This is a genomic window from Solirubrum puertoriconensis, assembly GCF_001483135.1.
Lineage (GTDB): Bacteria > Bacteroidota > Bacteroidia > Cytophagales > Hymenobacteraceae > Solirubrum > Solirubrum puertoriconensis.
Map to the genome: position 1 here is coordinate 742,593 of NZ_LNAL01000007.1, position 57,671 is coordinate 800,263.

Sequence of the window (57,671 nt, forward strand, 5' to 3'; positions counted from 1 at the left end):
CTACTTGGCATCTCATAATTACGTCTTATACAATCAGCATGGCGAGCGTGTCAACCCATTTAAGGTCGACTGGAAACAAATAACACCCGAAACGTTTCGATATAGTGTTCGGCAAACCGCTTGCTGCGACAATGCCCTCGGCAACGTGGTGTTCCGGTTCCCTAACCCGCACGACATCTTCGTGCACGATACCCCTGTCCGAAAGCTGTTCAACGTACCTAGGCGCGCCCTTAGCCACGGCTGCATCCGATTAGAAAAGCCTTTTCAGCTAGCCGCTTTTCTGCTGCGCCGCGATTACGGCGACAAGGCTCCACGGCAAATCGAGCGAATGTGGGACAGCGTTTACGGGGGCTACAGCAAATATTTCGCCTTGCGCAACCCTATTCCAATCTACATCCGTTACCAAACCTGCCACGCCGATAGCGGGCCAGAGCTGCGGGTTGTCCCTGATATCTATAAGCGTGATGCACTAATCCTGCAAGCCTTGCAGCAAGCCAGTCAGGAATATCCTGCTGCCGCGGATAAGTAAGCCGGTGCTTCAACCAAGCATGCTGCTCCGGGCTCTTTTCTTCGAATGGGCAAACAGGAGCTTCGGAAAGTGCTAGTGCTCGTTCACCTATTTCACCTCAAAGTTTTCTTCAAAAATCGCGCACTTCGTACCGAAGCGCAGCAACAAGCCCGGCAAATAGGGTTTGCATCAGCTGCCTACTCGGGTTGGAATGCGTGTTCTTCGTCTGCCTTTCGTTTCGGTTCTTGTTCTGCTGTTTGTTGCGGCTTTGTCCGCCGCTGGTAAGTCGCGAGCAGTAACACTCTCGTTGCAGCAAGCCATTAAGCAGGATACAGTGCTGCTGCGCTCCAGCATCGCCACGGCTCCGGTTAATAAGCTCTACAACACCTTTGGTTACCAGCCCATCTGGACGGATAGCCTTGGCAATGCTAGCCTTGCCCAAGCCGCCGTCGGCTTGCTGAAGCGTGCGCCAGAGTTTGGCCTTATTTCAAACGATTACCTTACTGCACGTTTGTGCGAGCTGGTAGCAAGCCACACTGCCTCTACTACCAATGGTGAAGACCGTTACACAGCCACTGAGCGCCGCATTCAGCTAGACCTGCGCCTCACGGTTGCGATGCTTAGTTTCATCACGCACTTGCACAGTGGCCGACTGGAGCCCTATACCACCCAGCCCCTTGAGAAATGGGCCGCAAATGGCTTTGATGCGGCTGGTATAGTAGCCAAAAGCGTTGCCAACCCCACCGCAATGGTTCAAACCATTCTGGCCGTGCAGCCCCAAAGCCGCAGCTACGTTCGGTAGCAGTGGGCCTGGAAGCGCTTGTTGCAGACCGACAGCACCCAAGCCGCAGCCTTGGCCGGTAAAGTAGCCGTCAACCTAGAGCGGCTGCGCTGGGAACCCGCGGCAGACTCGGCCTACCTCGTGGCCAACATTGCCAACCAAACGCTGCAAGTAGTCCGTGGTTCTTCGGTCGTAAGCACGCACCGCATTGTGGTGGGCAAGCCCGAAACGCCTACCCCCGAGCTGGCTAGCCGCGTGCACTATTTTCAAACAGCGCCGGAATGGCGCGTGCCCGCCAGCATTGCTACCGGCGAAATGCTCCCCCGCCTGCGCCGCAACCCCGGTTACCTATCCGAAAACAACCTGCGCTTGTACGACTTGGCCGGTAAACCCGTGGATGCCCGTAAGGTAAAGTGGAGCACCGTGTCGGCCGACCGTTTCCCTTATCAGATTCGCCAAGCTGCCGGCGAGGAAAACGCCCTAGGCGGTATTGTGTTCCGATTTGCCAACGCCCACGACGTGTTCTTGCACGACACGCCCGCGCGCAAAGCCTTTGCCCAACCGCAGCGCCTGCTCAGCCACGGCTGCATCCGCTTGCAACGCCCCGCCGACCTAGCAGCGTTTCTGCTGCAGCGCGATGGAGGCAACGATGCAGCCGAGCGTATTAGCCGTATGCAGAACAGCGTGGAGAGCAGCACGCCTAAGGTGTTTTCTTTGCGCACCTCCATGGCCATCCTTATCCGTTACCAAACCTGCGAGGTAGAGGGAAGCCAAATCAGGGTGCTCCCCGACGTGTATGGCCGCGATGCCGCCATAGCTGCAGCTTTAGCCGGCAGTGCCAATGGGCAACTGGTTGCCGCCGCCCAATAGGCACGTTGCTTAGGGCGTAAGCGGAGTATGCCGTACCTTTGGCTTTCTCTCATCTAAGCATTGGTGCTGCGCTTTTCTCGGTCATTGTTATCTGGGGTCACCTGTTCGCTGCTGATTAGCTGTGGCGATACTCCACCGCATGCGCAAACCGAGAGCATGGTGAATCTGCGTACTGTTCGCAGTGGGCCCGATGTTCAGGCTGCCGAGCTGAACGGCGCAATTGCTAAGCAGCCACGTAACCCCGTGCTGTATGCCCGGCGCGCCAGCTTTCACCTAGCAGCCGGAAAAACCGATGCCGCCGTTCAGGACATCGATTATGCAATTGAGCTGGATGATGCTCCGGGCGAATTTTACCTCACCAAAGCCCGTGCCTTGCGGGCCAAGGGGCAATTGCAGTCGGCCATTGCGGCTGCGGCCGAAGCCCAGAAGCGCGGCTACAACCCACCCGAGCTGCACTTGTTGCTAGCCGAAGCTAACCTCGCTGCCCGGCGATACGATAATTCACTGGATTACTTGGATCGGGTGCTGCGCGAACAGCCCGATAATGCATCTGCCTTGTTCTACAAGGGCTTGGTTTACTCTGCGCTGCGTGATACGATACAAGCTCTTGACTACTTGCGTGCCAGCGTTGCTCGTGCACCTAAGCAGCCCGAAATCCTGCATCAGCTGGCGTACTTGCTGAATGCCAACCGCCAGCCTGCTATAGCTGCTGCTTATATCGAACGCGGCTTGCAGGCAGATAACAAGTATGCAGCTTTATGGTACGATAGGGGCCGCGTGTTCGATCTTGCCGGTCAGTCGGACAGCGCTGTGCGACAATATGCACGCGCCATTCAGCTCGATACCACGCTATATCGTGCCGATTACCGCCTAGGTCTCTACTACTTCAAGGCCAAGCAGCATGCCAAGGCTATTCCGCTGTTGCGCCGGGCGCGGCGTCGCAGCCAATACCTGCCCAACTTAGGGGAGATGCTAGCCGAGAGTTACGAGTGGACAGGTCAAACCCAGCAAGCCTGGGTGGCTTATCGTCAGCTGGTTAAGCAGTTTCCAGGCGATAAACATTACACGTTTAAGGTATGGAAGGTTGGTCAGCGCTTACCTCAACCAATTCTGGATTCGCTCAAGGTGGTTTATGGCGCCCCGCCCATCCCGCGCCGGGCCCCAACTGTAGCGCCATCCACTTTCGATAGCCTGCCTTCGCGGGCTCCTGCGCTGCTTACCCCACGCTAGCACCTAGGAGCATTACGAGCTCATTTTGGGCATAAACGTGGTTTCTGCTTACGAAGCTGCTAACTTGCGGGCTACTGCTGTTATTGCACGTTTATGATCAACATCACGCTCCCCGACGGTTCCGTGCGCCAGTTCGAAGCCGGTGTGAGCGGCTACGACGTAGCCGCCAGCATCAGCGAAGGCTTGGCCCGCAACTCCTTGGCCGTGCGTGTCAACGGAGAAGTCCGTGACCTGCACCGCCCCATCAACGACTCTGCCACGGTTGAGATTCTCACGTGGAACGACGAAGCGGGGAAGAATACATTCTGGCACTCTTCGGCTCACTTATTGGCCGAAGCGCTAGAAGCCCTGTACCCAGGGGTGAAATTTGGCATTGGCCCGCCCATTGAGAATGGTTTCTACTACGATGTGGACCTAGGCGAAGGCCGCAGCATCTCGCCCGATGACTACCTGAAGATCGAGCAGAAAATGCTTGAGCTGGCCAAAAACAAGAGCCGCTACGAGCGCCGTGAGGTAAGCAAAGCCGACGCTATTGCTTATTTCAAGGAGAAAGGCGACCCCTACAAACTCGATTTGCTCGAAGGCTTGGAGGATGGCAGCATTACCTTCTACCAACAAGGCAACTTCACCGACCTCTGCCGCGGACCGCACATTCCCGATACGGGCAACATTAAAGCTGCTAAAGTGCTAAACGTTGCTGGTGCCTATTGGCGCGGCGATGAGAAAAACAAGCAGCTCACTCGCATCTACGCCATCACCTTCCCTAAGGACAAGGAGCTGAAGGAGTACCTGCATAAGCTTGAGGAAGCGCGCAAACGCGACCACCGCAAGTTGGGCAAGGAGCTCGATCTGTTTGCCTTCTCGGAGCGGGTAGGAGCGGGCTTGCCCCTGTGGCTGCCCAAAGGCACTGCCTTGCGCGAGCGTCTGGAGCAATTCATGCGCCGTGCTCAGGTAAAGGCTGGTTATCTGCCGGTAGTAACGCCGCACATCGGGGCTAAAGAGTTATACGTTACCTCGGGCCACTACGAGAAGTACGGCGCCGATTCGTTCCAGCCGATCAAGACCCCGAACCCGGGTGAGGAGTTCTTCCTAAAGCCGATGAACTGCCCGCACCATTGCGAAATCTACAAGACCAAGCCGCGCTCGTACCGCGACTTGCCCTTGCGCTTAGCCGAGTTTGGTACGGTTTACCGTTACGAGCAATCGGGCGAGCTGCATGGCCTGACGCGCGTGCGTGGCTTTACGCAGGATGACGCCCACATCTTCTGCCGACAAGATCAAGTAAAAGAAGAGTTTATCAAGGTTATCGACCTCGTTCTCTACGTGTTCCGTGCGCTTGGTTTCGAGGACTACACCGCTCAGATTTCACTGCGCGACCCCGAGAACAAGCAGAAGTACATCGGCACCGACGAGAACTGGGCCGCTGCCGAATCGGCCATCCAAGAGGCTGCGCAGGAGCGTGGCTTGCGTACGGTAACCGAGCTTGGCGAGGCCGCCTTCTACGGCCCGAAGCTGGACTTCATGGTACGCGATGCCCTAGGTCGGAAGTGGCAACTGGGCACTATTCAGGTCGACTACAACCTACCCGAGCGCTTCGAACTGGAGTACGTTGCCCCCGACAACTCCCGTCAGCGTCCGGTGATGATTCACCGCGCGCCGTTTGGTTCGTTGGAGCGTTTTGTGGCGGTTTTAATCGAGCACTGCGCTGGCAACTTCCCGCTGTGGCTTGCCCCGGAGCAGTTCGTTGTGCTGCCGATTTCGGATAAGTACCACGATTATGCCCGCCGTGTGCAGGAGCAGCTCCAACAGGCCGACCTGCGCGGCACCGTTGATGAGCGCGACGAGCGTATTGGCCGCAAAATCCGCGATGCCGAAATGCAGAAGGTACCGTACCTGCTGGTAGTTGGCGAGAAAGAAGCCGAAAACGGCATCGTGTCGGTGCGCCGTCATGGAGAAGGCGACCTAGGCTCCATGCCGATCGAGGCTTTCATCCGCAATTTCCAAGAGCAGGTGGAGGAATTGATGAATGGCCGCGGAACCGTTGTAGCCCACTAGCCGTTTTACTCTCAGCAGAACGCAAAACCTGCACAGCCCGTCGGAAACAGCGTTTCCGACGGGCTGAATTTTGTCGTTCGGGAAAATTGCTGGATATTCGCCCGCTCAAATAGTTGGCTCGCCTGCAAGTCAGGCACTTTCCGGCTGTTTGCTACCCTCGTTTCACCTAAACAGATAGTCTTATCAGAACCCCCAACCGCCGCCTCCCTCCGCGCCAAGTGGAGGAGCCGTTCAAAATCAATAACAAGATTACGGCCCGCGAAGTACGCCTCGTAGGCGAAAACGTGGAGCAGGGCATTTATTCCACCGACCAAGCCCGCCGAATCGCCGAGCAACAAGGTCTGGACCTCGTGGAGATTTCTCCCACGGCTGTTCCGCCTGTGTGCCGCGTTATCGACTACTCGAAATTCAAGTACGAGCAGAAGAAGCGCACGCGCGAGATGAAGGCTAAGCAGACGAAGGTGGTGGTGAAAGAGATTCGTTTCGGCCCCAACACCGACGACCACGACTTCGCCTTTAAACTGAAGCACGCGCAAGAGTTTTTGCGCGAAGGTGCCAAGATTAAGGCCTATGTGCACTTCGTCGGTCGTTCTATCGTCTTCAAAGAACGCGGCGAAATTCTGTTGCTCAAGTTTGCTCAAGCCCTCGAGGACCTTGCCAAAGTAGAGCAACTGCCGAAGCTAGAAGGTAAGCGCATGTTCTTGTACCTCGCTCCAAAGGTGGCAGCTCCTAAGCCTGCCAGCAAGCCAGCGGGTGCTAAGGAAGACGGTAAAGAGGCCAAGGCGCCTGCTACCAACGAGGCTGCCGAGTAAGCTACTCCGCGGCGTGAGCCGCTATGACTTTCAGGCGAGCCGGCCCTAGGCAGCCGGCCGCCGTTGTTGTTTTACTTCTTAACTTTTTCAAAATGCCGAAGATGAAGACCAAGTCCGGCGCCAAGAAGCGTTTTTCGCTGACTGGTACGGGCAAAGTAAAGCGCAAGCACGCGTACAAGTCGCACATTCTTACCAAGAAGAGCACCAAGCGCAAGCGCAACCTGACCCACGCTACCCTGGTTAGCACGGCCGACATGCCGCGCGTAAAGGACATGCTGGTTCTCTAAGCGGTGGCTTAGTCTCCCGCTGAAATTATTTTTCAACCCGGCGTCCGGTTCTTCACGCAAGCCGCTCAAACAGTAGCAGGCACCGGCCGCCAAAAACAAGTAGGTTATGCCAAGAAGCGTCAATAACGTGGCCTCGCGCCACCGTCGCAAAAAGGTAATGCGCCTGGCCAAAGGTTACTTCGGCCGTCGTAAGAATGTATGGACGGTAGCTAAAAACGCCGTTGAAAAAGGTCTGCTGTATGCATACCGCGACCGTAAGGTTAAAAAGCGCGAATTCCGTGCCCTGTGGATCCAGCGTATCAACGCCGGTGCCCGTCAGTACGGTTTGTCGTACTCGCAGTTTATGGGCGGCCTGAAAAAGGCCGGCATCGACCTGAACCGTAAAGTTCTGGCTGATCTTGCCCTGAACCACCCGGAGGCCTTCAAGTCTATCATTGAGAAAGTAAAGGCTTAAGCTTAGCTTTCCGTGCCTAGAAACAACAATGCCCAGCCATACGGTTGGGCATTGTTGTTTCTAGGGCTTTTCTGTACCGAAGTCAACCTGATCAACTGCTGCGTCCCAACCTAGGTGTCTACATGCATCCCAGGCTTGCTTAACGGCTATTTTCAGGGTGTATTGCTAGCGCGGGCCACACAACCATTTCCTACAAGCACCTGCTGCCACTACCCCTGTGCAGCCCGTTGCCGCGCAACATCGTCAGGGTTATAAACGACAAAACCGCCCTCCGTTTCCGAAGGGCGGTTTCTCAGTAGCGGGGACGAGATTTGAACTCGTGGCCTCAGGGTTATGAATCCTGTGCTCTAACCAACTGAGCTACCCCGCCGTGCTTTAGTGGCGCAAAGGTAAAGCGAAGATTTAACGCGGTGCAACCTTTGATGGAAAAAAACTACGTGTATCTTGCCGCCAGCCGTCAATGTGGCTGAAAGCCAGCGGCGATAATTTTTGTTGCTTTCTGCAATTGCCTATGCCTCTCTCCGCCATCCGCTCTAAACATCGCTTCGTACAGGAGTACCCCATTAATGCATCCCCCAAAATCCTTTATCCCTATCTGGCATCTGCTTCGGGCTTGCGGCAATGGTTTTGCCAGGATGTGATCATGCTTAATCAACACACGTTTGATTTTGTGTGGGACAACCAGCATCACTTGGCTGAAATGACGTCGCAGCGTACCAACCGCTCGGTGCGGTACGTGTTCCTGACTCCGGAACGTGGCCACATGCCCGATGCGAATTACCTCGATTTCACGATTGAATCGTCGGAGCTGACGCAGGAGATATACTTGCGCATTGTCGACTATTCTGAAGAAACGGATGACGTCGAGCTTCAAGAAATGTGGGACAACCTGGTGCAGAACTTGCGCGAACTGGTAGGAGGATGAGCTAAAATTACATTTCGATTGTTAGCTGAAAGGAGAGGAGCCACCCTCAAAAAGGGTGGTAACCCCTCCTTTTTTGCTGGCCCGAAGGTTGCGGAGCCGGTGTGGCATACCTTTGCGGCCGCTTTGGCGTTGGGTGCTAAACGGCCTACTCTGGCATGAAAAAACTTGATAAGCTGATATTACGGGCATTTATTGGCCCATTCTTGCTCACGTTTGCCGTGGTGGAGTTTGTCTTCCTCACGCAAACCATGATGAAGTACCTCGACGACTTGGTCGGGAAAGATCTAGGCACGGGGGTCATTCTGCAGTTGCTGATGTACTTCAGCGTGCTTATTGTGCCCATATCGCTGCCCTTGGCCGTACTGCTGTCGTCGCTGATGACTTACGGTAACCTAGGCGAGCATCACGAACTCACAGCAATCAAGACCTCGGGTGTGTCGTTGGTGCGCATACTGCGCCCGGTAATGCTGTTTAGCGCATTGCTCGCTGGCTTTGCGTTCTGGTTCAATAACACCATCGTGCCCAAGGCCAATCTCAAGGCCTATAGCTTGCTTTGGGACGTGCGCCAGCAAAAGCTCGCTTTGGACATCCGGGAGGGCGTTTTTTACAATGGTATACCCGGCTTTACAATTAAAGTAAACCGCAAAGGCGGCGAGAATGGCGAGAAGCTCTACGGGGTCATGATCTATGACCACAGCGGCAATACTGGCAACGTAGCCATGATGCTGGCCGACTCGGGGCGAATGGCTACTCGTTACAACGGGCAATACCTAGGGCTAGAACTCTTCCATGGCCGCAAATACATAGAGCAGCCAACTGCCCGCGACCGTACCGGTGCCGGCTTTGTACAGCAGCGATTCGATCGTACCGACATCATCTTTTCTCTGGCTTCCTTTAGCCTCGACCGCACGAAGGAAGATTTGTTTAAAGAGAATAAGATTATGCTCACCATCCCGCAGCTGCAGGGCTTTGTTGATTCGTTGCACCGGCAGCTGCGCCGTGAGCGTCAGCAGGTAGCGGGGCAAGTGAACCCCTATTTTCTGTATCAACGCTTCGATACCACTGGGCAGTCGCAGGATAATCGGTTGGCTAGTCTGCAGCTAACCAACAAGCCAATTCCACCGCTTACTACTAACATGGTGCAAAATGCGGCTAACCGAGCCCGCAACATGCGCTCGTTTGTGAGCAGCTACTCCGAACGGCTAGGCGGTACCGCTCGAGAGGCTGGCAACTACCGAATCGAAGTATTCCGCAAGTACACCCAATCGGTGGCCATTCTGGTAATGTTCCTGATCGGAGCGCCCCTAGGTGCCATCATCAAGAAGGGCGGCTTGGGAGTGCCGGTGCTCGTCTCGATTCTCTTCTTCATTATTTTCTACGTCGTTTCCATCATTGGCGAGAAATACGGACGCGAGGCCGTAATGCCGGTAGGCCTGGGCATGTGGATGGCCAACTGCGTACTGCTACCTGCCGGGTTGTTTTTCCTGTATCAAGCCCGTCGCGACTCGAGTTTGTTTGAAGTCGATTTCTGGTACCGTATCTCGCGCCGCTTGCCACGGTGGTTCGGCAAACGTTCGGAGCCGGTAGCAGGCTAACTTCCGCTAATGCAGTTCCAGCGGTCCGGTTCGGCAGGTTTGCGCCTCCGAATTGGGCCGCTTCGGTTTTTTATTTACCTTTGCGGCTACGCTAGGCTATGTAGCCCGCGTTTTCTCTTTTTTCACACATCTTAATCCAAGACGGGGCTTTCTCCCTATCTGCAGATGAAACTCACTACCGAAGCCAAGCAGGCTATCTTCGAACAGCACGGCGTTGCCAAGTCGAAAAACGACACCGGTTCCGCCGAATCGCAAATCGCGCTGTTCACCACTCGCATTACTCACCTGACGGAGCACCTCAAAGTCAACAAAAAAGACTTCTCGACCCGTCTGGGCCTGCTCAAGCTGGTAGGTAAGCGCCGTCGTCTGCTCAACTACCTGCAGCACCGCGACATCAATCGCTACCGTGCCATCATCAAGGAGTTGGGTATCCGTAAGTAACCCGCTTCAAGAAAGTAGGGAGCCCGCCGGCCGGGTTCCCTACTTTTTTTGCGCTGCCCGGCACACCTTGTTGGCCGGGCGCGTTCTTTTACAATAGAGCCGGAATTTCCATACCCCACTGCGGGTGTGGTTTCGCTGCCCCAAGCTGTCAATCATCAATAGCTACCCTGAAGGAATGCCTCCTTACAACGCGGTTACCAAACACATTTCGCTGCCGGATGGCCGGCAGATTTCCATCGAAACTGGCAAGCTGGCCAAATTTGCCGATGGTGCTGTAGTAGTTCGCCTCGGCGATGCTATGCTGCTCGCCACGGTGGTTTCGCAGCCCAGCCAGCGCGAGGGCGTGGATTTCCTCCCGCTGTCGGTGGATTACCAGGAGAAATTCGGCGGTGCCGGTAAGATCCCCGGTTCGTTCCAGCGCCGCGAAGGTCGCCTGTCGGATTACGAAGTGCTGGTATCGCGCCTCGTCGATCGTATCCTGCGCCCGATGTTCCCAAAGGACTACCATTACGAGGTGCAGGTGATGATTTCGCTCATCTCGGCCGACAAAGACGTGCAGCCCGATGCTCTGGCCGCTCTGGCTGCTTCGGCTGCGCTGTCGGTATCGGACATCCCGTTTGCTGGCCCCATCTCGGAAGTTCGCGTAGCTCGCATCGACGGCAAGCTGCAAATCAACCCGCTGACCGCTGACATCGAGCGTGCCGACATCGACCTGATCGTGGGTGCCACCATCGACTCGGTAGCCATGGTGGAAGGCGAAATGGATGAAGTAAGCGAGGAAGAAATGGTTGAGGCCATCACCTTCGCCCACGAAGCCATCAAAGAACAAATCCGTGTTCAGCTGGAGCTGGCTTCGGAAATCGAGAAAGCTCAGATTAAACGCGAGTACCCCAAGTACGACGAAAACGAAGAGCTGAAGCAGCGCGTGTACGATGCTGTGTACGCCAAGGCTTACGATGTTGCCAAATCGGGCAACACCAGCAAGTCGGGCCGTAAAGAGTCGTTTTCTGCTATTAAGAAGCCTCTGCTGGAGGAGCTGCTCGCCGAAAACCCGGAGCTCGACCAGAAGATGTTCTCTCGCTACTACGGCTCGGCCGAGAAGAAGGCCATCCGCGACATGATGATCAAAGAGCGCACTCGCCTTGATGGTCGTCAGCTGACGGAGATTCGCCCGATTTGGAGCGAAGTAAATTACCTGCCCGGTGCGCACGGCTCGGCCCTGTTCACGCGCGGCGAAACCCAGTCGCTGACTTCGGTTGCCCTAGGTACCAAGCTCGACGAGCAGATTGTGGACTCGGCCATGGTGTCGGGCTACAACAAGTTCATGTTGCACTACAACTTCCCGGCCTTCTCGACCGGCGAAGTGAAACCCAACCGGGGCCCCGGCCGCCGCGAGGTAGGTCACGGCAACCTAGCCATGCGCTCCATCAAGAAGGTGTTGCCTTCGGAAGAGGAGAACCCCTATACGATCCGCGTAGTATCGGATATCCTGGAGTCGAACGGCTCGTCGTCGATGGCCACGGTTTGCGCCTCGTCGATGGCCCTGATGGATGCCGGCATTAAGCTGAAGGCAGCCGTATCGGGTATTGCCATGGGCCTCGTGCAGGACAAAGACACCGGCGAGTATGCTGTGCTGTCGGACATCCTAGGTGACGAAGACCACCTCGGCGACATGGACTTCAAAGTAACCGGTACGGAGAAGGGCATCGTGGCTTGCCAGATGGACATTAAAATCCAAGGCTTGTCGAACGAAATTCTCACTAAGGCGCTGCACCAGGCCCGCGAAGGCCGCCTGCACATCCTAGGTGAAATGGCCAAAACCATCAGCGCTCCGGCTGAAGATATGAAGCCGCATACCCCCCGCTCGACCAAAATTTTGGTTGACAAGGAGTACATCGGTGCCATCATTGGTCCGGGTGGTAAAGTGGTGCAGCAGATCCAGAAGGATACCAACGCTACCATCACCATCGAGGAGAAGGACGAGAAAGGCCACGTGTACATCTACACCTCGAACGCCAATGACATGGCCGCTGCAGTAAGCCGCATTCGCGGTATTGCCGCTACGCCCGAGGTTGGCGAGACGTACGATGGCACGGTGCGTTCGATTCAGGCTTACGGTGCGTTCGTGGAGTTCATGCCCGGCAAAGACGGTCTGCTCCATATTTCGGAAGTAAGCTACGACCGCCTGCCTTCGCTCGACGGCGTGCTGCAGGTTGGCCAGGAAGTGAAAGTACAGTTGGTCGAGGTTGACAAGAAGACGGGCAAGTTCCGGTTGTCGATGAAGAGCCTGCTGCCCAAGCCGGAAGGCTATGTTGAGCCCAGCGAACGGCCGGAGCGCACGGAGCGTCCCGATCGTGGACCACGCCCCGACCGGGGGCCGCGTCCGGAGCGTGGTGAGCGGTCGGAACGTCCTCAAGGCAACCGTTAATACCACAAACTGCGTCAGTATTCCACGCAGACGAACTTTCGGTCAGATGGGAGCGTTAGCCCCATCTGACCGCGGTTCCGTCGGTTAACCCTTAAGTAACCAACCTGCACCTTTTTACCCACTTCCGCGCCCGTCCCCAATGAGACAGTTAAAAATCAGCAAGCAGATTACCAACCGCGAAAGCCAGTCGCTGGACAAGTACCTCCAGGAGATTGGCAAGGTAGATCTGCTCACTCCCGACGAGGAGGTAACGCTGGCACAGCGCATTAAGGAAGGCGACCAGCAGGCGCTGGAAAAGCTCACCAAGGCCAACCTCCGTTTCGTGGTATCGGTGGCCAAGCAATACCAGAACCAGGGCCTGTCGTTGGGCGACCTGATCAACGAAGGCAACCTGGGCCTAATCAAAGCTGCGAAGCGCTTCGACGAAACCCGCGGTTTCAAATTCATCTCGTACGCCGTATGGTGGATTCGCCAATCCATCCTGCAGGCATTGGCCGAACAGTCGCGTATTGTTCGTTTGCCCCTCAACCGCGTAGGCTCGCTCAACAAAATCAGCAAGTCGTTTTCGGAACTGGAGCAGAAGTTCGAGCGTGAGCCCTCGCCCGAAGAAATTGCCGAAGTACTGGAACTGACTACCTCCGAGGTAGTTGATACGCTCAAGATTTCGGGCCGCCACGTATCCGTAGACGCACCGTTCGTGCAAGGCGAAGAAAACCGCCTGCTCGACGTGCTCGAGAACGAAGACGAAGAAACGCCCGACAGCGGCCTGATGACTGACTCGTTGCGCAAAGAAGTGCAGCGCGCTCTCTCGACGCTGACCAAGCGTGAGGCAGACGTTATCACGCTTTACTTTGGCTTGAACGGTGAACACTCGCTGACTCTGGAAGAGATTGGTGAGAAGTTCAACCTTACCCGCGAGCGGGTGCGCCAAATCAAAGAAAAGGCCATTCGTCGCCTGCGCCACACCTCGCGTTCAAAAGCACTGAAGCCTTACCTAGGTTAATTGCTAGGTATACTAAATACTGCGAAAACCCCGGCTCGATGGTCGGGGTTTTTGTTTATAGTGTAGACAACACTTTCCATGCCTGAACGCATATACTCTCAGCTTCTCGGCGAGCTAACGCAAGATCAAGAGTTTGACGACTGGTGGCACAGCCCGCCCGTGGCCATACCCTTTTTCGATGGGCTGCTTTTGCCGGTTATTATCACCGACATCAGCGCTGCTGACACCGAATTTATAGACCAGGCTGATGCGTGCCTGCGCGAGTTCTGGACCAAGCACACCTCCGACCGGCTAGCTGCTTCTGAGCTGGTTTTTCACAACGCTCATGAGTTTTGCGAGGCCGTTGGTGAGCCCCTAGGTATTGATGACCCCACCGACATCTGGCAGCAGGTGCACCCAACACGCGTGGTAATATCGTGGCGACCCTATGGGGACAAAGACGTGTATTTAACTGTTGAGTGTGAGTGCGACTGGGAAGTTGAACATGGTTTACAACTCGTCTTTCGGCGCGGCCGCATGCTAACGCGCGTGAGCCAGTACGATGGGCACCTGACGGAAGCGGATGCTTACGGCTTGCCCGACGAGCGCGACAAGCTTCTGTCGGCATATAACACTACTTTTGCCTCCTGATATAATTGACACCACTCGAATGAGCGAGGAGAATACCCAAGCTGAACACGTTAAGCTGTTGATCATAGGTTCGGGCCCGGCAGGCTACACGGCTGCCATTTACGCCGCCCGCGCCAACCTGAGCCCCGTGATGTACCAAGGTCTGCAGCCCGGTGGTCAGCTGACCATCACCAACGACGTGGAGAACTTCCCGGGCTACCCTGAAGGGATTATGGGCCCGCAGATGATGGAAGACCTGAAACGCCAGGCCGAACGCTTTGGCACCGACATTCGGTATGGCATTGCCACGGCTGTTGACTTTTCGGGCCACCCACACCGCGTCACCATCGATGAGAAGCACACCCTCACCGCCGATGCGGTGATTATTGCCACCGGTGCCTCGGCCAAATGGCTCGGGCTGGAGTCGGAAGCGCGCCTCAACGGCTCAGGCGTATCGGCCTGCGCCGTGTGCGACGGGTTCTTCTATCGCGGCAAAGACGTAGCCATCGTAGGCGCTGGCGACACCGCTGCCGAAGAAGCCACCTACCTGGCCAACTTGTGCAACAAGGTGTATATGCTGGTGCGAAAAGGGGAGATGCGTGCTTCCAAGATTATGCAGAAGCGCGTGCTTGATAACCCCAAAATTGAGGTACTCTTCAATACAGCTACCGACGAGATTTTGGGCCAACACGCCGTGGAAGGTGTGCGCGTGAAAAACGTGCTGACCCACGAAACCCGCGTGCTCCCGATTGATGGTTTCTTCGTGGCCATCGGCCACGAGCCGAACTCGTCTATTTTCCGCGAGTACCTGCACCACGACGAGCAGGGGTACCTGAAAACCATACCTGGCACGAGCAAAACCAACGTCGACGGGGTGTTTGCCTGCGGCGACGTGCAGGACTTTGTGTACCGCCAAGCCGTGACGGCAGCCGGTACCGGCTGCATGGCCGCCCTCGATGCCGAGCGGTACCTGGCAGCCCTAGGTGTACACTAAAATTGTACTTCGGCCGTTTGTTCGGGCCGCCTTGCCTGTGTGGCGAGGCGGCCCTTTTGTTGAGGCTTGTGTACCTTTGCAAACCCTTAGGGCTGCGCCGCCATGCGTGGCCCCTGGGGCTCCACCCAGTTCTCTTTACACTTGTCAAACACGTTTAAACTCTGGTTGCTTGCACTGCTGGCCTTGCTGCTGTGCTTCGCACCCGATGCGAGCATGGCCCAGCGTCGTCGCTCAGCAAAACCAAAGGCCAAGGCCGGAACGCCCAAAGACTTCTTCCGGATTAAGTCGCCCAAAATCCGTTACGTACGCCCCGATACCACGGTGCTCATCGAAACGGAGGAGCTGCCCGACGAGAATTCCGAGGCCGCAAAATCGATTTTCAGGCCTGCCAAGCCGCTCAGCATCGTTAGCGAGGATACCAGCACGCTGAACCTAGGTCAGCAAAGCATCGTGGAGGTGTCGGAAGAAGTGCTGATTGATTCGTCGTGGATCAAGGTTGCCGGGTATTACTCCATTTGGGATACGCGCTCCATCAACCCATACCGCCGCGACCCCAGCCGCCTGCGCGATACGCTAACGCTGCGGCTCACCGACGAACCTCGCCAGCGCTACGCCCGCATGCCGCTTAACACTACGCCGCTCACGTCCGACTTCGGCTGGCGCGGCTACCGCTGGCACTACGGCGTAGACCTGGATCTGAACACCGGCGACTCGGTGAAAGCCGCTTTCGACGGCGTGGTACGCGTGGCTAATTACGATGGCGGCGGCTACGGCTACTACTTAGTGGTGCGCCACTACAACGGCCTCGAAACCCTTTACGGCCACCTCAGCAAGCAGCTGGTAAAGCCCGGCACCTTCGTAAAAGCCGGCCAGCTTATCGCCAAAGGTGGCAACACGGGCCGCAGCACTGGCTCGCACTTGCACTACGAGGTTCGTTACGAGGGCAACCCCATCGACCCGGAGCAGGTGTACGACTTCCCTGAATATCAGCTGCGTGAAGACAACCTGCGCATCACTGCCGCGCTGTTTAATTATGCAGGCCAAGCGGCCCGCATGAAAGCCGCCGCCCGGGCCCGGGCCGCTAGTCATCAGCCTACAGCAGCCCGCCGCACGGTGTCGCACCGCATCAGGTCGGGCGACACACTTTCCGAAATTGCCGATAAATACGGCGTATCGCAAGCTCAGATTCGTAAGCTGAACGGCATCACCGGCAAAACCACCTTGCGCCCCGGTCGTACGCTGCGGATTAAATAAAGAGTTGTCCGTTGTTGGTGGCAGGTTGTCGGCGCATGCTGATACCTGCTACCGGCAACGGACAACTCGCAACTGACAACTACATGAAGCTAGATATACTAGTACTCTCAGCGCACCCCGACGATGCCGAACTGGGCTGCTCGGGCACGTTGCTGGCCGCTATTGCACAAGGCAAAAAGGTAGGTATTGTGGATTTGACCCGAGGCGAGCTAGGCTCGCGCGGCACGCCTGAAATCCGGGCGCAGGAGGCCGCTGCTGCCGCGAAGGTGCTGGGCCTGCACGCCCGCGAGAACCTAGGGCTGCCCGATGGCTTTTTCCGCAACGAGCGGGAGCATCAGCTGCCGATCGTTGCCGCAGTACGCCGCTACCAACCCGATATTGTGCTGCTCAACGCTCCGCACGACCGGCACCCCGACCACGGCCGCGGCTCGCAGCTCGAGTCGGATGCGTGTTTCCTGGCTGGCCTCAAGATGATTGAAACCCTAGGTTCCGATGGCCAGCCGCAGGAGGCATGGCGCCCCAAGCAGGTGTACCACTTTATCCAGGACCGCTACATCAAGCCCGATTTTGTAGTTGACATTACGCCGCATTGGGAGAAAAAACGCGAAGCCATTGCCGCCTTCGCCTCGCAGTTCAACGTCGGCAACGACGGGCAGCCGCACACCTACATTTCCTCGCCCGAGTTCTGGCACTTCCTCGAAGCCCGCGCCCGCGAAATGGGACACATCATTGGGGTGGAGTTCGGGGAAGGCTTCACGGCCGAGCGCGCCCTTGGGGTGAGGGATTTGGCAGGGCTGCTGTAACGGCTCTATTTATGGCTGGCCCACTGTTAGGGGAAGCCTACAACACTCCTAAAGCACCTCAATCATTTGGTAATGGGCATGTAAAAGAACCTTTATCATAATTTAACTCAGCTACACTTGGATCATCAACGCTATATTTCAATTCAACACAGGAATTTGACGATACTTTAATTGATCTTTTTTCAAAACTACGTTCATAAAGTGTGCCTTTGAGGCGGTAAGAACAGCCTATTTGATCAGGGCCAACACGAATACCTGAGGGTTTGCCCGACCAGATTATCTTAGCAGCAACTACGTTACTATTTTTGATCTTTTCTTTTTGGTAGATATAGGAATTAACGCACAAAGCAATAACTACTATCGATACTACGATAAGGCCATAATTGTAGTATTTGTTGTTTTTGTTTTTGATATCAATTTTTCTAATGCACTGGTTGTGTAGGCTTTGCAGGTGGGGTTACTGCTCTCGTCAGGGTAGTTTCTGAGGTCTTGGCTCTGACAGCCTCAGGCGTTGCATCAATGATTTTACCTGCAACCTTATTTGCTGCGTTATGAATAACTTGCTTTTGCCGTGCTACGTTAGCTCGACCTTGAGCAGAAGCTGCATTACGTGTGTGTTGCCGGAGGATTGTTCCTAGCTTTCGCAATATTTCTGTTCGCTGCTCTAGCGGCGCTTTGTGCTTCTTTATTAGTCAGCTTTGTTTCTGCACCAGCGCCAACGCCAACTGTAGCTAGCTTATCACTAATCTTTCCAATAGCAGCACCCTTGACAGTAGCCAGAGCTACGTCTGTTACGTCCTTATTAACTTGGAAGCCTTCTTTGACCGTGTATGAAACAGAGTTTTTAACGCCTTCCAAAGCCACATTTCGCAGAAGTCCTCCTCCAGGGATTGCAGCGACAACAAGTCCTATAACATTAATGTCCTTCACCCCATTGTCCATAAAACTACCATTAGGATTCTTCTGATAGTTATCATAAAGTTGATTTCCATATTCAAAAAGCACTCCTGCTAAACAAGTTGGACAGCGTCCATCTAAGTCGTTGTGGTGTAGGCTTCCCATAACAGTGAGCCAGCCATAAATAGAGAAAATAACAAAAACGCCCAGCTAATACTAGCCGGGCGTTTTTGTTACCGAGTGTCAGCAAGCGCTAACGGCCCGCCAGCCGGTTCTTCTTCCAATTAGAAACTGGAACCACTGGACCAGTTGCAACCGAACCATTTGCCGCAGCGGCCCCTTTTTGCTCAGTCAGCAGCTTGGCGGCCAGCACGGCGGCCAGTTTGGCCAACTCATCGCTAGGTTGCTGCTGCAGTACGTTGGGCTGGAAATGGTCTTTGATGAAGTTGGTGTCGAAGTCGCCGGATACGAAGGCGGGGTGCGTGAGTACGTAGCGGCCGAAACCCAGGGTCGTTTCGATGCCGGTAATCTGGTACTCCTCAATGGCGCGCAGCATCCGCTCGATGGCCTCCTGGCGGTCTTTGCCGTAGGTCACGAGCTTGGCAATCATCGGGTCGTAGTAGATCGGGATGTCCATGCCCTGCTCAAAACCATCATCAACGCGCACGCCGGGGCCTTGTGGGCGCACGTAGGTTTGCAGCTTGCCGATGTCGGGCAGGAAGTTGTTCTGCGGGTCTTCGGCGTACACGCGCAGCTCGAGGGCGTGACCGGTAATTCCTAGGTCTTCCTGCCGGAAGGGGAGCGGCAGGCCTTGGGCCACCTTAATTTGCTCCTTCACCAGATCAAGCCCCGTGATGCACTCCGTTACGGGGTGCTCCACCTGCAGGCGGGTGTTCATTTCGAGGAAGTAGAAGTTGCGCTTATCATCGAGCAGGAACTCCACGGTGCCGGCCCCGGTGTAGTTGCAGGCGCGGGCCACATCCACGGCGCAGCGGCCCATTTCGGCGCGCAGCTCGGGCGTGAGCACCGACGATGGTGCCTCTTCAATTACCTTCTGGTGGCGGCGCTGAATGGAGCATTCGCGCTCGAACAGGTGCACAATGTTGCCGTGCTCATCGCCCAACACCTGAATTTCGATGTGGCGCGGGCCGGTAACGAACTTCTCGATGAACACCGACCCATCGCCGAAGGCCGAGGTGGCTTCCGAAACGGCCAGCTTCATCTGCTCTTCAAACTCGCCCTCGGAGTGTACCAAGCGCATGCCTTTGCCGCCGCCGCCGGCCGAAGCTTTGATCAGGATGGGAAAGCCTACGCTCGTAGCAATACGCTTGGCTTCTTCCACGTCCGAAATGGCCTCGTCGGTGCCGGGTACCAGCGGAATGTCGTAGGCTTTCACGGCTTGCTTGGCCGAGAGCTTGTCGCCCATAATGTTCATGGCCTCGGGCGAGGGCCCCACGAACGTGATGCCGGCCTCGGTAACCATCCGGGCAAATTCGGCATTCTCGGAAAGGAAGCCGTAGCCGGGGTGAATGGCATCGACGCCGAGCTGCTTGCAGACCTCGATGATTTTGTCGCCGCGCAGGTAGCTGTCTTTCGAAGCGGGTGGGCCCACGCACACGGCCTCGTCGGCGTAGCGCACGTGCAGGGCGTTGCGGTCGGCTTCGGAGTAGATGGCCACGGTTTTCAGGCCCATTTCGCGGGCCGAGCGCAGCACGCGCAGGGCAATTTCGCCACGGTTGGCGACGAGCAGCTTGGTGATTTTCTTCATGCCAGAGGGGGCAATGGGAGGGAGCAGTGTTGGAAGGCCGAAAGTAATACCTCCGAGCCGAAACCGCACCTAGTTCTGGCCTCTAGAGCCTTCCTGATGAGCTTACCTACCTAGGGCTCTTGCTGCTAGGCACTTTTAAAGTGCTCCGTTGATTGATGTTGGCGCGCTTATATAATAATAGTTATGCCGAATATCAGCTAAGCTAACTAGCGTTGGCTGAACGCGGTTTCGTAACTTGCGCCGCATTGGCCGTATTCCTACTTGGAATGGACCAGTCTTTTTTCGGTATCATCACCCCAAAGCATCCCCGCGTGGACATTTTTGAGAGAATTGCCGCCAACCGCGGCCCGCTCGGCAGCCACTCACACTACGCTCACGGTTATTTCACCTTCCCCAAGTTGGAGGGCGAGATTAAGCCGCGCATGATTTTCCGAGGCAAAGAGGTTCTGACCTGGAGCCTGAACAACTACCTAGGCTTGGCCAACCACCCCGAGGTGCGCAAGGCCGATGCCGACGCTGCTGCCGAATTCGGCATGGCGCTGCCCATGGGTGCCCGCATCATGAGCGGTAACTCTAACTACCACGAGCAGCTGGAATCGGAGCTGGCCGACTTCATCAAGAAGGAAGACGTGCTGCTGCTGAACTTTGGCTACCAAGGCGTCGTGTCAATCATTGATGCGCTGGTATCGCGCCACGATGTGATTGTGTACGACGCTGAGTCGCACGCCTGCATTATCGACGGTGTGCGCCTGCACCAAGGTAAGCGCTTTGTGTTTCCGCACAACGACATGGCCGGCCTCGAGAAGCAGCTGGAGCGTGCTACCAAGCTGGTACAAGAAACCGGCGGCGGCATTCTGGTGATTACCGAAGGCGCCTTTGGCATGTCGGGCAACCAGGGCAACCTGCGCGGCGTGGTGGCGCTGAAGGAGAAATTCAACTTCCGCTTGTTCGTTGACGACGCCCACGGTTTCGGCACAATGGGCGCTACGGGCGCTGGTACGGGCGAAGAACAAGGCGTGCAGGACGGCATCGACCTATATTTTTCGACGTTTGCAAAGTCGATGGCCAGCATCGGTGCCTTCGTAGGCGGCCCCGAGCCGGTAATTGAATATTTGCGCTACAACATGCGTAGCCAAATCTTCGCCAAATCGCTGCCCATGCCGCTCGTAGTAGGCGCCCTGAAGCGTTTGGAGCTGCTTCGCACCCAACCCGAGCTGAAGGAAAACCTTTGGACTATCGTGCGGGCGCTGCAAAGCGGCTTGCGCGAAAAAGGCTTCAACATCGGCACCACCACCACGCCGGTTACGCCGGTGCTGCTGAACGGCGAAATCCCCGATGCAACGCAGCTAACCTTCGATCTGCGAGAGAATTACGGCATTTTCTGCTCCATCGTGGTGTACCCGGTAGTGCCGAAAGGCGTGATTATGCTGCGCCTCATCCCGACGGCCGTGCACACGCTCGAGGACGTAAACCAGACCATTGCCGCGTTCGAAGCCATTGCTGCTAAACTCGACAAAGGCCTGTACTCGAAACAGCCTGCAACGGCCTAAACGCCGTTTTGGCCTGAATGCTCAGCCACTCGTTGCTAACGCAGCGGGTGGCTTTGTTTTTGTACTTATCAGAGAGGTTGCGGGTTCAAGCTAAAACCCGAAATGCAGATTTTGGGTGGCGAAATGTAGGCCTACGCGCTGCAATCGGCCTTGAAAAATTTTTTCGAAAATTAGCTTTGATTTGAAATGCCCGTATATTAGGCCCGGTCAAACTCTTGTTTCACACCACTAACCCCTCTTTTTTCCCATGGCTAATAATTTTGGCAAACTGCGTGACCTCGTTATGTCGCTGGAAGCTGACTTCGAGAAGTTCTACGACAAGAACAACTCTGCTGCTGGCACGCGTGTGCGCAAAGGCATGCAGGAGCTGAAGAACATGGCTCAGGAAATCCGTTCGGAAGTTCAGAACATGAAGAACTCGGGCGGTGCCGAAGGCGCTTCCAACGCTGGCGGTGCAGCTAAGAAAGCTACCGGCGCTGCTGCCGGTGGCGCTGCCAAGAAGGCTGCTCCTGCCAAGAAGAAGTAATCACGGATTATTTCTGACCTAGAAAGGTAAAGTTCGCTTTACCAAACCCAGGTCAAACAAAAAGGCCCCGCCAACCGGCGGGGCCTTTTTGTTTTGGTATTTACTTATCATCCCAAACAAAGCGCAGGACGACGTGAGCGGGCCTTAATCCGTAACCTTCAGCAAGTAGTAGTTCTTCTTGCCTTTCTGCGCCACGATGTACTTATCGAGCAGCAGTGGTACTTCCGAAGCTTGCTGTTCTATGGTCGCCTTCTCGCGGTTAAGGCTTACGCCACCGCCTTGAATCATCTTGCGCGCCTCGCCTTTGGAGGGGAAGATGGTACCGCCGGTAGCTTCGCTGAGCAAGCCGATTACCCCTTGCTCCGACAGCGTGGTGCGCGGAACCTCTACGTGGGGCACGCCGGCAAACACATCGAGCAGGGTAGCTTCGTCGAGGCTGGATAGCTCGCCGCCGCCGAACAGCACTTGCGAGGCCGATAGCGCGGCTTCGTAAGCAGCTTCGCCGTGCACCCGAATGGTTACGTCTTTGGCCAGGGCCTTTTGCAGGGTGCGCAGGTGCGGGGCCTGGGCGTGCTCGGCTTCGAGGGCTTCAATTTCTTCCTTGCTCAGCAGCGTGAACACGCGAATCAGGCGCGGCACGTCGGCATCGGCAGCGTTGAGGAAGAACTGGTAGAACTGGTACGGCGAGGTCATGGAGCCATCGAGCCACACGGTGCCGGTTTCGCTTTTGCCGTATTTGGTGCCGTCGGCTTTGGTGATGAGCTGGCCAGTGAGGGCATAGGCTTTGCCTTCGCCACCCGTCATGCGGCGGATGAGCTCGGTGCCGGTGGTGATGTTGCCCCACTGGTCCGATGCGCCCATTTGCAGCGTGGTACCTAGGGTTTTGTAGAGGTGGAAGAAGTCGTAGCCCTGCAGCAGCTGGTAGCTGAACTCGGTGTAGCTGATGCCCTCGGCACCGGTGTCCTCGTTGCCGCCGATGCGGCGCTTTACCGAGTCCTTGGCCATCATATAGTTCACCGTGAGGTGCTTGCCTACCTCGCGCAGGAACTGCAGGAAGCCAAACTCCTTAAACCAGTCGTAGTTGTTGACCACGACTGCGCCCGTAGGCGAATCGTTGAAGGCAATGAACTTCTCCAACTGAGCCCGAATGCCAGCTTGGTTGCGGCGCAGCGCTTCTTCGTCGAGCAGGTTGCGCTCCGCGGATTTGCCCGAGGGGTCGCCAATCATGCCGGTGGCGCCGCCTACCAACGCCACGGGGCGGTGGCCGGCGCGCTGCAGGTGCACCAGCAGCATAATGGTAGCCAGGTTGCCGATGTGCAGCGAAGGAGCGGTGGGGTCGAAGCCGATGTAACCGGTTACGGGACCGTTGTTGAGCAGGTGCTCGTCGGTGCCGGGCATCATGTCGTGAAACATGCCGCGCCAGCGCAGTTCGTCGATGAGGTTCATTCAGTTGTCAGTTGCAAGTTGTCGGTTGTCAGTACTCGCGTAAGTCAGCGTAAACTGACAACTCGCAACTGACAACGGCCAACTGTATTTCGCGCAAAGGTAAGCGCGCAAGGCACAGCCGCGCACCTAGGGTTTGCGCAAAAGCATTTACTCAAAGCCTTGTTGTGCCTCCGCAATGCGCTTCTGCACGAATGGGCCTAGGTCGGTTTTGGGATGGCGGAACAGCAGCACCTCGCTGCCGCGGATGCGGGCGTAGGGGCTTTGCACCCGGCCCACCACCTCCATGCTACCAAACAGCTGCTTCAGGTCTTTGGGCCCGTCGCCTTCGTTGGCGTAGATAAAAGCCGTGACGGTATCGGGCGCGGGCATCCAGTAGGAGTTGGAGCCGTTGAGCGTGTAGCAGCGCGGCAAACCTAGGGCGGGCCCGTACCAGTTGAGGGCGCCGGCTTGGCCGTAGTTGTCGCCGTACACAATTACGTGGGCACGCTCAGCAGGCGTAAGGCGGGCCAGCGCCTGCTGCACCAGCGGGGCGTACTCATCCCAGCCGTGCATATCGGCTACATCCTGCGGCAGGTGGTGCTGCTTGCCGTCTTCCCAGCGCGTGAGGGCATCGAGCACCGATACGCGTTGCACGTAGCGGCTCAACCCTTCAATGGAAAACACCGGCAAAAGAGCGGGTACGATGGGCAAGCTCAGCAGCAAACCAACACCTAGGGTGCCGGCCAGCGCTGCCCGGCTTTTGCGCTCGAGGTACACGGCACCTAGGGCCATGAGGGGCGGGTACACGGCGGCGGCGTAGTAGTTTTTGCCGCGGCTGAGCAGCAGCAAGGCAATTACAAAAAAATAGGCCAGAGCCAGCGGGCGGTACGGCTTGCCGGCGCGGGTAAAGCAAAACCACAGCCCGACCAGCCACAGCCCGGCCCCGGCCAGTGTCATGGGCAATTGCTCAACTAGAAAGTTGATGGGCGAAACGTGAGTGAGTTGCGTTTCCTGCAGCTTGTTCATGTGGCCGAGCACCGGCCAGTTGTGCGTGGCCTGCCAAACGAGGTTGGGCAGGAAGATGAGCGCCGCCGCAGCCACCGCCAGCCAAAACCAGCGCGTAGCCAGCCACGGCCGCTCGGTGGGCGTGAGCAGCAGTGCCAGCAGGAGCGAGGCTACGTAAAACGCCGTGGTGTACTTGGCCAGCATGCCCAAGCCAATGCACACACCTAGGGCAAGCAGCAGCCGGGGCTCGTGCGTGTGCACGAAGCGCACCACCAAAAAGCCGTAGAGCGTCCAGAAGAACACATCCAGAAAGTTGGGCTGAAACAGCCCGTGCATGGCCAGGTACACCGGCGACACCGCCACCGCAACGGCCGCTGCTACTTGCGCCCAACGCCCGCCGCCGGCCTCGCGCACGATTAGGCCGGTAAGCAGCACCGTAAGGCCGCCGAACAGCGCCGGGAAGAACTTAGCCGCCCAAACGGTGTGCCCCAGCACCGCCTGCGCCAGCCACGAGAAAGGCGCCAGCAGCGGCGGAATTTCCTTGTAGCCCCAAGCCAGGTGGTGGGCCATGTCGAGGTACAGGTACTCGTCGCGGTGCAGGCCGTAGCGGCCCGAGAGCAGAAACTGCAGCAAAAACTTGCACAGCGCCAACCCAAGCAGCAGCGCATCGACGCGCACCCGCCGGTGCGCAATAGGGGGCAGAACAACCGACATAGGCCAAGGCTAATATGCTGCGAAAGGTACGCGCCTAGGTTACCTTTGCAAGTGCTGCGCGGCCTAGGTGGCCGCAACTGCTTTCACCTACACGACTCAGCTTATCCCATGCCTCAGCTCTCCGCCGACCAAATCATGCAGCAGCTGCAAAAGCGGCAGTTTGCGCCGGTGTACTTTCTGCAAGGCGAAGAGCCGTACTACATCGATCTGGTTTCCGACTTTATCGAGAAGAACGTGCTGAGCGAAGCCGACAAGGGCTTTAACCAAGTGGTGCTCTACGGCAAGGATACCGACATACCCACCGTGCTGGGGCAGGCGCGCCGCTTTCCGATGATGGCCGAGCGCACCGTGGTAATTGTGAAGGAAGCCCAGAACCTGCCCGGCCTCGAAGCCGACGCCGGCCAAACCATGCTGGAAGCTTACCTGAAAAACCCGCTGCCCAGCACCGTGCTGGTGCTGGCCCATAAGCACAAGTGCCTCGACGGGCGCAAGAAGCTCGGCAAAATCATGGCCGAGCACGCCGTGCTGCTCACCTCCGATAAGCTGCGCGACTACCAGGTGCCGCAGTGGCTGAAGGATACCATGAAGCAGCGCCAGCGGCCTATTCACGACGAGGCCGTGCAGCTGCTGAGCGAGTACATCGGAGCCGACTTAGGGCGCCTGCTGGGCGAAATCCAGAAGATGGAGCTGAACCTGCAGCCCGGCCAGCCCATCGACGCGGCTACCGTGCAGCGCATGGTGGGCATCAGCAAGGACTACAACATCTTCGAGCTACAGAAGGCGCTCATCATGCGCGATGTGCTGAAGGCCAACCGCATTGTGCAGCACTTCGCCCTCAACCCCAAGGATAACCCGCTCATCCCCAACCTTACGCTGCTGTTCAACTTCTTCCTGCGCCTATTGCAGCTGCACACCCTGCCCAACCCCTCGCCGGCCGATTGGAAGAAGATAGGTGTGGCCAACAGCTATGCCCAGAAAGAGTACCAGCAGGCGCTGAAGGTGTTTCCGTACCAACGCACCCGCGACATCATCCGCCTCATCCGCCGCGCCGATCTGCAGAGCAAGGGCGTAGAGTCGGGCTCGATGTCGGAGGCGGATATCCTGCAGGAGTTGGTGTTTATGGTTCTGCACCCGCAGGTGCCGGTTGCGGCGGTGCTGGGGTAATCATTACGCCATCTACGCCTAGTGCAGTGCGGCAATAAATAACCGATGAGCTACTCCGTAGGCTACCGTGCTCTTGAGGTAGCTGACCCCGAACTTGACCTAGGGTTTCCGGTGGTCGTCCTGTACCCAACCACCACTCCGGCCACTACCGAAACATTTGGCTTCTACAAGCTCGAGGTAGCCCGGGAAGCGCCAGTAGCCGCTGGCACTTTTCCGTTGGTGCTTATTTCGCACGGCACGGGCAGCTCGCCGTGGGTATACCGCACGCTGGCTTACTATCTGGCGCAGCACGGCTTTGTGGTGGGCCTGCCCGAGCACCCCTTCAACAACCGCGACAACAACACCTGGGCCAACACCCCGCAGAACCTGGTAGCCCGGCCGCGGCACCTGCAATTGGCTATTGATGCTTTGTTCGCCCAGCCGGCCATTGTCGCCTCGTTGAAGGCCGAGGGCGTCGGCATTATTGGTCACTCCCTAGGTGGCTATACGGCGCTGGCGCTGGCCGGCGGCTCACCCGCGAGCTTGCCGCACGATACGCCCGGCGGGCAGGCTCAGCCTTTCGATACCGTTATTGATGAGCGCGTGAAGGCCATTGTGCTACTGGCGCCCGCCACGCCGTGGCTGATGGGCGAGGGCGCTTTGCGCAACGTGCATGTGCCTATGCTTATGTATTCGGGCGAGAAGGACGAGCATACACCCATTGGACACGCCTACATTGTGCTGCGTGGCGTGCCCGAGCCCAGCCGCATCGAGCACCAGGTGGTGCCTAATGCCGGGCATTATTCGTTTCTGAGTCCGTTTCCGGCCGCGCGGGTTAGTCCGGCTTTCCCGCCCTCGCAAGATCCGCCCGGCTTCAACCGCGCCCGCTTTCACGAGCAGCTGAACGCCGAGGTGCTGGCGTTCTTCCGACGCACGTTGTAGAGCGGCTATAAGTAGCCTTCTGCAAGGCTCAGTAGGAGCGGGGCTTAGGTGATTTGGAACCCAAAAGAAATTTTTCCGCGTTAGAAGGAAAAATTTCCATAAGTTTCGGCCACAAATCACCACACCTATGACAGCGGCAAGCACCAAACACAAAGACCTGGCGGCGCTACCCGTAGCGCTCCGTAAGAAATGGGCGGCTTGGGGCCGCACCGGGCAAGATGCCTTTGCCCTGGTGCTGGAGGCGCGCAAGGGCGTGCCGGCCACCACGGCTTTCGAGGTAGCCGAAGCATTTCAGCTGCAAGCCAACGAGCTGGAGGCCATTTACGAGCTTTCAACGAAAACCCTGCGCAACTACTCGCAGGAGAAAAAGCCGCTCAGCCCCGCCAGCAGCGAGAAAACCCTCAAGATTATTGCCCTCTACAACCTAGGCGTGGAGGTGTTCGGCGAAGCCGCGGCTTTTCTGCGTTGGCTCGATAAACCCGCCCACGGCCTCGACGGCGAAGTGCCCCTGAAACTGCTCGAAACCACCGGCGGCATCGATCTGGTAACCGAGGAGTTGCAGCGCATTGCCCACGGCGATTTATCGTAACCCCACGCCCAAGCTGTGTTGCTCTACCGCATTTGCCTGGCCAAGTACGCCGATGGGTTGTTTGCCTCGGGCAACCGCGGCCGCTGGAACTATAAAGACCAGTTTGTTATCTACGCCGCCGGCAGCCGCGCCCTGGCTTGCCTCGAAAACGTGGTGCACCGCAGCGGCGAAGGCCTCAACGACCAGTTTCGGGTGCTGGTGATTGACGTACCCGACGATCTACTGATCGAAGAAATAAAGCTGGAGCAGCTGCCCGCCGGCTGGGAAAAAGCCAGCCGCTACGCCGTGTGCCAACCCCTAGGTAGCGCGTGGTACGAGGCCCGCCGCTCGGCCGTGTTGCGCGTGCCCTCGTCGATTGTGCCGCAGGAGAGCAACTACTTGCTGCACAGCCGCCACCCCGATTTCCCGCGCATCCGCATTGTAGCCCGCGAGGAGTTTAGCTTCGATGCACGCATCAAGGCGCAGGAACCAAGCTAAATCCGTAAAGCAGAATTGCTGCGGATATACCAATGGAAATATTGAGTGCCGTTGCCTGGATGCTGCAACTACCTTTCTTATGGTACGCTATTGCCAGACGACGTAAAGGGAAACCAGGACCTGGTACGGATTACGTGATTCTGTATGTACCGCTCATTGCTGTAACATTATGCAGCGGAGGCATGGCTCTGGCCTATTTGTTCGCGATGCTCGCTGAGCCTGCAGGTTATTGGGTATTGCTATGGCTTCTACCCACCATAGCTGGCTCAGTTATACTTCCGTTCATTGAACCAACGGTAGGAGCCTCGGATAACTGGAAAAAGAAATGGTTGGACGAGTAGCCCAGGCCAAATTATACTGCTCGAGCAACTGTCGGATACCACATTTGGCGTATAAGCGTTGAAAGAAGCCACGCTGCCGCAACCCGCAGGCATTTTTCCCTACTTTTGGCTTAACTGGGCCAGCGCGGCCCACCCTTCGCTACGCTCTGCCAATGAAGTTACTTCCTCGCCTGGCGCTGGCGGCCTCGCTCAGCGCCACGACGCCGCTGGCCTTGCAAGCCCAGCATACCCAAAAGTTCACCAACGAAGAACGCTATTATTTCGAGGGCCTTGAGCTGTTCGACCGTGGCCAATACGGCGCGGCCCAAACGTCCTTTCAGCAGTACCTCGAAAGCGTACCGCGCCGCACCGGCGACGTGCGCGACCGTACTGCCGACGCCGAGTACTACTTTGCCGTAAGCGGCCTGTACCTGCTGCACCCCGACTCGGAAGGCCGCATACTGGCCTTTGCCGAAAACAACCGGGCGCACCCCAAGGCGGCTTCGGCTTACTACGAGCTCGGTAAGTTTTACTTCGATAAGAAAGACCACAAGCGCGCGGTGGACTACTTCGCCCGCGTGGCGGCCGACAACCTCACGGCCGAGCAGCGCGCCGAGGCCGAGTTCAAGCAAGCCTACAGCCACTTCGCCCTGAAGGAGTTCGACAAGGCCAAGCTCATCTTCGACCGCAACAAGCAAGGCAACCACGAGTTTCGCTACGCTAGCAGTTACTACGCCGGCTACCTGGCCTACCGCGCCGGCGACTACGCCGGTGCCCGCCAAGACCTAGGCGTGGCCGAGCAGAACGACGCCTACCGCCCCGTAGTACCGGCCATCATGAGCCAGATTTACTACAAAGAGGGCAACATGAACGGGCTGATTGAGTACGGCACCAAGGCGCTGGCCCAAACGCCCCCGCCGCAATCGGCCGATGAGATTCAGCTGCTCGTAGGCGATGCTTTTTACCAGAAGCAGGACTGGGCCCGCGCAGCCGAGTACTTTGATAAATACGCCGCCGGCCGGAAGAAGATCGAGCCGATGGTACAGTACAAAATCGGCTACGCCAACTTCAAGCAGGGCGACTTTAAGGGCGCTATCGGTTCGCTAAAGAACGTAGCCGCTGGCCGCGATTCTCTAGGTCAGAACGCTGCGTATCACCTAGGGCTGAGCTACCTGCAAACCAACGCCAAGCAGCAGGCCCTGAACTCGTTCGATGCGGCCCGCAAAGCCAACTTCGATAAGCAGGTAGCCGAAAACGCTGCCCTGAAGTACGCCCAGGTAAGCTACGAGCTCGGCAACACAGCCGAGGCTGTATCGGCGTTGGAAGACTTCGGCAAGAAATACCCGCGCTCAAAAAACCGCGCCACCGCCGACGACTTGCTGAGCGACGCCTACCTGAGCAGCACCGACTACGCCCGGGCCCTGCGCTACCTCGAAGGCCTCGACGAACGCACCAGCAAGCTCAACGCCACGTACCAGCGCGTGGCCTACTACCAAGCCGCTACGCTCTACAACAACGGGCAGTACCAGCAGGTGCAGCCCTTGCTCGAGAAGAGCCTGCGCTACCCGCAGGACGACGCCCTGCGCGCTGCCGCCGAGGTGCTGCGCGGCGAGGTGTACAGCCTCAACCAGGAGTACCCGCAGGCCATTCAGAGCTACACCGCTGCCCTGCGCACCGCCCGCGACGGCGCGGCCGCCCAAACCGACTACGACCAGAAAGCCCGTTACGGCCTGGGCTACGCGTACTACAACACCAAGAAGTACGACCAGGCCCGCCCGTACTTTCAGCAGTACGTATCGGACAAAGACGCCAAGCCGGGTACCGACCCGAACTACTACGATGCCACGTTGCGACTGGCCGATACCTACTACGTAGCCAAAAACTACGCGCAGGCGCTGGAGCTCTACGACAAGGTAATTCAGGCCAACGCCGCCGAAAAGGACTTTGCCTACTACCAGAAGAGCGTAACCCTAGGGCTGATGGGTCGCCGCGACGATGCCGCCAAAACGCTGCAAACGCTGCTGCGCACTTCGCCCAACTCGCGCTACGCCGACGACGCCGTGTATCAGCAGGCGCAGCTCGATTTCGAGAACGGCAACTTCCAGCCGGCCGTGGAGGGTTTTAGCCGGTTGGTGAACAACCGCCCCAACTCGCCGCTGGTGCCGCAGGCGCTGCTGCGCCGGGGCATTGCCTACCAAAACCTGCAGCAGCACGAAAAGGCCGCGGCCGATTTCAAGCAGGTGCTGCAGCAGTACCCGCGCAGCAAAGCGGCCTCCAATGCCATCTATGGCTTGCAGGAAAGCTTGTCGTCGCTGGGCAAGACGGAGGAATTCGACCAGTACTTGGCGCAGTTCAAAGCCACCAACCCCGACGACAAAGCCGTGGAGAGCGTGGAGTTTGAAGCTGCCAAGTCGCTTTACCTAGCCGAGAAGTACCCGCAGGCCATTCCGCGCCTCGAAACCTACCTGAAGCAGCACAGCAACACCTCGCTGGCCGCCGACGCCCGCTTCTTCCTGGCCGACTCGTACCTGAAAACCGGCAACAAGCAGGATGCGCTACCGCGCCTACGTGCCGTGGTTGAGGAAGGCAAGAGCGAGTACCTGAACCGCGCCGTAAGCCGCGTGGCCGACCTGGAGTTTGAAAACAAAAACTACGCCGAGGCTGCCAAGTACTACGAGCGCCTGCGCCAGACCACTCAAAACCGCCGCGAGCGGGCTACGGCTGGCCTAGGTGTGGTGCGCAGCTACTACGAAGCCGGCGATTTTGCCGGGGCCAGCCGCGTAGCCAACGAGGTAATCGCCGAAGGCAACGCTACGCCCACGGTGGCCAATACGGCTACGCTGTACATCGGCAAAGCCGACTACAAAGCGGGTAACCTCGACCAAGCCGTAGCCAGCCTGACGAATGCTGCCAAAGCTACCGACGTGAGCGGGGCCGAAGCGCAGTACCTGCTGGCCGAGGTGCTGTATCAGCAAAAGAAATACGAGCCCGCGCTGGATGCCGCTTTCAAGCTGAACACCAGCTTTAGCCAGTTCGACTTGTGGGTGGGCCGGGCTTTCCTACTGATTGCCGACATCTACAAAGACCAGGGCGAAATCTTCCAGGCGCGCACCACGCTCAATTCGCTTATCGAGAACAAATTCCCGGTAGCCGAGGTGATAGAAGGTGCCAAGCAGCGCCTGGCTGCGTTGGAAGCCAGTAACCCCTCCAACCCCAAAAACAGCACCAAGCCCGCTACTACCAAACCCGGCACCAGCGGCACCAAAGCCCCGGCCAAGCCGGCCGGTAAGCTTGGCAACCTGCGCCAGTCGCTAACACAGCCCACCGACACTACCAACACCGATACGGCCGCACCCGAGCAGGATGCGCAAGGCTCGGATGAGTAGGAGTGAAGCTGATTTCAACGGATAAGTAATTGTACTTGAATAGTCTGCCTAGGTGCGTGTGAAGCATCGCACGAATCCTAGGTAGGCGCCAAGCCCAAGCCATACATGAGCGTTAGTTCTTCCCAACGCCTAACCTTAGCGGCCCTGCTTGCGGCCGCAGCCGTGCCCGCCGCGGCCCAAACAGGCAAGCCGCGCACCGGGGGTAAAATCGAGGATGCGGAAATCGAAATCGTGAAGGAGCGGGAAAACCAGCTACCCGAAGCGGCCCGCAACTACGACAAGGTAGTGCTGCCCCCGGCTGCCACGCCCGACCGCACCGTTCGCTACACCTTCCCTGATTTCCGCCTGCCGAGCCAAAACCTCAACCCCTCGGTACGGGTGCTTACCATCAAGCAGGAGGAGTTGGAGCCGCTGCAAGGTAACTATGCCCGCGTTGGGGTTGGCAACTACGCCTCGTTGCTGGGCCAGGCACACTTTCATACCACCCGCAGCCAAGATCACGCCTTCGGGCTCGACTTGCGCCACTTGTCGTCGGCGCGCGGGCCGGTTGATGGCAAGAACTCCGCCACCAGCCAAAGCCGCCTGAACCTGAACGGCGAGATGTACCGGGGTGCCACAACCCTAGGTGCCAAGCTGAACCTAGGGCGCGACCGGGCCAACTTCTACGGCTACAACCCAAATATTGAGCGCAAGCCCGAGAAGGACAGCATCAAGCAGGTATTTTACCGGGCCGATGCGCAGCTGTTTTTGCGCAACCGCGACCGGGATGCCAAGTTTCAGTACGACCTAGCTGGTGGTTTCCGCTACTGGAAAGACAACTTCAAGGCCAAGGAGTCGGATTTGTACGCCCAGCTGCGCACCGCTTATTACGTGACGGAGAAAGGCCGCGTGCGCATCGATGGCGACCTGTCGTTTATCTCGCAAAAGGATTCGCTGACGGTGAGCCGCCCGTTTGTGCAGGTAACGCCCGCGTTCGAGCAAAATATTGCCGGCCGCCTCGATGTATCGGTGGGTGCCACATTGGGCTATACCGGCGACACCATTAACGATGCCCGTCAGGTTTCGGTAATGCCCGCCGTACGCTTGGGCTACGCCGTAGTTGAGGACAAGTTTGTGCTGTTAGGTGGCCTGGGCGGCGGCCTGCAGCGCGTAACGCTCTACGACCTCACCCAGGAAAACGCCTGGCTAGGCCCCAACCAGCGCGTGGCCGATACCCGCCGCGGCCCTACGTTGTTCTTCGGCTTTAATGCCTCGCCGGCTCGTTCGCTACAAACCTCCGTGAAGGTGACCCTAGCCAACGACCGCAACCTGTACTTCTACAACAACTCGCGCCGCGATTCCACCAAGTTCGACCTGGTGTACGACCCCAAGGCCACGCAACTGGTAAACATCCACGGCGAGCTGATTTACAACGCTGCCGAGCGTGTTAGGGTAGGTACCAAACTCGACTACAACGGCTACAAAGTGAAAACGCTGGAAAAAGCGTATCACCGGCCTGCGTTCCAAGGCGTGTTCTTCGGTTCGTACAACGCCGCTGACAAGCTGATGCTGGGTGGCGAGCTTTACGTGCTGAGTTCGAGCTACGGCTCGGTGCTGCGCCGCACGGCCACAATCCCCGCAGAGTTCAACAACGTAGTGCGACCCACCGACTCGGTAATCGACTTGAACCTGCGCGCCGATTACCGCTTTTCAGAAAATCTGTCTTTCTTTGTTTTGGGCAACAACCTACTAGGTCGCAAGTACGAGCGTTTCTTGAATTATCCATCCAAGGGCGTAAACATACTAGCAGGCCTAGGTTACCAGTTCTAATCAGCTGATAACAGCCACGTTGCCGAGCCGCCGGGCTGCTCCTGAAGTGGGGCAGAACGGCGGCTCGGGTGGCAGAATGGGGGAGCTCAGCTTAAACTCTCACCTGCCTCGGACCGCTTAACTTCTACACTTTGCAGCTAACCGACCACATTCAGCACCTGCTTCGGGACCACGACTGTGTTATTATTCCCGACTTCGGCGGCCTGATTGCGGACTACGAGCCCGCACGCCTGCACCCGGTGCGCCACACGCTGGCACCTCCGGCCAAACGCGTGGCATTCAACCAAGCCCTTACCCGCAACGACGGGCTGCTGGTTGATGCCATTAGCCGCCACTATGGCATTGGCACCCCGCAAGCGCGCCAGCAAGTGCGCGAGGCCGTGGCCAACATGCAGCACGAGCTCGATGAGCAGCATCGTACGGAGCTACCCGGCATTGGCATATTTCGCCGAGCCCCGGGCCGCGGCCTCGATTTCGAATTTACCGGTCAGCAAAATCTACTACCCGCCAGCTTTGGCTTGCCCGAGCTAACCTCGCGTCCCGTACGCGCCACAGATGCGGTGCTGGCCCGCGAGCGTAGCCGCCAGGCACCGCAACCGGCGTTGGCCCCGGCACGCCGCCGCGGTTTGCGTAAGCTAGCTGTATCGGCAATGCTGGCTGTATCGTTAGGCTTGGTTCTCACGGCTCAATACCAGATTGCGCTGCGCCTAGGTAACATTCCGGAAAACTGGCAGTTAAGCGTCTTCAAGAACGATGCTGAGCCAGCGCGGCCAGTACAATCGGCAAATCTGGCTTCGGCCGCCTGGACGGAATCGGTAGTGCCCGATGGCGCTCCTGAGGCCCAGCCCGAAATCAGCAAACCGGCCGAAGCGGCTGCCCCCGCGCCTGTTGTCAAAGCGAAGCCTGCTGCAACGGTAACCCCAAAGGCTGCGTCGGTGGCTACAGTAACGAAAGCTGCGGTAGAAGGCCGCCCGGCTGTAACTGGAAAACCCGTGCTGGTAAAGGGCGTTTCGAACCGCTGGTACGTAGTGAAAGCCACTTTCAACTCGTTTGCAGGTGCCGAAAAAGTGCAGAGCAACTACGCCAGCAAAGGCCACGTCGCCAAAATTCTGATGCCGCGTTGGGGGCATCGGGGCGTGGTAAATACTAAAAAGTACCGCGTTGCCGTTGCCGATTTCGCCGACAAAGCCACTGCTCAGCGAAACCTGCCGGAGCTGCGCAAGCAGTTCGGCAACGAAATTCAGGTTTACCCATATTAGCATGTTCGAACCCTTTCTGCTGCAGATAACCACCGCTGCGGCCGACTCCACCACCAATCCGGCCGCTACCGCTGCGGCTGCCCCAGCCGCCCAGCCCGATTCGCTCTCGGTAATCGACCTCATCTTTCAGGGGGGCTGGATCATGGTTCCGATCCTGTTGCTGTTCTCAGTATCCGTTTACATCATTCTGGAACGTTACCTCACCATCCGGAAAGCCGCCGCGCTGCCCGAAGGGTTCATGAACCAGATCCGGAACCTAATGGTGAAGGGCGACTTGCAAGGCGCCAAAATGCTGACGGCCCAAACGGCCTCGCCGCTGGCCCGCATGATCGAGAAGGGTATCCGCCGCATTGGGTTGCCGCTGAAAGAGATTGAGACCAGCGTGGAGAACGTAGGCAAAGTAGAAATTGCACGCCTCGAGAAGAACATCAGCATCTTGGGCATCATCGCGGGTATTGCGCCAATGCTGGGCTTTGTGGGTACCATCGTCGGCGTAATCAACATCTTCTACGCCATCAGCTCCACCGGCGACTTTGGCATTGCCCAAATCTCGGGTGGCTTGTACACCAAGATGGTAACCTCCGCCGCTGGCCTGATTGTGGGCATGGTGGCCCACGTAGGCTACCATTGGCTCAGCATCATGGTTGAGCGGCTGGTGTTCCGCATGGAGAACTCGGCCATCGAGTTCATGGACATTCTGCAGGATAACTAGTGCGTAAGTGAATGAGTGGCCGAGCACGGTTGTTGCTTGGCCACTCATTCGCACTTCAAGCCCCAACCAACATACCGATGGATTTAAGCCGCCGGCGTAAGCTTTCCTCACACGTCGAGACCAGCTCGATGAACGACATCATGTTCTTCCTGATGTTGTTCTTCCTGATCGTATCGACCATGGTGAACCCCAACGTAATCAAGCTGATGCTGCCCAATGCCCGCTCGGGCAAACAGGCCATGAAGCAGCCCATTACGGTTTCGGTGGATGGCAATGGCCAGTACTTCATCGACCGCAAGCCCGTATCGTCGCAGGAGTTAGAACAGGAGCTGGCCACTCGAGTACAAGGCCTGGAAACGCCGACCGCCGTGTTGCGCGTGGATAAGTCGCTGAACGTGCAAAAGCTGGTAGACATCCTGGAAATCGGCAACCGGCTTAAAATCCGGATGGTAATGGCTACAGCGGCCGAGAGCAAATAAGCGCTGCGGCTTGCCTGCGGCCTCGTACAACCCTTGCCCCGGTGAGCTGAACCCCAGACGCACCGGGGCGCGTTGTTTACACCAAGCAGCGCAATCATCACCTAGTAACACTAACGATTCAACGACCATGGCCGCTGAATTTCGCCACGAGCACCGCCGCGAAGCCCTAATCGGCACCCTTGTGCTGAACGGCTTGCTGGCTTTGCTGTTCTTCCTGATTGTATTCAAGAATCCGCCCGAAGACATCGTGCTGACTGGCGGCGGGGGCGTGGAGCTGAACTACGGCCTCGATGAAACCGGCTTTGGCGACAACCAAACTTCGGCCCCGGCCAACGAGTCGCCGAGCCGCGAAGACAGCCGCCCGCCCGCCCAGCAGCCCGACCCCGAGCCGCAGCAAGCCCGGCAGCCCGTAACACCTACCGAAGAAGCACAACCCGAGAAGGTGGTGACGAGCGAGGCCGAAGAAAACGATGTGAAGATTCCGCCGGTGGAGAAACCTTCGCCCAAGCCGCGCGAAGAGCCGGTGAAGGAACCCGAGCCCGAGAAGCCCAAAGTAAACCCTAGGGCGGTGTTTACGCCCCGTGGCGCAGCGGCCAACACCGGCGGCAACGGCACCATGGGCACCAGCAACAACCCCGCCGGCAACAACAACGGCGACGACCCCGGCACGGTAGGTGATAAAGGTGACCCCCGCGGCACCTACAGCGGCAAAGCCTACAGCGGCGACCCCGGCGAAGGCGGCGGCAGCGGGGGCGGTTTCGGCAGCGGTAAGCTCAACATGCCCGGCTGGGCCTTCGACAACAAACCCAACGACCAAGACCCCTCCGACGAAGTAGGTTTTGTGACGCTCAAAATCAAGATCGACGAGAACGGCGACGTGGAGTCGGTAACGGTAACGGGCTCGAGCGTAACGCCCCGTGTGGCCAACTTCTACCGCGATATGATTCAGAACAAAGCCACCTTCCGCCGCGTGGGCAGCGGTACCGGCGGCGCCACCGGCACCATTACCTACCGCATCGGTGGCAAGTAATTTTAGCTGCAGCAAGCGCCGCGGGTCGGAATTCTCCGGCTCGCGGCGTTTTTTTGTGCCCTGATTTCGCCCGTACCATGACTTACGCCCAAACGCTTGAATACCTGTACTCGCAACTACCTATGTTTCAAAAAGTAGGATCGGCTGGGTTCAAGAAAGGCTTGGAGGGAATCCAGCGCTTAGTAGAGGCCCTAGGTCATCCGGAGAATGACTTTCGGAGTGTGCACGTAGCCGGCACCAACGGCAAGGGCAGCAGCTCGCATCTGCTGGCCGCCATTCTGCAAAGCGCCGGCTACCGCACCGGCTTGTACACCTCGCCGCACCTGCGCGAGTTCACCGAGCGCATTCGCATCGATGGGCAGGAGCTGGCGCCCGATTACCTGGTACGCTGGGTAGCGCAGTGGCGCGGACTGTTCGAGCAGGAGAAGCCGTCGTTTTTTGAGATGTGCGTGGCCTTGTGCTACGACTATTTCGCTGCCGAGCGGGTGGATATAGCCGTAATCGAAGTAGGCCTAGGTGGCCGGCTTGATTCGACCAACATCATCACGCCGCTGGTGTCGCTTATCACCAACATCAGTTACGATCATCAGGCCATACTGGGCGACACGCTGCCGCAGATTGCTTCCGAAAAAGCGGGTATCATTAAGCCTGCAGTACCAGCCATCGTCAGCCAAACTCAGCCCGAAGTGGCGGCTGTGTTCAGCGACAAAGCCGAGCAAACGGGCGCGCCTTTAACCTTCGCCGACCGGAAGTACCGCGCCGACTTGCTGCGCGACAACCCAGCCGCTGCATCCCAGCACGTGCGCATTTGGCGCGACGAGCAGGTGTGGTTTGAAGAGGCTGAGCTGGGCCTCGTAGGCGACTACCAACGCCTGAACTTGCCCGGTGTGCTGGCTGTGGTGGAGGAGCTGCGCAGCCAAGGCTTTACGATTACCGATGAACACATCCGGGCGGGGATGCGCGATGTACGCCACCTCACGGGTTTGCGCGGGCGCTGGCAGGTAATTGCGCAGGCACCTCTAACCGTGTGCGACACCGGCCACAACGAGGCCGGTATCCGGATGGTGGTGCAGCAACTGGCCCGTTTGCAATACCAACGCCTGCACGTGGTGCTGGGTATGGTAAACGATAAGGACCTAGGCAAGGTGTTGCGCCTGCTGCCGACGGAGGCCACCTATTACTTTTGCGCCGCCAACATACCTAGGGCACTTCCGGCCGAAGAACTAGCCAAGCAAGCCGGCGAAGTGGGCCTGCAGGGCCTGGTTTGTGGCTCGGTGGCGGCGGCGCTGGCCAAAGCCCGCGAGCAAGCCGCCGCCAATGATGCAATCTTTGTAGGCGGCAGCACCTTTGTGGTGGCCGAAGTGCCCGACCTGTACGCTCCTGAAGCTTAAAAACACCTAGGCACCCAACGCAAGCAGTTTGCTGCCCACATTCATTTTTTCAACAGCACAGATTTCCCTTCATGGGTCGAGTAAAACTGAAGCGCTTTGCCGACAACGCGCAGCGCGCCGACATTGTAGAGCCCGGCAAAGACACCTACAGCAACCTAGGCGGCCGCTGGCAATCGGAGTTCTTCCGCAACAACAATCCGATTACGCTGGAGATGGGCTGCGGTAAAGGCGAGTATACCGTGGGCCTGGCGGCGCGCTACCCCGAGCGCAACTTCCTGGGGCTGGATATTAAAGGCGAGCGTATGCACCGCGGCAGCATTTTGGCCGAGGAGCAGGGCCTTACCAACGTGGGCTTTTTGCGCACCCGCGCCGAAACCTTGCTGGAACACTTCGGCCCCGGCGAGCTGGATGAAATCTGGATTACCTTTCCCGATCCGCGGCCGCGTCTCGGCGACACCAAGCGCCGTCTTACCGCGCCCCGCTTTCAGGAGCTGTACCGCCAGATTCTGCGCCCGGGCGGATTAGTTCACCTAAAAACCGATTCCGACCTGCTGTTCGACTATACCCTCGAACTGCTGCAGGAGCGCAACGCGCCCAACTTGGTTTTCACTAAAGACCTGTACCAGACCACGGGCCTGTTGCCGCACACCTATGATATCCAAACCACCTACGAGCGGAAGTACCGCGAACTGGGTGTGCCAATTAAATACTTGCATTTCTCCTTTGAATAGCCAAACCTTGCCATCATGAGTCAGCAGCCACCTATCGTCACGCTTCCGTTGTTTAGCAAGCTCGATGAGCGGCTGCTAGCGTTTTTGCGCGGGCTGTCGGCCGAGGAGTGGGAGCAGCAAACGCTAGCCCCGCGCTGGCGCGTGATGGACGTAGCCCTGCACTTGCTCGATGGCAACCTGCGCACGCTCTCGATGCTGCGCGATGGGTACTTTGGCGTGCCGCCCACCGGCGACCTAGGCAGCTACCAAGGTTTGGTGGGTTTCCTGAATCAGCTGAATGCCGACTGGATAACGGCCACACGCCGCCTAAGCCCCGCGGTAGTAATGCAGCTGCTGGAGCAATCGGGGCAGGAATATTCGGCTTTCCTTGGTACGCTCGACGTGTGGGCACCGGCCGCATTCTCGGTAGGATGGGCCGGCGAAAGCGAATCGCTGAACTGGTTTCACATAGCCCGCGAATACACCGAAAAGTGGCACCACCAGCAGCAAATAAGGCAAGCAGTAGGCCGGGGCGAAGCCGAGTTGTTGCAACCGGAGCTATATGAGCCGTACCTGCAAACATCCATGCGGGCATTGCCGCACCACTACCGCAACGTGGCCGCGCCCGAGGGCACGCAGCTGCGCGTGGTAGTTGAAAGCCCTGAAAGCTCCTATCAATGGTGGCTGCGCCGAGGCGCAGAGCAGTGGACCCTAGGTAACGAAGCGGCCGGGCAAGCGGCGGCCAGCGTGTACCTCGATGCGCACGTTGCCTGGCGTATGCTCAGCAAGGAGCTGGATGCCCAAACGGCGGCTAAGTGCGTGCGGGCAGAGGGCGCAGCCTGGTTGGCCGAGCCCGTGCTAAGCCTCACCGCCGTTATGGCTTAGGATTTACTCAACTTCCAACTCCTCGAACACGGCTTCCATCTCGCTGAAATCGCGCAGGCCAGGCTTGATTTCGTCGCCGCCTTCGAGCACGAGGCCTTGCGGATGTACCTTTTCTACAAACTCGCGCACGCTGCCGTTGGCAAAGCCCGGAGCGAGCCATATCGAGTAGGTGCGGGCTTGCTCGGTAAGGTGGGCCAGCTGAAACTCAGTAAGCGGCTGCGGCGGCAAATCGGTCATTACAAAACCGGTGGTGTGCTGACCTAGGGTGCGGAAACGGTTGTCGACGTCCTCGGGCAGCATGTCCGGAATCCACTTCACCAGCACCAAGGCAGACACCGATAGGGCAGCCAATTCTTCGGGGCGGCGCTGCTTGTGCAGCAGCACGCTGTGCAGGTTGCATTCTTGTGCCAGGGCATTAATGTCCGCAATGGGCAGGCTATCGAACTCGCCTACCAGCTGCACCCCAGCCACCCAGCTGCTTAGCTCTTTCACCAGCGCGGGCGTTACGGCGCCAGGCAGGGCAGGGTCGAGGCGGAACGTGATATAGTCGGCTCCCATGCCGGCGCAGTAGCGCGCGTCGGACAGGTTGTTGATACCACGAACGATGACAGAGGTGAGCAGAGACACAGCGAAAAACGAAACAGATGATGGGCGAATGTAGCCAGGAGGGAAGCACAGCTTAACCAACCCCAAGGGGCTGAATTGATGCAGCCGCAGAGCTTCTGGCAGGCAGAGCATGCAAATGTAGGAAACCGCGAGCGGCGAACGTGTGTTACCTTTGCCACTTCGGCCGCGAACTTTGACCTCGCGGGCGCTACTTTATGAATACAGATACCAACCCGACGCCGTCGAAAGGCCGCGTCCTCGTCGCGATGAGCGGCGGCATCGATTCGTCCGTGGCAGCCGTTATGCTGCACGAGCAAGGATACGAAGTGGTCGGCATGACCATGAAAACCTGGGACTACGCCTCGGCAGGCGGCTCCAAAAAAGAAACCGGCTGCTGCTCACTCGACAGCATCAACGACGCCCGCAACGTGGCCGTGCAGCTGGGCTTTCCGCACTTTATCATCGACATCCGCAACGAGTTCGGCGACCATGTAATCGACGACTTCGTGGGCGAATACCTGGCTGGCCGTACGCCGAACCCCTGCGTGCTTTGCAACACCCATATTAAGTGGGATGCCTTGCTGCGCCGGGCCGATCAGCTCGGGTGCCAATACATTGCCACCGGCCATTACGCCAACGTGCGCCACGAAAACGGCCGCTACGTCATCAGCAAAGGCCTCGACGAAAGCAAGGACCAGTCGTACGCCCTGTGGGGCGTGTCGCAGGAAAGCTTGGCCCGCACCATTTTCCCGCTGGGCAAGCTACGCAAGTCCGAAATCCGCCAAATGGCCGCCGACCGCGGCTTTATGGAGCTGGTAAACAAATCGGAGAGCTACGAAATCTGCTTTATCCCCGACAACGACTACCGGGGCTTCCTGAAGCGCCGCGTCGAGGGCCTGGAGGAGCGCGTGAAGGGCGGCAAATTCGTACTGACCGACGGCACCGTGGTGGGCACGCACGAAGGCTACCCGTTCTACACCATTGGCCAGCGCAAAGGCTTGGGCGTAACCCTAGGTTACCCGGCTTACGTGGTCGAAATCCGGCCCGAAGCCAACGAGGTGGTGCTTGGCAACCACGATGAGCTGGCCCGCACAGCCACCGTGGTGGGCCGTCTGAACATGGGCAAGTTTGCATCGCTCGAGGGCCAAGGGCTGGTGCCTGCTTTCACCAAAGTGCGGTACAACCACGCCGGCGCCCCGGCGTTTTTGGAGGAGAAGGACGGAAAGATGTACGTTTACTTTCCGGAGCCCGTGCACGCCATTGCGCCCGGTCAGGCCGCTGTGTTCTACGACGGTCAGGACGTGCTAGGTGGTGGCTGGATTGAGCGCAGTCCGGCCGCGTTGGCCGCGCCCATCCCGCTGCCGGTGCTAGGAGCCAAGGCTACCGTTTAACTGCTGTTATCTACTATGCTGCGTCGAGTTTATGCTGCCGCTACACTGGCCCTTGGGTTGGCCTTGGTAGGGTGCGACAATACCACCGAGGCCCCAGCCGACCTAGGCAAGGATTACTACCCGCTGGCCGTGGGCACCACCCGCGTGTACCAGGTAGAAGACCGTGTGTGGCGCAACAACCAGATTACCAGCAGCAGCACCTCGCAAGTGCGCGAGCAGCTAATCGAAACTTACCGCGACGCCGCCGGCAAGCTTACATATAAGCTGTTGCGCTCGGTACGCCCCAACGCAACCGCCGAGTGGCAGCCCGACAGCGCGCACACCCTAACGGTAAACGACCGCAACCTGCTGCTCACGCGCAGCAATGTGCGCTCAGTGGAGCTAATCTTCCCGGTAAGGGCCGGTGCCGAATGGAACAAGCAAGCCTTCATCGCGCCCAACGACCCGACGGCAACCGTCGGCGACATTAACCGGCGCTATGAGGAAGTGGGCGTGCCCTTCAGCATTGGCGGGCGCAACTACGAAAACACGGTGAGCACCTTCGACGAAGGCGCCGACCCCTTGTTTAAGATTTACCGGCATACCGTGCGCCAGGTGTATGCCAAAGGTATTGGCCCGGTGTACCGCGAGCGGATAAAGTACGACTACTGCCAAGGAACCTCGGGCAGTTGCTCTATCGGTACCGATTACATCGAGCAAGGCTGGGACCACAAAGAAACCCTGCTGCAATAGCTGCCCGTTCGCGATTCAACCGCAAAAGCCCGCTTACCTGCTTAGGTGAGCGGGCTTTTTAATGGGCCATAGTTACGAACGCACCCGCCGGAACCTAGGACGGCGGCAGGTATGTATTACCTGAACACGCACCTGGGCCGAATCGGAGGCATTCCTTCTATTCTGTATCTTGTCAGGGTTTCGATTTACCACTCACATGCGCACCACCTCCTTGTGGCTAGTGCTGGGTTTGGCGGCTGGTACTGTGGCTTACGCCGCCACGCCGCCCAAACGCCCCACTGCCACCGTACGCCGGCACCTCATTTACTTCAAGGACAAAGCAGGCACTCCTTTTACCGTAAGCCAGCCGCGCGATTTTTTGTCGGAGCGGGCGATTCAGCGCCGGCAGCGGCAGGGTATTGCCGTGCAGCCGCGCGATTTGCCGGTGTCGCCGAACTATACCGCGCAGCTAAAGAACACCGCGGGAGTGCGCGTGCTGTACACCTCGCGGTGGTTTAACGCCGCGGTGGTCGAGTGCGATTCGGCGGCCCTAGGTCGGTTGCAGGGTTTGCCCTTTGTGCGGGCAGCCAACACCGTCAACCGAACAGCCCCTGCCAATCCGGTGCAGCCCACAGCTCCGGCGCCAAGCACAGCTGCTCGCACCACCGCCGAACGCGACCCAAACTACGGGCTAGGTTTCTGGCAAGCCGACATGCTCGGGGCCGTAACCATGCACAAAGCCGGTTACCAGGGCGAGGGCATGCACATTGCCGTGTTCGATGCGGGTTTTCCTGGGGTCGATCGAATGCCACTATTTGAGTCGATGCGCAACGAAGGCCGCCTGCTAAGCACCTTCGATTTTGTCGACCGCGACAAGACGGTGTACGAGAAAAGCACCCACGGTACGCTATGCCTCTCCACCATGGGCGGCAACCAGCCGGGTACCTTTATCGGCACGGCGCCCAAGGCCAGCTACCACCTGATGATTACTGAGGATACACGCTCGGAGCAGCACGTTGAGGAAGTAAACTGGCTGCTGGCCGCCGAGTATGCCGATTCGGTAGGGGTTGACATCATTAGCTCCTCGCTCGGTTACAACACCTTTGATGCGCCCTCGCGCGACTACTCGTATCAGGATATGAACGGCCGCACCGCCATAGCCAGCCGCGCGGCTACCATGGCAGCGCGTACCGGTATTCTGGTAGTGAACTCGGCTGGCAACGATGGCGCCAACAGCTGGCGCTACATCGGCGCGCCGGCCGATGCCGATTCGGTGCTGACTGTGGGGGCGGTTGACTCGCTGCGCCAACAAGCTATTTTCAGCTCAATCGGCCCAACGGCCGATGGCCGCATCAAGCCTAACGTGTCGGCGCAGGGCGTGGCCTCGGTTGTCGTGAACGTGGGCAACGTGATACAGCGCGGCAACGGAACCTCGTATGCTTGCCCCATCACGGCGGGCATGGCGGCGGGCTTCTGGCAAGCCAACCCCACGCTTTCGGCGCAGCAGGTAATCGAGTGGCTGCAGCGCAGCGCCACCCAGGCCAACCGCCCCGATAACCTCCAGGGCTACGGCATTCCGAGCTTCACGAGGGCTTACAATCTGCTCCACCCCAACAATCCGTTGGCAGCGAAAAGCAGCCACAACCCCGGTGGCGAGATGAGCATATTTCCGAACCCGGCTGGGCGCGAGTTGGCGCTGAAGCTGCCCGAAGCGTTTCAACACAAACCTCTGCGGGTGCGCATCACCGACATGAAGGGCGCCTTGGTAAAAGAACTGCAGCTAGCACCCTCGTCGGGCGAGCGGGTGCCGTTGCGCCTAGGCAGCCTAAAGCCAGGGCAATACAACTGCACGGTGTATGCTGGCAGTACCACGCCACCGCGTTCTGTTCGCTTTATGCAGCAGTAAAGGTTTCCCTAGGTTCGAAAGACTTACCATCCGCAAGCCCGGTGCGCTCCTTGCGCGCCGGGCTTCTGTTTTAACCTAGGGTTAACAGATGCTCGATTGCCTGCCCCGATAGCCGCAATCTATTCAGGGCTTTACTACCTTCGTGGCATGAGTTCCTCTCGCCGAATTGCTCCCTTGCTGGCGCCCTCGCTGCTGGCCGCCGATTTTGCCAATCTGCAAGCCGAAACTGCGCGCCTCGCCGGCAGCGCTGCCGACTGGCTGCACTGCGACATTATGGATGGCCGGTTTGTGCCGAATATCTCGTTCGGTATTCCGGTGCTCGAGGCCATCAAGCGCCACGCCCAGCAGCCGCTTGATGTGCACCTCATGATTGAAGACCCGCAGAACTACCTAGAGGCCTTCCGCAATGCCGGCGCCGAAGTTATTACGGTGCACTACGAAGCGTGCCCGCACCTGCACCGCGTAATTCAGCAAATCAAGAAGTTGGGTTGCCGCGCCGGTGTGGCCCTCAACCCGCACACGCCGGCCTGGGTGCTGCAGGATATCGCCGCCGATCTGGATTTGGTGTGCGTAATGTCGGTGAACCCCGGTTTCGGCGGGCAGAGCTTTATTCCGCATACGCTGCAAAAGGTAGCCGAGCTAAAAGAGCTGCTAACCGATTGCGGCTCCGAAGCCCTGATTGAGGTGGACGGCGGCGTAAACCAACAAAACGCCGTGCCGCTGGTTGAGGCCGGTGCCGATGTGCTGGTGGCTGGTTCGTTTGTGTTTAACTCGCCCGATCCGGTGGCTACGCTAGCCGATTTGCGCGCGCAGCTTACTGCCGCTATTACCGCAAGTAATTAATGGGCGTAAGTCGTCGTCGAAAGCACGTGTGGCCGGTAGTGGTGGTGCGAGGTTTATTGTGCTTGCCGGCCGCGGCTGCGGTATCCGTTACTGTGGGCTTTGCTCAGGAGCAGCCCGCCCTGCAGGTTGAGCTGAGCGGCACCGTATCCAATGCCGACGGCATGCCCATCGAGCAAGCGGCCGTGGCGGTGGTTGGCCAAGCAGGTGGCACCAACACCAACGATGCCGGCGAATTCCGGCTGACGGTAGCTCGCCCCACTAGCGGCCAGCCGTTGGTGTTGGTGGTGCGCCGCCTAGGTTACACCACGCTGCGCCGAACCATTCAGCCGCAAGACCTAACCGACGGCCGGGCAACCCTGCGGCTTACGCTGCAGAGCAGCGCCCGCACCATTGATAACGTAACCGTGCGGGGCCAACGCGGCGAAGACACGCGCGAGCAAATCAGCCTTACGCAGCTCGATCCGCGGGCCATTAAGGAAGTGCCTTCGGCGTTCGGCGACTTCAACAAGGTGCTCACGACGCTGCCCGGCGTAGTGGCCAACAACGAGCTGACGAGCACCTACTCCGTGCGCGGCGGTAACTACGACGAAAACCTGGTTTACGTCAACGGCATCGAGATTTACCGGCCGTTTCTGGTGACGGCGGCGCAGCAGGAGGGCCTGAGTTTCGTGAACCCCGATTTGGTGGAGCGCGTCGATTTTACCTCGGGCGGCTGGCAGCCGCGCTTCGGCGATAAGCTGTCGTCGGTGCTCAACATCGAGTACAAGCAGCCGCAACGCAATGCTGCCTCCGTAACGGGGAGCTTGGTAGGCGGCGCGGCGCACGTCGAGTCGATTTCGAAATCGGGCCGGGTAAGCTACCTGGCCGGTGCGCGGTACAAAAATGCCCAGTACGTGCTTCGCTCGTTGCGCAGCGCGCAAGGCGCCTACGACCCTACCTTTATGGATGGGCAAGTGTACGTGCGGGCGGCCCTAGGTCCGCAAGACGACCTGCAACGCACCAGTTTGGGGTTGTTAGCTTCGGCCGCGCGCAACAACTTTCGGTTCGCGCCCCAGAGTGGGCAGGTTACCTTCAGCACCGGTACCAACGAGTTTCAGCGCCTGTTTATCGGCTACGCCGGTTACGAGCGCATGCAGTACGATACGTACCAGGGCGGCCTCAACCTTACGCACCACTTCACGCCCAAACTCACCGGCGAGCTGATTGCCGGCGGCCTGCTTACCCGCGAGTGGGAGTTTCGGGATGTAGAGGCTGCGTACCGGCTGGCTGACATCGACCGCGACCCTAACTCACGCACCTTCAACCAAGCCGTGCGCCAGCGCGACGTAGGCTCGCGCTTCGACCACTCGCGCAACCGCCTCGATGCCTGGATTGCCAGCCTCGAAGCGCGCGGCACCTATCAGCCTTCGGAACGGCACACCCTGCGCTTTGGCGTGAAAGGCGGGCGCGAGAACATCGACGACCGTCTCGACGAATACACCTTCGTCGACTCGGCCGACTTTGTGCCGGTACAGCGCTTCACGCGCCTGCGTACCGATCTGAACCTGGAATCGGCGCGGGTGCAGGGCTACGGGCAGCATACCTGGCGGCTCGATTCGCTGCGGACGCTTACTTATGGTGTGCGTCTGCACTATTGGTCCGTCAACAACCAGCTCACGGTAAGCCCGCGGGTGCAGTACTCGGCCATCAGCCGCCGCAACCCGCGGCTGTCGTACAAAGCGGCTACGGGCTTGTACTACCAGCCACCGTTTTACCGCGAGCTGCGCAACCAATTGGGCGTGCTCAACCGCGAGTTGAAGGCGCAGCGCTCCGTGCATTTTATCGTCGGGAGCGAGTACCGCTTGAAAGCCGCCGGCCGGCCGTTTCAGCTCACTACCGAAGCTTACTTCAAGTACCTCACCGACGTAATTCCGTACGACGTCGACAACGTGCGCTTGCGCTACTTCGGCCAAAACCTGGCCACGGCCTATGCGGCTGGGCTTGATGCGCGGTTCAGCGGTGAGTTTGTGCGCGGGGCCGAGTCGTGGTTTAGCTTGGGCGTACTCACTACCCGCGAAAACCTGCGCGGCGATTTTATCACGCAGTACGACTCCCTAGGTAACATCACCGGGCAAAAGGAAAAGGGCTACATCCGCCGACCCAGCGACCAACGCCTGAACCTTGGAATATTCTTTCAGGACCATTTGCCCGAAAACCCCTCGGTGCGCGGCTACGTGAACGTGGTGTTTGGTACGGGCTTGCCTTTTAGCCCGCCCGGCTTGCCCGAGCTGCGCGGTACCAGCAAGCTTACCCGCAGCTACAAGCGCGTCGACCTAGGTTTTTCCAAGGTTCTCAGTCTTCGCACCGATCAGCAGCGCAGCTTCTACGAACCCGAAAGCATCTGGATGGGCCTGGAAATTCTGAATGTGCTGGCCGCTAACAACGTGGCAGGCTACAGCTACATTCAGGATCTGAACGGGACTACATACGGCGTACCCAATTACCTTTCGCAGCGCGTTATCAACCTGCGGGTAATTGCCCGTTTTTAAGCCGAACCAGAAAGGCTACTCACAAAAAAAGGCCGCACAAGCGGCCTTTTTTATGCTACCTACAAAGGGCGGTTAGTACGCCTTCGACTGCCACTCCGTAAGAGCGAGCCGCATGTTGGGCAGTTGAGTTTTAAACGACTCGTCGTCTTTGTCGCCCATTTTGATGGCGCGACGGGCAATTTCAACGGCCGATAGGTAATCTTCTTTTTGCGCCATTAGGCGAGCCTTCAGCCAATTATTCGTGTAGCTGTCGTTAAGCTCAATGGCGCGGTTGATGTACTTCAGGGCTAGCTCAGCCTCCAAACGATTTTGAATCAGGTAGTCGGCGGCTTGCGCCAGTAGCTGCGGATCATTGGGACGCTCGGTAAGGGCCGCTTGCATGGCATTCAGCACCTTGGCGTGCACGTTGGTGCGGATGGTAACCGAAATGGTTTTTTCTTCCCACGACAGGTTAAGCTTGGCCGAGTTAGCGCGTACATCAGAAAACCAGTACATCAAGGTTTCGCGCATCGGGCTTTGCTCGGGCATCACGGGTACACGTAATTGGTCGTCTTTGGCATCGTAGCCCTCCGAGCCCCAATGGGTGGTTACCTTGTTCAGGATAAATTGCCAATCGTGCTCGGCCGAAGGCAGCATGTAAAGCGAGTATTTGCCTGCGGGTACCGTTTTGTTGCCAATGCGCACCGAGTCGGAAAACGAGATGATCGTATTCTCGTTGGCACCCGCCCGCCACACTTGGTCGTAGGGTACCAGCTGGCCCCAAATGGCCCGGTTGCGCACCGCGGGGGTATGGTAGTCGACGGTTATTTCGGTAAGACCTACTGTCTGGCTAATCAAAGCATGAGGGCTGGCCTGGGGCAGGGTAAACTGCTGCGCCTGCGCAACCGATAAACACAACACAAAAGCCAGAAAAAAACAAATAACGCGCGACATAAGCTGATGCAGGAGGTGGGGTAGCAACGTTCGGAGCGAGGTTTATAGTGCCAAGATACGACAAGCCAAAAGGGCCAGGGTTTAAAACCACATCATCATGTGGGAGTTAAATTGTATGAACCCGGTAAAAATCGGCTCTTGCGAAAATCATTCCGGTGTTTACCTTTGCGCAACTCATCCCTGCCGCATGCCCCTAGCTGCTTTATTGCGCACCACCTTGTTGCCGGTTGCCCCACATTGGGCTGCTGCACACGGGCATGCTGGCCACCATCACCACCATTCCTCCACGGGAGAGGAATAAACTACGTATAAGTGTTCGGCTACGGTCCGAACCTACGTCGCCCCAGCCGGTTTGGTCATTGCGTAATCCACCTAGGATTGGCAGCTCCGGCACCCCTTTTCATTTTCTGGCGTTCTGCGTACTTGTGCAGCCGTAGCGGCTGCTTGCTGGCGTCATTCCCGTTGTTACTGTTTCTTGTTCATGATCCGTCTGGCCATCCAGAAATCGGGCCGCCTCAGCGAAGACTCTTTGTCGTTGATTCGCGAGTGTGGCATTAGCTTCGTTAGCAGCTCGTACAAGCTCAAAACCGAAGCCACCAATTTCCCCCTCGAAATTCTTTACCTGCGCGACGACGACATTCCCGGCTACGTGCAGGACGGCGTAGCCGACCTCGGCGTGGTAGGCCAGAACGTGCTGGTTGAAGCCGGCCTGCCCGAGCTGGAGGTGGAACCCCTAGGTTTCAGCAAGTGCCGCTTGTCGTTGGCAGTGCCGCGCGGCGAGGCCTATGCATCGGTAGCCGATTTGCAGGGCAAGAACATTGCAACCTCGTACCCGCAAATCCTGGGTACTTACCTGGCGGGCCACGGCGTACAGGCCAATCTGCACACCATCAGCGGCTCGGTGGAAATTGCCCCGAGCATCGGGCTGGCCGACGCCATCTGCGACATCGTTTCGTCGGGCTCGACGCTGCTGGGCAATGGCCTGCGCGAAGTAGAAACCGTGTTTCGCTCCGAAGCCGTGCTGATTGCCAACCGCTCGTTGTCGGCCGAGAAGCAGAACCTGCTGGAGCAGCTGCAATTCCGGATGCAGGCCGTGCGCCGCGCCCGTCGCAACAAGTACATCGTGCTGAACGCGCCCGTGGCGTCGCTCGATGCCGTGAAGGCACTGCTGCCCGGTATCAAGTCGCCTACCGTAACGCCGTTGGCCGAGCAAGGCTGGGTGTCGGTGCAGTCGGTGGTGAATGAGGACGACTTTTGGCATGTTACCGATCAGCTGAAAGCCGTTGGTGCCGAAGGCATTCTGGTGCTGCCCATCGAGAAAATGATCAGCTAGTAGTGCTTATGCCTTAGCTGAATCGGGATTGAGCGGGTATGTGTTGCCAAGTGCACCTAGCCCGTTACGATAATCCTCAAGTGCTAAGCCCTAACACCAGAAGCCTACTACTACCAAAGCCCTAACAGATGCAAATCATACAATATCCTTCGCCGACTGAGTGGACTGCTTTGCAGCAGCGCCCGGCCCAAGGCGAAGCGAAGCAGGTGGAGCAGCGGGTGCGCGAAATCTTCGACGATGTGCGCCAGCGTGGCGACGAGGCCCTGCTGCACTACGCCGCCGTGCTCGATGGCGCAGCCCTAGGTAGCTTGCGCGTATCGCCCGAAGAAGTACGCGCCGCCATTGCCCAGGTACCCGCCGACTTGCAGGCCGCCATCCGGCAGGCTTACCAGAACATCGAACGATTCCACTCGGCCCAGCGCGAGAGCGAGCTACGCCTCGAAACCATGCCCGGCGTGGAGTGCTGGCGCCGCTCGGTGCCAGTGCAGCGCGTGGGCTTGTACATCCCAGGCGGCACGGCGCCGCTGTTCAGCACCTTGCTGATGCTCGGCGTACCCGCTCGCTTGGCTGGTTGCCCCGAAATCGTATTGTGCACGCCTCCCAGCAAAGATGGCTCCATCAACCCCGTGATTCTGTTCACGGCGGAGCTGCTGGGTATTGACACCATTATCAAAGCCGGCGGCGCCCAAGCCGTGGCCGCCCTTACTGGTGGTACCACCAGCGTACCTGCCGTCGATAAAATCTTTGGCCCCGGCAACCGCTACGTAACGGCCGCCAAGCAACTCGCCGCCCAGCGCGGGGTGGCCATTGATATGCCGGCCGGCCCTTCGGAAGTGCTGGTAATAGCCGATGAAACCGCCAACCCCGTGTTTGTAGCGGCCGACTTGCTCAGCCAAGCCGAGCACGGCCCCGATTCGCAAGTAGTGCTGCTTTCGAACTCGCCGCGCGTACTCGAGCAAGTAACCGCCGAGGTACAACGCCAGCTCACCGAACTACCCCGCCAGGAAGTAGCCGCCCTGGCCCTGCGGGAGAGCCGCGCCATTCTGCTGCGCACCCCCGAGGAAATGCTGCTGTTCTCGAACCAATATGCACCCGAGCACCTGATTCTGGCCGTTGACAATGCCGAAGCTATGGCCGCGGGCGTTACCAGCGCCGGCTCGGTGTTCCTAGGTCACCTCACGCCTGAAGCGGCCGGCGACTACGCCTCGGGTACCAATCACACGCTGCCCACCAACGGCTATGCCCGCAACTACAGCGGCGTGTCGCTCGATTCGTTTGTGAAGAAAATCACCTTCCAGCGCATCACGCCGGCGGGGCTGCGGGCCCTAGGTCCGGTGGTGGAAGCCATGGCCGAGGCGGAGGGCTTGCGCGCCCACGCTCGCGCCGTGACGCTGCGCCTGGAAGCAATCAACAATCAACAATGAGCAATGAACAGTTATTAATGCTGAGAACCGTCGGTAGCGCCCCGCTCACAGCATTGTCATTGTTCATTGATAATTGACCCCAATGAACCTCGACTCACTTATACGGCCCAACATCCGGGCTATGAAACCATACGCATCGGCCCGCGACGAATTTCAAGGCACGGCGCAGGTAATGCTCGATGCCAACGAAAACAGCCTGGGCTCGGTAGGTCCGCAGGCATTCAACCGCTATCCCGATCCGCTGCAGCGTGAGGTGAAAGCCGAAGTAGCCAAGCTGAAGCACGTTCGACCCGAGCAGATCTTTCTGGGCAACGGCTCCGACGAAGCCATCGACTTGCTGCTGCGCCTTACCTGCGTACCCGGCCACGACAGCATTGCCATTCTGCCGCCCACCTACGGCATGTACGAGGTAGCCGCCAACCTCAACGATGTTGCCATTGAGCGTATCCCGCTCACGGCCGACTTCCAGCTTTCGGCCGAGGCTATTAATAAGGTGTTGGCATCGGAGGCGAAAGTGGTATTCCTATGCTCGCCCAACAACCCCACCGGCAACCTGCTGCACCAAGAGGCCATCGAGCAAATTCTGCACGGCTTCCGCGGGATTGTGGTAGTGGATGAAGCATACATCGATTTTGCCGATGCCCCGAGCTGGACAACCCGCCTCGACGAGTTTGCTAACCTGGTGGTGCTGCAAACCTTCTCGAAGGCCTGGGGCATGGCCGGCCTGCGCCTAGGTATGGCCTTCGCCTCGGCCGAGCTCATCGGCTACCTCAACAAGATTAAGCCTCCATATAATATATCGGAGGCTACGCAGCAGCACGCCTTAGCTGGCTTGCGCGATGCCGGTCGCTTCGAGCAGATGCGACAGGAGCTGCTGACCGGCCGCGAGTGGCTGCAGCAGCAGTTGCCCGCAGTAGGCATTGTGGAAGAAGTTTTTCCGTCCGATGCCAACTTCTTGCTTGTGCGCTTCCGGACGGATGCCACGGCCGTGTACGAGTACCTGCTGAGCAAAGGCATTGTGGTGCGCAACCGTACCACCCAGCCCGGCTGCGCCGGCTGCCTGCGCCTTACGGTGGGTACGCCCGCCGAGAACGAGCAGCTTCTCCAAGCCCTGCAGCAATACGCCTAGGTACCTAAAGCCGCCCGGTTGCCAATGAGCTGGGCGGCTTTGTTCATTTAACAACCCCATAACGCGAGGCTCTTGGTCTCGCGCCCTTCACATGAAGAAAGTGCTTTTTATCGACCGTGACGGCACCATCCTGGTAGAGCCCCAGCCCAGCCAGCAGGTCGATAGCTTCGATAAGTTTCAGTTTCTGCCCGGCGCCATCAGCAACCTGGCACGCATTGCGCGCGAGCTCGACTACGAGCTGGTGCTCGTAACCAACCAGGATGGGCTTGGCACCGCGTCGTTTCCGGAGGATACGTTCTGGCCTTGCCAAAATCTGATGCTCGACATTTTGCGCGGCGAAGGGGTGGAGTTTGTGCGTAGCCACATCGACCGCAGCTTCCCGCACGAAAACCTGCCGACGCGCAAGCCCGGCATCGGCATGCTCACCGAGTACCTCGATCCGGCCAACGGCTACGACATGCCGAACTCCTACGTGCTCGGCGACCGAATCACCGACGTTCAGCTGGCCGAGAACCTAGGCTGCCAGTCCATCCTCATCAGCGACGAACTCACCGACGAGCGCGCCGCCCTCACAACTACCAGCTGGGATGCCATATACCAGTTTCTGCGCTTGCCCGCTCGCAAGGCGGTAGTACAACGCGATACCAACGAAACGAAAATTCGAGTAGAGCTGAACCTCGACGGCAGCGGCAAGCATAGCATAAAAACCGGCCTCGGATTTTTCGACCACATGCTCGATCAGCTGGCCAAGCACAGCGGGGTGGATATGCTGGTGGAGGTACAAGGCGACCTGCACATCGACGAGCACCACACCATCGAAGACACCGCCATTGCCATCGGCGAAGCTTTCAACCAAGCCATCGGCGATAAGCGCGGCGTGGCGCGCTATGGATTCTTGCTGCCCATGGATGACTCGTTGGCGCAAGCGGCCATCGATTTTTCGGGGCGGCCTTGGCTGGTGTGGGATGCATCGTTCAAGCGCGAAAAAGTGGGCGATATGCCTACTGAAATGTTTTACCATTTCTTTAAAAGTTTCTCCGATGCTGCTCGGTGCAACCTCAACATTAAGTGCGAAGGCGACAACGAGCACCACAAGATTGAGGCCATCTTCAAGGCAGTTGCGAAAGCCACCAAGGCAGCTTTGCAACGCGATGCCACCAAGATGGAAATACCTAGCACCAAAGGAGTTCTATAGTCATTTAACATATGTTTATACAAATGAGTAAAGTAGTATCTGAGTCTGTTTTCTGAGAGGATAGGATGCAGAAAAAATATTACTCATTTGCATAAACATTTGGTATAACGAAATGGAAATAGCAGTAATCGATTATAAAGGCGGCAACGTCCAGTCGGTGTTGTTTGCCCTGGAGCGCCTAGGTGTACAAGCAACCCTGACGGCTGATCATGACACGATACGCCGGGCCGACAAGATCTTGTTCCCGGGCGAAGGCGAAGCCGCATCGGCAATGCAGGAGCTGCGGGCCCAAGGCCTCGACAAACTCTTGCCCACGCTCGAGCAACCCTTCCTAGGTATATGCTTGGGCATGCAGCTGCTGGGGCAGCATAGCGAAGAGGGCGACACCGAATTACTCGGCATTCTGCCTTTCGAGGTGAAGCGCTTCGCAGCCGATTCCCAGCACAAAGTGCCGCATATGGGCTGGAACAACCTACAGCGTTTGCGCACACCGCTGTTCGAAGGCCTGCGCGAAGAAGATTTCGTGTACTTCGTGCACAGCTACTACGCACCCGTGGGCAACTACACCATTGCCGAAGCGGCTTACCCGGCGCCATTCAGCGCGGCGGTGCAGCACCGCAACTTCTACGCCGTGCAGTTTCACGCCGAAAAAAGCGGTCCGGTAGGTACCCGCATCCTTCAGAACTTTTTGGCGCTTTAACCTAGGGCTGCCAGAACACATACCCGACTCCATGGAAATAATACCCGCCATCGACCTAATTGGTGGCCAGTGCGTGCGCCTCACCGAAGGCGACTTTGCCCAGCAAACCACCTACGACTCCGACCCCTTGGCCGTAGCCCAACGTTTCGAGCAGCACGGCATGCGCCGCCTGCATCTCGTCGACCTCGACGGCGCGCGGGCTAAGCGTCCTGTAAACCTGCCGGTGCTCGAGCGCATCGCCCGCCATACCAACCTCGTTATCGATTTTGGCGGTGGCCTGCAGCAGGAGGAATCCGTACGGCAAGCCTTCGATGCCGGTGCGGCGCAAATCACGGCGGGCAGCATTGCCGTGCGCGAGCCCGACACCGTGCAGGCATGGCTGCGCAGCTTCGGGCCGGAGCGCATAATCGTGGGTGCCGATTTTCGCGACAACCACATCTCCATAAACGCCTGGGCCGAGCAATCGGAGCGTACCCTGGCCGAGTTTGTAGCGGCTTACCTAGGCGCCGGTGCTTCCACTTTTGTGTGCACCGACGTCAGCAAGGATGGCAAGCTGCGAGGCCCCTCCCTAGGTGCCTACAAAGCCTTGCGCGCCGAATTGCCGCATGCGCAGCTGGTAGCCAGCGGTGGCGTAACCACCATTGCCGACGTGGAGGCTCTGGCCGAAGTAGGCATGCACGGCGCCATTATCGGCAAAGCCATATACGAGGGCACCATCCGGCTCGAAGACCTTCGCCGGTTCGTGGCCTAGGTTGCTTTCTGTACTTTCAACCAAAAGAAGATGCTTACCAAACGCATCATTCCGTGCCTCGATGTAAAAGACGGCCGCACCGTGAAGGGCATCCGCTTCGAGGGTTTGCGCGACGCCGGTGACCCGGTAGCCCTGGCCTCGCAGTACGCCAAGCAGGGCGCCGATGAGCTGGTGTTCCTCGATATAACCGCTACCAACCAGAAACGCCAAACGCTGGTGGCGCTAGTGCGCGACGTAGCCCGCGAGCTAGACATCCCGTTTACCGTAGGCGGGGGCATTGGGGCCGTGGCCGATGTGGAGGCGCTGCTGCTCAACGGGGCAGATAAGGTGTCGATCAACTCGGCCGCCTTGCAGCGCCCCGAGCTGATTGATGAGCTGGCCCGGCGCTTCGGTTCGCAGTGCATTGTGGTGGCCGTAGATGCCCGCCACACGCCCGAAGCCGGGTGGCAGGTGTATACCCGCGCCGGTACCGTGGCTACGGGCCTCGATGCCGTGGCGTGGTGCCGCGAAGCCGCCGAGCGCGGCGCCGGCGAGCTGCTGCTTACCTCCATGAGCCACGACGGCACCAAAGATGGCTTTGCGCTGGATGTAACCGGCGCCGTGTGCCAGGCCGTGAGCGTGCCCGTTATTGCCTCGGGCGGGGCGGGCAAGATGGAGCACTTCACCGACGTGTTTCAGCAGGCCCAGGCCGATGCAGGCTTAGCGGCTAGCATCTTCCACTTCGGCGAAATCGGCATTCCCGACCTCAAGCAACACCTGCGAGCCGCCGGCCTGCCGGTGCGGATCTAGAGTTTAAGTTGTCAGTTGTTCGTTGTCGGTGCACAAACCGACCGAAGGCTGGCAGCTGACAACGAACAACTGACAAGCAATGAACTTTGACTTCGAAAAAATGGGCGGGCTGATTCCGGCCGTGGTGCAGGATGCCGACACCGGGCAGGTGTTGATGCTGGGCTACGTGAACGAGGAGGCGCTGCGCAAAACCGAGCAGGAGGGACGCATTACCTTTTTCTCGCGCTCCAAGAATAGGCTCTGGACGAAAGGCGAAACCAGCGGCCACTACCTAACCGTGGTAAGCCTGCACCCTGACTGCGACAACGATGCGCTGCTTATTCGGGCCCGGCCCGATGGCCCTACGTGCCACCGCGGCACCGTAAGCTGTTTTGAGCAGGAGGAGCAAGCGGCGTTGCCAACCGCCCCGGTGAGCTTTCTGGCCGAGCTGGAGCGGTTGGTAACCCGCAGGCAGCAGAACCCCGATGAAGAACCGAATTCGTACACGGTAAAGCTATTTCAGAAGGGCCTGCCCAAAATTGCCCAGAAAGTAGGCGAGGAGGCCGTAGAAACGGTTATTGACGCGGTAGCGGGTAATACCGAAGGCCTGAAAGGCGAGGCCGCTGATTTGCTCTACCACCTGCTGGTGCTGCTCCGCGCTTCGGACTTAGGCATTGAGGACGTGGTGGAGGTGCTGCGCCAACGGCACAGCACTATTTCGGCGGGTGTGCGTCGGGAGTAAAGCCTAGGGTGAATTGGCCTGACGCTTAAAAAGCCCCAGAGCCGCGGAGAAATTTCTACTGCGGCTCTGGGGCTTTTGCTTTATAATGAATGCTCAGGCTAAAATCTATATCCAGCGTGTAGGGCTACAGCCAAGCCTGTCAAGTGGAAAAAGTACTTGGATGTGGATTGCACGTACATCCTTTGGTTGTCATCCCAGATGTACTTCCGGCGAAAACCCAATGCCACATCGGGCCCTAGGTTGAAATCAAATGTGAAGCGTTGCCCCAGTTGGCACTGCCGGCCTAGGCGAAAGGTTAGGCTTTGCCCATGGAGAAAGTTGCTGTCTGTTTCTGAACTATGCATATCGCCCAGAAAGCTGGCGCCCCCGGCCGCATACCAGCCTACCAGAGCGGGTTTGGCCGGTTGCAAATACCGGCGGTAGGTAAACTCGGCTGTAAATTCACGGGTGCGGTAAAAGTCACCGAAGCTGGTGCGGTGTGTACGTTGCCAGTACACAACGGCACCCTGTAAGCTGGAGTGGGCACCGATCTGCCGTTCGTAGCCGGCGTAAACGCCACCGTTCCAGCTGGCTTGCAAGCCCAGCTTGAGGGCTTGTGCTTTGCCTGCAGGCGTGGTTTGAGCCGGCCCGACGCTTGGTTCGGGT

Annotated in this window: 52 protein-coding genes, 1 tRNA gene and 1 pseudogene (2 of these 54 cut by a window edge); 45 read left to right on the forward strand and 9 right to left on the reverse strand. The window is 58.3% G+C overall.

Features of this window, described 5'->3' with window-relative positions; genetic code table 11:
* The 8 genes from ASU33_RS13670 to rplT all read left to right on the forward strand — a co-directional run.
* A protein-coding gene (locus tag ASU33_RS13670; protein ID WP_059071375.1) for a L,D-transpeptidase family protein crosses the window boundary here: on the forward strand, positions 1-529 show its final stretch. The gene continues 911 nt to the left of window position 1, outside the view; the window shows 529 of its 1,440 coding nt (coding positions 912-1,440); its start codon lies off the left edge, out of view; its stop codon occupies positions 527-529.
* Between the two features lie 190 nt (positions 530-719).
* Positions 720-1,310: a L,D-transpeptidase scaffold domain-containing protein gene (locus tag ASU33_RS13675; RefSeq protein ID WP_149867215.1), complete on the forward strand. Its 591-nt coding sequence runs from the start codon at positions 720-722 to the stop codon at positions 1,308-1,310.
* An 18-nt stretch (positions 1,311-1,328) separates the two neighbouring features.
* Complete coding sequence (locus tag ASU33_RS13680; RefSeq protein WP_059071377.1) at positions 1,329-2,159, forward strand: L,D-transpeptidase family protein; 831 nt, start codon at positions 1,329-1,331, stop codon at positions 2,157-2,159.
* A 156-nt stretch (positions 2,160-2,315) separates the two neighbouring features.
* Entirely contained in the window at positions 2,316-3,389 is a 1,074-nt protein-coding gene (locus ASU33_RS13685) for a tetratricopeptide repeat protein (protein WP_059071378.1), read from the forward strand.
* A gap of 93 nt (positions 3,390-3,482) precedes the next feature.
* The gene (thrS, locus tag ASU33_RS13690) at positions 3,483-5,444 is read left to right on the forward strand and encodes a threonine--tRNA ligase (protein WP_059071379.1); all 1,962 of its coding nucleotides are present in this window, start codon (positions 3,483-3,485) and stop codon (positions 5,442-5,444) included.
* Positions 5,445-5,626: 182 nt separating this feature from the next.
* Positions 5,627-6,256, forward strand: a complete 630-nt coding sequence (infC, locus tag ASU33_RS13695) for a translation initiation factor IF-3 (protein WP_059071380.1) — start codon at positions 5,627-5,629, stop codon at positions 6,254-6,256.
* A gap of 92 nt (positions 6,257-6,348) precedes the next feature.
* Entirely contained in the window at positions 6,349-6,543 is a 195-nt protein-coding gene (rpmI, locus tag ASU33_RS13700) for a 50S ribosomal protein L35 (protein ID WP_059071381.1), read from the forward strand.
* Positions 6,544-6,649: 106 nt separating this feature from the next.
* Positions 6,650-6,997, forward strand: coding sequence for a 50S ribosomal protein L20 (rplT, locus tag ASU33_RS13705; RefSeq protein WP_059071382.1), 348 nt, complete (start codon positions 6,650-6,652; stop codon positions 6,995-6,997).
* A gap of 296 nt (positions 6,998-7,293) precedes the next feature.
* Here the strand turns inward: rplT and ASU33_RS13710 are convergent.
* Positions 7,294-7,367: transfer RNA gene (locus ASU33_RS13710), tRNA-Met, on the reverse strand.
* Positions 7,368-7,508: 141 nt separating this feature from the next.
* On the opposite strand from ASU33_RS13710, the gene ASU33_RS13715 reads away from it, so the two are divergent.
* The 9 genes from ASU33_RS13715 to bshB1 all read left to right on the forward strand — a co-directional run bounded on the left by ASU33_RS13715 (position 7,509) and on the right by bshB1 (position 17,049).
* Complete coding sequence (locus ASU33_RS13715; protein ID WP_059071383.1) at positions 7,509-7,922, forward strand: START-like domain-containing protein; 414 nt, start codon at positions 7,509-7,511, stop codon at positions 7,920-7,922.
* Positions 7,923-8,077: 155 nt separating this feature from the next.
* Positions 8,078-9,517, forward strand: a complete 1,440-nt coding sequence (locus ASU33_RS13720) for an LptF/LptG family permease (protein ID WP_059071384.1) — start codon at positions 8,078-8,080, stop codon at positions 9,515-9,517.
* A gap of 165 nt (positions 9,518-9,682) precedes the next feature.
* Positions 9,683-9,958 carry a 30S ribosomal protein S15 gene (rpsO, locus tag ASU33_RS13725; protein WP_059071385.1) on the forward strand — a complete coding sequence of 92 codons (276 nt, stop codon included), beginning with the start codon at positions 9,683-9,685 and terminating at the stop codon, positions 9,956-9,958.
* A gap of 175 nt (positions 9,959-10,133) precedes the next feature.
* The gene (gene pnp, locus ASU33_RS13730) at positions 10,134-12,386 is read left to right on the forward strand and encodes a polyribonucleotide nucleotidyltransferase (protein ID WP_059071386.1); all 2,253 of its coding nucleotides are present in this window, start codon (positions 10,134-10,136) and stop codon (positions 12,384-12,386) included.
* Between the two features lie 139 nt (positions 12,387-12,525).
* Complete coding sequence (locus ASU33_RS13735; protein WP_059071387.1) at positions 12,526-13,389, forward strand: sigma-70 family RNA polymerase sigma factor; 864 nt, start codon at positions 12,526-12,528, stop codon at positions 13,387-13,389.
* A 78-nt stretch (positions 13,390-13,467) separates the two neighbouring features.
* Positions 13,468-14,019, forward strand: a complete 552-nt coding sequence (locus ASU33_RS13740) for a DUF6985 domain-containing protein (RefSeq protein WP_059071388.1) — start codon at positions 13,468-13,470, stop codon at positions 14,017-14,019.
* Positions 14,020-14,038: 19 nt separating this feature from the next.
* Positions 14,039-14,992, forward strand: coding sequence for a thioredoxin-disulfide reductase (gene trxB / locus ASU33_RS13745; RefSeq protein WP_059071389.1), 954 nt, complete (start codon positions 14,039-14,041; stop codon positions 14,990-14,992).
* A gap of 141 nt (positions 14,993-15,133) precedes the next feature.
* Entirely contained in the window at positions 15,134-16,246 is a 1,113-nt protein-coding gene (locus tag ASU33_RS13750; protein WP_286130553.1) for a M23 family metallopeptidase, read from the forward strand.
* Between the two features lie 83 nt (positions 16,247-16,329).
* Complete coding sequence (gene bshB1, locus ASU33_RS13755; RefSeq protein ID WP_059071390.1) at positions 16,330-17,049, forward strand: bacillithiol biosynthesis deacetylase BshB1; 720 nt, start codon at positions 16,330-16,332, stop codon at positions 17,047-17,049.
* 58 nt (positions 17,050-17,107) lie between these two features.
* Here the strand turns inward: bshB1 and ASU33_RS21305 are convergent, their stop codons facing one another.
* The 3 genes from ASU33_RS21305 to accC all read right to left on the reverse strand — a co-directional run bounded on the left by ASU33_RS21305 (position 17,108) and on the right by accC (position 19,714).
* Positions 17,108-17,395 carry a hypothetical protein gene (locus tag ASU33_RS21305; RefSeq protein WP_149867216.1) on the reverse strand — a complete coding sequence of 96 codons (288 nt, stop codon included), beginning with the start codon at positions 17,393-17,395 and terminating at the stop codon, positions 17,108-17,110.
* A gap of 260 nt (positions 17,396-17,655) precedes the next feature.
* Entirely contained in the window at positions 17,656-18,111 is a 456-nt protein-coding gene (locus ASU33_RS13760; protein WP_149867217.1) for a hypothetical protein, read from the reverse strand.
* Between the two features lie 88 nt (positions 18,112-18,199).
* Positions 18,200-19,714: an acetyl-CoA carboxylase biotin carboxylase subunit gene (accC, locus tag ASU33_RS13765; protein ID WP_059071392.1), complete on the reverse strand. Its 1,515-nt coding sequence runs from the start codon at positions 19,712-19,714 to the stop codon at positions 18,200-18,202.
* A 311-nt stretch (positions 19,715-20,025) separates the two neighbouring features.
* Here accC and ASU33_RS13770 point away from each other — a divergent pair, with 311 nt between their 5' ends.
* Entirely contained in the window at positions 20,026-21,264 is a 1,239-nt protein-coding gene (locus ASU33_RS13770) for an aminotransferase class I/II-fold pyridoxal phosphate-dependent enzyme (RefSeq protein WP_059071500.1), read from the forward strand.
* A 247-nt stretch (positions 21,265-21,511) separates the two neighbouring features.
* Positions 21,512-21,685, forward strand: a pseudogene (locus ASU33_RS21935) (histone H1); the annotation flags it as partial.
* 249 nt (positions 21,686-21,934) lie between these two features.
* On the opposite strand, the gene tyrS reads toward ASU33_RS21935, so the two are convergent.
* Both tyrS and ASU33_RS13785 read right to left on the reverse strand, forming a co-directional pair.
* Positions 21,935-23,236, reverse strand: a complete 1,302-nt coding sequence (gene tyrS / locus ASU33_RS13780) for a tyrosine--tRNA ligase (RefSeq protein ID WP_059071393.1) — start codon at positions 23,234-23,236, stop codon at positions 21,935-21,937.
* Between the two features lie 147 nt (positions 23,237-23,383).
* Positions 23,384-24,934, reverse strand: coding sequence for a glycosyltransferase family 39 protein (locus ASU33_RS13785; protein WP_059071394.1), 1,551 nt, complete (start codon positions 24,932-24,934; stop codon positions 23,384-23,386).
* Positions 24,935-25,042: 108 nt separating this feature from the next.
* Between ASU33_RS13785 and holA the strand changes: the two genes are divergently transcribed.
* The 13 genes from holA (at position 25,043) to ASU33_RS13855 (ending at position 40,066) form a co-directional block, all read left to right on the forward strand.
* Positions 25,043-26,098, forward strand: a complete 1,056-nt coding sequence (gene holA, locus ASU33_RS13790) for a DNA polymerase III subunit delta (RefSeq protein ID WP_059071501.1) — start codon at positions 25,043-25,045, stop codon at positions 26,096-26,098.
* 45 nt (positions 26,099-26,143) lie between these two features.
* Positions 26,144-27,019, forward strand: coding sequence for an alpha/beta hydrolase family protein (locus tag ASU33_RS13795; RefSeq protein WP_059071395.1), 876 nt, complete (start codon positions 26,144-26,146; stop codon positions 27,017-27,019).
* 127 nt (positions 27,020-27,146) lie between these two features.
* The gene (locus ASU33_RS13800; protein WP_078063122.1) at positions 27,147-27,608 is read left to right on the forward strand and encodes an Xre family toxin-antitoxin system antitoxin; all 462 of its coding nucleotides are present in this window, start codon (positions 27,147-27,149) and stop codon (positions 27,606-27,608) included.
* A 15-nt stretch (positions 27,609-27,623) separates the two neighbouring features.
* Positions 27,624-28,085, forward strand: coding sequence for an RES family NAD+ phosphorylase (locus tag ASU33_RS13805; protein WP_059071396.1), 462 nt, complete (start codon positions 27,624-27,626; stop codon positions 28,083-28,085).
* A 493-nt stretch (positions 28,086-28,578) separates the two neighbouring features.
* The gene (locus ASU33_RS13815) at positions 28,579-31,791 is read left to right on the forward strand and encodes a tetratricopeptide repeat protein (RefSeq protein WP_059071398.1); all 3,213 of its coding nucleotides are present in this window, start codon (positions 28,579-28,581) and stop codon (positions 31,789-31,791) included.
* 105 nt (positions 31,792-31,896) lie between these two features.
* Entirely contained in the window at positions 31,897-33,600 is a 1,704-nt protein-coding gene (locus ASU33_RS13820; RefSeq protein WP_149867218.1) for a TonB-dependent receptor, read from the forward strand.
* Positions 33,601-33,731: 131 nt separating this feature from the next.
* Positions 33,732-34,859 (forward strand): HU domain-containing protein, encoded by a 1,128-nt coding sequence (locus tag ASU33_RS13825; RefSeq protein WP_059071400.1) that lies wholly within the window; start codon positions 33,732-33,734, stop codon positions 34,857-34,859.
* Between the two features lies 1 nt (position 34,860).
* Positions 34,861-35,571 carry a MotA/TolQ/ExbB proton channel family protein gene (locus ASU33_RS13830; RefSeq protein WP_059071401.1) on the forward strand — a complete coding sequence of 237 codons (711 nt, stop codon included), beginning with the start codon at positions 34,861-34,863 and terminating at the stop codon, positions 35,569-35,571.
* 77 nt (positions 35,572-35,648) lie between these two features.
* Complete coding sequence (locus tag ASU33_RS13835) at positions 35,649-36,050, forward strand: ExbD/TolR family protein (RefSeq protein WP_059071402.1); 402 nt, start codon at positions 35,649-35,651, stop codon at positions 36,048-36,050.
* A gap of 127 nt (positions 36,051-36,177) precedes the next feature.
* Positions 36,178-37,080, forward strand: coding sequence for an energy transducer TonB (locus ASU33_RS13840; protein WP_059071403.1), 903 nt, complete (start codon positions 36,178-36,180; stop codon positions 37,078-37,080).
* A gap of 77 nt (positions 37,081-37,157) precedes the next feature.
* Positions 37,158-38,471 carry a bifunctional folylpolyglutamate synthase/dihydrofolate synthase gene (locus ASU33_RS13845; RefSeq protein WP_059071404.1) on the forward strand — a complete coding sequence of 438 codons (1,314 nt, stop codon included), beginning with the start codon at positions 37,158-37,160 and terminating at the stop codon, positions 38,469-38,471.
* Between the two features lie 71 nt (positions 38,472-38,542).
* Positions 38,543-39,202 carry a tRNA (guanosine(46)-N7)-methyltransferase TrmB gene (trmB, locus tag ASU33_RS13850; RefSeq protein WP_059071405.1) on the forward strand — a complete coding sequence of 220 codons (660 nt, stop codon included), beginning with the start codon at positions 38,543-38,545 and terminating at the stop codon, positions 39,200-39,202.
* A 15-nt stretch (positions 39,203-39,217) separates the two neighbouring features.
* Positions 39,218-40,066, forward strand: coding sequence for a maleylpyruvate isomerase N-terminal domain-containing protein (locus ASU33_RS13855; protein ID WP_059071406.1), 849 nt, complete (start codon positions 39,218-39,220; stop codon positions 40,064-40,066).
* 3 nt (positions 40,067-40,069) lie between these two features.
* Here ASU33_RS13855 and trpF read toward each other — a convergent pair whose 3' ends face one another.
* Positions 40,070-40,693 carry a phosphoribosylanthranilate isomerase gene (trpF, locus tag ASU33_RS13860; RefSeq protein ID WP_160328196.1) on the reverse strand — a complete coding sequence of 208 codons (624 nt, stop codon included), beginning with the start codon at positions 40,691-40,693 and terminating at the stop codon, positions 40,070-40,072.
* 194 nt (positions 40,694-40,887) lie between these two features.
* Between trpF and mnmA the strand changes: the two genes are divergently transcribed.
* The 5 genes from mnmA (at position 40,888) to ASU33_RS13885 (ending at position 48,051) form a co-directional block, all read left to right on the forward strand.
* Positions 40,888-42,063, forward strand: a complete 1,176-nt coding sequence (gene mnmA, locus ASU33_RS13865) for a tRNA 2-thiouridine(34) synthase MnmA (protein WP_149867219.1) — start codon at positions 40,888-40,890, stop codon at positions 42,061-42,063.
* A 15-nt stretch (positions 42,064-42,078) separates the two neighbouring features.
* Entirely contained in the window at positions 42,079-42,795 is a 717-nt protein-coding gene (locus ASU33_RS13870; protein ID WP_059071409.1) for a hypothetical protein, read from the forward strand.
* A gap of 196 nt (positions 42,796-42,991) precedes the next feature.
* Entirely contained in the window at positions 42,992-44,680 is a 1,689-nt protein-coding gene (locus tag ASU33_RS13875; protein ID WP_059071410.1) for a S8 family serine peptidase, read from the forward strand.
* A gap of 147 nt (positions 44,681-44,827) precedes the next feature.
* Positions 44,828-45,523, forward strand: coding sequence for a ribulose-phosphate 3-epimerase (gene rpe / locus ASU33_RS13880; RefSeq protein ID WP_078063124.1), 696 nt, complete (start codon positions 44,828-44,830; stop codon positions 45,521-45,523).
* A complete protein-coding gene (locus ASU33_RS13885; protein ID WP_078063125.1) occupies positions 45,523-48,051 on the forward strand; it encodes a TonB-dependent receptor in 2,529 nt (842 codons plus the stop codon). Before rpe ends, ASU33_RS13885 begins: the two co-directional genes overlap by 1 nt.
* A 72-nt stretch (positions 48,052-48,123) precedes the next feature.
* Here ASU33_RS13885 and ASU33_RS13890 read toward each other — a convergent pair whose 3' ends face one another.
* Positions 48,124-48,984, reverse strand: a complete 861-nt coding sequence (locus ASU33_RS13890; protein WP_059071412.1) for a DUF2911 domain-containing protein — start codon at positions 48,982-48,984, stop codon at positions 48,124-48,126.
* A gap of 481 nt (positions 48,985-49,465) precedes the next feature.
* Here ASU33_RS13890 and hisG point away from each other — a divergent pair, with 481 nt between their 5' ends.
* The 8 genes from hisG (at position 49,466) to hisIE (ending at position 57,026) form a co-directional block, all read left to right on the forward strand.
* Positions 49,466-50,317 carry an ATP phosphoribosyltransferase gene (gene hisG, locus ASU33_RS13895; protein ID WP_059071413.1) on the forward strand — a complete coding sequence of 284 codons (852 nt, stop codon included), beginning with the start codon at positions 49,466-49,468 and terminating at the stop codon, positions 50,315-50,317.
* A gap of 128 nt (positions 50,318-50,445) precedes the next feature.
* Positions 50,446-51,741 carry a histidinol dehydrogenase gene (hisD, locus tag ASU33_RS13900; RefSeq protein WP_059071414.1) on the forward strand — a complete coding sequence of 432 codons (1,296 nt, stop codon included), beginning with the start codon at positions 50,446-50,448 and terminating at the stop codon, positions 51,739-51,741.
* Between the two features lie 82 nt (positions 51,742-51,823).
* Complete coding sequence (gene hisC, locus ASU33_RS13905; protein ID WP_059071415.1) at positions 51,824-52,870, forward strand: histidinol-phosphate transaminase; 1,047 nt, start codon at positions 51,824-51,826, stop codon at positions 52,868-52,870.
* A gap of 91 nt (positions 52,871-52,961) precedes the next feature.
* A complete protein-coding gene (gene hisB / locus ASU33_RS13910) occupies positions 52,962-54,065 on the forward strand; it encodes a bifunctional histidinol-phosphatase/imidazoleglycerol-phosphate dehydratase HisB (RefSeq protein WP_059071416.1) in 1,104 nt (367 codons plus the stop codon).
* Between the two features lie 112 nt (positions 54,066-54,177).
* The gene (hisH, locus tag ASU33_RS13915; protein WP_059071417.1) at positions 54,178-54,765 is read left to right on the forward strand and encodes an imidazole glycerol phosphate synthase subunit HisH; all 588 of its coding nucleotides are present in this window, start codon (positions 54,178-54,180) and stop codon (positions 54,763-54,765) included.
* Positions 54,766-54,796: 31 nt separating this feature from the next.
* A complete protein-coding gene (gene hisA / locus ASU33_RS13920; RefSeq protein WP_059071418.1) occupies positions 54,797-55,516 on the forward strand; it encodes a 1-(5-phosphoribosyl)-5-[(5-phosphoribosylamino)methylideneamino]imidazole-4-carboxamide isomerase in 720 nt (239 codons plus the stop codon).
* A gap of 30 nt (positions 55,517-55,546) precedes the next feature.
* Positions 55,547-56,305 carry an imidazole glycerol phosphate synthase subunit HisF gene (gene hisF, locus ASU33_RS13925; RefSeq protein ID WP_059071419.1) on the forward strand — a complete coding sequence of 253 codons (759 nt, stop codon included), beginning with the start codon at positions 55,547-55,549 and terminating at the stop codon, positions 56,303-56,305.
* 79 nt (positions 56,306-56,384) lie between these two features.
* A complete protein-coding gene (hisIE, locus tag ASU33_RS13930) occupies positions 56,385-57,026 on the forward strand; it encodes a bifunctional phosphoribosyl-AMP cyclohydrolase/phosphoribosyl-ATP diphosphatase HisIE (protein WP_059071420.1) in 642 nt (213 codons plus the stop codon).
* 98 nt (positions 57,027-57,124) lie between these two features.
* On the opposite strand, the gene ASU33_RS13935 is transcribed toward hisIE, so the two are convergent.
* A protein-coding gene (locus ASU33_RS13935) for a hypothetical protein (protein WP_149867220.1) crosses the window boundary here: on the reverse strand, positions 57,125-57,671 show its 3' portion. Its footprint extends 146 nt past the window's final position; the window shows 547 of its 693 coding nt (coding positions 147-693); its start codon lies beyond the right edge, outside the window — the gene reads right to left on this strand; it ends in the stop codon at positions 57,125-57,127.

Excerpts from the sequence above, each read along its gene's own strand:
- ASU33_RS13675 (WP_149867215.1), top strand. The coding sequence starts at position 720 with ATGCGTGTTCTTCGTCTGCCTTTCGTTTCGGTTCTTGTTCTGCTGTTT.
- ASU33_RS13685 (WP_059071378.1), top strand. The coding sequence starts at position 2,316 with ATGGTGAATCTGCGTACTGTTCGCAGTGGGCCCGATGTTCAGGCTGCC.
- thrS (WP_059071379.1), top strand. The coding sequence starts at position 3,483 with ATGATCAACATCACGCTCCCCGACGGTTCCGTGCGCCAGTTCGAAGCC.
- rpmI (WP_059071381.1), top strand. The coding sequence starts at position 6,349 with ATGCCGAAGATGAAGACCAAGTCCGGCGCCAAGAAGCGTTTTTCGCTG.
- rplT (WP_059071382.1), top strand. The coding sequence starts at position 6,650 with ATGCCAAGAAGCGTCAATAACGTGGCCTCGCGCCACCGTCGCAAAAAG.
- ASU33_RS13715 (WP_059071383.1), top strand. The coding sequence starts at position 7,509 with ATGCCTCTCTCCGCCATCCGCTCTAAACATCGCTTCGTACAGGAGTAC.
- ASU33_RS13720 (WP_059071384.1), top strand. The coding sequence starts at position 8,078 with ATGAAAAAACTTGATAAGCTGATATTACGGGCATTTATTGGCCCATTC.
- rpsO (WP_059071385.1), top strand. The coding sequence starts at position 9,683 with ATGAAACTCACTACCGAAGCCAAGCAGGCTATCTTCGAACAGCACGGC.
- pnp (WP_059071386.1), top strand. The coding sequence starts at position 10,134 with ATGCCTCCTTACAACGCGGTTACCAAACACATTTCGCTGCCGGATGGC.
- ASU33_RS13735 (WP_059071387.1), top strand. The coding sequence starts at position 12,526 with ATGAGACAGTTAAAAATCAGCAAGCAGATTACCAACCGCGAAAGCCAG.
- ASU33_RS13740 (WP_059071388.1), top strand. The coding sequence starts at position 13,468 with ATGCCTGAACGCATATACTCTCAGCTTCTCGGCGAGCTAACGCAAGAT.
- trxB (WP_059071389.1), top strand. The coding sequence starts at position 14,039 with ATGAGCGAGGAGAATACCCAAGCTGAACACGTTAAGCTGTTGATCATA.
- bshB1 (WP_059071390.1), top strand. The coding sequence starts at position 16,330 with ATGAAGCTAGATATACTAGTACTCTCAGCGCACCCCGACGATGCCGAA.
- ASU33_RS13760 (WP_149867217.1), bottom strand. The coding sequence starts at position 18,111 with ATGGGAAGCCTACACCACAACGACTTAGATGGACGCTGTCCAACTTGT.
- accC (WP_059071392.1), bottom strand. The coding sequence starts at position 19,714 with ATGAAGAAAATCACCAAGCTGCTCGTCGCCAACCGTGGCGAAATTGCC.
- tyrS (WP_059071393.1), bottom strand. The coding sequence starts at position 23,236 with ATGAACCTCATCGACGAACTGCGCTGGCGCGGCATGTTTCACGACATG.
- ASU33_RS13785 (WP_059071394.1), bottom strand. The coding sequence starts at position 24,934 with ATGTCGGTTGTTCTGCCCCCTATTGCGCACCGGCGGGTGCGCGTCGAT.
- holA (WP_059071501.1), top strand. The coding sequence starts at position 25,043 with ATGCCTCAGCTCTCCGCCGACCAAATCATGCAGCAGCTGCAAAAGCGG.
- ASU33_RS13795 (WP_059071395.1), top strand. The coding sequence starts at position 26,144 with ATGAGCTACTCCGTAGGCTACCGTGCTCTTGAGGTAGCTGACCCCGAA.
- ASU33_RS13800 (WP_078063122.1), top strand. The coding sequence starts at position 27,147 with ATGACAGCGGCAAGCACCAAACACAAAGACCTGGCGGCGCTACCCGTA.
- ASU33_RS13815 (WP_059071398.1), top strand. The coding sequence starts at position 28,579 with ATGAAGTTACTTCCTCGCCTGGCGCTGGCGGCCTCGCTCAGCGCCACG.
- ASU33_RS13820 (WP_149867218.1), top strand. The coding sequence starts at position 31,897 with ATGAGCGTTAGTTCTTCCCAACGCCTAACCTTAGCGGCCCTGCTTGCG.
- ASU33_RS13830 (WP_059071401.1), top strand. The coding sequence starts at position 34,861 with ATGTTCGAACCCTTTCTGCTGCAGATAACCACCGCTGCGGCCGACTCC.
- ASU33_RS13835 (WP_059071402.1), top strand. The coding sequence starts at position 35,649 with ATGGATTTAAGCCGCCGGCGTAAGCTTTCCTCACACGTCGAGACCAGC.
- ASU33_RS13840 (WP_059071403.1), top strand. The coding sequence starts at position 36,178 with ATGGCCGCTGAATTTCGCCACGAGCACCGCCGCGAAGCCCTAATCGGC.
- ASU33_RS13845 (WP_059071404.1), top strand. The coding sequence starts at position 37,158 with ATGACTTACGCCCAAACGCTTGAATACCTGTACTCGCAACTACCTATG.
- trmB (WP_059071405.1), top strand. The coding sequence starts at position 38,543 with ATGGGTCGAGTAAAACTGAAGCGCTTTGCCGACAACGCGCAGCGCGCC.
- ASU33_RS13855 (WP_059071406.1), top strand. The coding sequence starts at position 39,218 with ATGAGTCAGCAGCCACCTATCGTCACGCTTCCGTTGTTTAGCAAGCTC.
- mnmA (WP_149867219.1), top strand. The coding sequence starts at position 40,888 with ATGAATACAGATACCAACCCGACGCCGTCGAAAGGCCGCGTCCTCGTC.
- ASU33_RS13870 (WP_059071409.1), top strand. The coding sequence starts at position 42,079 with ATGCTGCGTCGAGTTTATGCTGCCGCTACACTGGCCCTTGGGTTGGCC.
- ASU33_RS13875 (WP_059071410.1), top strand. The coding sequence starts at position 42,992 with ATGCGCACCACCTCCTTGTGGCTAGTGCTGGGTTTGGCGGCTGGTACT.
- rpe (WP_078063124.1), top strand. The coding sequence starts at position 44,828 with ATGAGTTCCTCTCGCCGAATTGCTCCCTTGCTGGCGCCCTCGCTGCTG.
- ASU33_RS13885 (WP_078063125.1), top strand. The coding sequence starts at position 45,523 with ATGGGCGTAAGTCGTCGTCGAAAGCACGTGTGGCCGGTAGTGGTGGTG.
- ASU33_RS13890 (WP_059071412.1), bottom strand. The coding sequence starts at position 48,984 with ATGTCGCGCGTTATTTGTTTTTTTCTGGCTTTTGTGTTGTGTTTATCG.
- hisG (WP_059071413.1), top strand. The coding sequence starts at position 49,466 with ATGATCCGTCTGGCCATCCAGAAATCGGGCCGCCTCAGCGAAGACTCT.
- hisD (WP_059071414.1), top strand. The coding sequence starts at position 50,446 with ATGCAAATCATACAATATCCTTCGCCGACTGAGTGGACTGCTTTGCAG.
- hisC (WP_059071415.1), top strand. The coding sequence starts at position 51,824 with ATGAACCTCGACTCACTTATACGGCCCAACATCCGGGCTATGAAACCA.
- hisB (WP_059071416.1), top strand. The coding sequence starts at position 52,962 with ATGAAGAAAGTGCTTTTTATCGACCGTGACGGCACCATCCTGGTAGAG.
- hisH (WP_059071417.1), top strand. The coding sequence starts at position 54,178 with ATGGAAATAGCAGTAATCGATTATAAAGGCGGCAACGTCCAGTCGGTG.
- hisA (WP_059071418.1), top strand. The coding sequence starts at position 54,797 with ATGGAAATAATACCCGCCATCGACCTAATTGGTGGCCAGTGCGTGCGC.
- hisF (WP_059071419.1), top strand. The coding sequence starts at position 55,547 with ATGCTTACCAAACGCATCATTCCGTGCCTCGATGTAAAAGACGGCCGC.
- hisIE (WP_059071420.1), top strand. The coding sequence starts at position 56,385 with ATGAACTTTGACTTCGAAAAAATGGGCGGGCTGATTCCGGCCGTGGTG.